This is a genomic window from Vibrio sp. 10N.222.54.E6 (assembly GCF_041473955.1).
GTDB lineage: Bacteria > Pseudomonadota > Gammaproteobacteria > Enterobacterales > Vibrionaceae > Vibrio > Vibrio tasmaniensis_A.
In genome coordinates this window covers 57672-105071 of record NZ_JBFRTD010000012.1, presented here as the reverse complement: position 1 = coordinate 105071, position 47400 = coordinate 57672, and the positions used below count along the sequence as shown (strand labels likewise).

General features: G+C 44.5%; 44 protein-coding genes (1 of these 44 cut by a window edge). 24 read left to right on the top strand and 20 right to left on the bottom strand.

Annotated elements, in window-relative coordinates:
- On the bottom strand, nucleotides 1–872 hold an 872-nt coding region (locus tag AB4513_RS07795; RefSeq protein ID WP_102258624.1), incomplete at its 3' end, for an IS110-like element ISVisp6 family transposase.
- A gap of 107 nt (nucleotides 873–979) precedes the next feature.
- Between AB4513_RS07795 and AB4513_RS07790 the strand changes: the two genes are divergently transcribed.
- The 4 genes from AB4513_RS07790 (at nucleotide 980) to AB4513_RS07775 (ending at nucleotide 4524) form a co-directional block, all read left to right on the top strand.
- A complete protein-coding gene (locus AB4513_RS07790) occupies nucleotides 980–1453 on the top strand; it encodes a hypothetical protein (protein ID WP_009845954.1) in 474 nt (157 codons plus the stop codon).
- An 11-nt stretch (nucleotides 1454–1464) separates the two neighbouring features.
- Nucleotides 1465–2958, top strand: a complete 1494-nt coding sequence (locus tag AB4513_RS07785; protein ID WP_009845953.1) for a DUF5677 domain-containing protein — start codon at nucleotides 1465–1467, stop codon at nucleotides 2956–2958.
- Between the two features lie 133 nt (nucleotides 2959–3091).
- Complete coding sequence (locus tag AB4513_RS07780; RefSeq protein ID WP_009845952.1) at nucleotides 3092–3688, top strand: DJ-1/PfpI family protein; 597 nt, start codon at nucleotides 3092–3094, stop codon at nucleotides 3686–3688.
- A 134-nt stretch (nucleotides 3689–3822) separates the two neighbouring features.
- Entirely contained in the window at nucleotides 3823–4524 is a 702-nt protein-coding gene (locus AB4513_RS07775; protein ID WP_009845951.1) for a lipoyl protein ligase domain-containing protein, read from the top strand.
- Between the two features lie 57 nt (nucleotides 4525–4581).
- On the opposite strand, the gene tsaA is transcribed toward AB4513_RS07775, so the two are convergent.
- Entirely contained in the window at nucleotides 4582–4983 is a 402-nt protein-coding gene (gene tsaA, locus AB4513_RS07770; protein ID WP_009845950.1) for a tRNA (N6-threonylcarbamoyladenosine(37)-N6)-methyltransferase TrmO, read from the bottom strand.
- 45 nt (nucleotides 4984–5028) lie between these two features.
- Nucleotides 5029–5919 (bottom strand): DMT family transporter, encoded by an 891-nt coding sequence (locus tag AB4513_RS07765; RefSeq protein ID WP_032555097.1) that lies wholly within the window; start codon nucleotides 5917–5919, stop codon nucleotides 5029–5031.
- Nucleotides 5920–6038: 119 nt separating this feature from the next.
- Between AB4513_RS07765 and AB4513_RS07760 the strand changes: the two genes are divergently transcribed.
- Entirely contained in the window at nucleotides 6039–6629 is a 591-nt protein-coding gene (locus tag AB4513_RS07760; protein WP_009845948.1) for a TetR/AcrR family transcriptional regulator, read from the top strand.
- Nucleotides 6630–6691: 62 nt separating this feature from the next.
- On the opposite strand, the gene AB4513_RS07755 is transcribed toward AB4513_RS07760, so the two are convergent.
- Together AB4513_RS07755 and AB4513_RS07750 are read right to left on the bottom strand one after the other, a co-directional pair.
- Complete coding sequence (locus AB4513_RS07755; RefSeq protein WP_009845947.1) at nucleotides 6692–7501, bottom strand: SDR family NAD(P)-dependent oxidoreductase; 810 nt, start codon at nucleotides 7499–7501, stop codon at nucleotides 6692–6694.
- Between the two features lie 281 nt (nucleotides 7502–7782).
- A complete protein-coding gene (locus tag AB4513_RS07750) occupies nucleotides 7783–9855 on the bottom strand; it encodes an alkyl/aryl-sulfatase (protein WP_009845946.1) in 2073 nt (690 codons plus the stop codon).
- A gap of 186 nt (nucleotides 9856–10041) precedes the next feature.
- Here AB4513_RS07750 and AB4513_RS07745 point away from each other — a divergent pair, with 186 nt between their 5' ends.
- Entirely contained in the window at nucleotides 10042–10956 is a 915-nt protein-coding gene (locus AB4513_RS07745) for a LysR family transcriptional regulator (protein ID WP_032555096.1), read from the top strand.
- Between the two features lie 88 nt (nucleotides 10957–11044).
- Here the strand turns inward: AB4513_RS07745 and AB4513_RS07740 are convergent, their stop codons facing one another.
- On the bottom strand, nucleotides 11045–11875 hold the full coding sequence (locus AB4513_RS07740) for a DMT family transporter (protein ID WP_032555164.1): 831 nt from the start codon (nucleotides 11873–11875) through the stop codon (nucleotides 11045–11047).
- Between the two features lie 265 nt (nucleotides 11876–12140).
- Between AB4513_RS07740 and AB4513_RS07735 the strand changes: the two genes are divergently transcribed.
- The 5 genes from AB4513_RS07735 (at nucleotide 12141) to AB4513_RS07715 (ending at nucleotide 16618) form a co-directional block, all read left to right on the top strand.
- Complete coding sequence (locus AB4513_RS07735; protein ID WP_009845943.1) at nucleotides 12141–12530, top strand: VOC family protein; 390 nt, start codon at nucleotides 12141–12143, stop codon at nucleotides 12528–12530.
- A 51-nt stretch (nucleotides 12531–12581) separates the two neighbouring features.
- Nucleotides 12582–13106 (top strand): hypothetical protein, encoded by a 525-nt coding sequence (locus AB4513_RS07730; protein WP_032555163.1) that lies wholly within the window; start codon nucleotides 12582–12584, stop codon nucleotides 13104–13106.
- Nucleotides 13107–13276: 170 nt separating this feature from the next.
- Nucleotides 13277–14716 (top strand): 6-phospho-beta-glucosidase, encoded by a 1440-nt coding sequence (locus AB4513_RS07725; RefSeq protein ID WP_009845941.1) that lies wholly within the window; start codon nucleotides 13277–13279, stop codon nucleotides 14714–14716.
- Nucleotides 14717–14815: 99 nt separating this feature from the next.
- The gene (locus tag AB4513_RS07720) at nucleotides 14816–15814 is read left to right on the top strand and encodes a LacI family DNA-binding transcriptional regulator (protein WP_009845940.1); all 999 of its coding nucleotides are present in this window, start codon (nucleotides 14816–14818) and stop codon (nucleotides 15812–15814) included.
- 240 nt (nucleotides 15815–16054) lie between these two features.
- Nucleotides 16055–16618, top strand: coding sequence for a sugar O-acetyltransferase (locus AB4513_RS07715; RefSeq protein ID WP_032555162.1), 564 nt, complete (start codon nucleotides 16055–16057; stop codon nucleotides 16616–16618).
- Nucleotides 16619–16688: 70 nt separating this feature from the next.
- Here AB4513_RS07715 and AB4513_RS07710 read toward each other — a convergent pair whose 3' ends face one another.
- Nucleotides 16689–17876, bottom strand: a complete 1188-nt coding sequence (locus tag AB4513_RS07710; RefSeq protein ID WP_009845938.1) for an MFS transporter — start codon at nucleotides 17874–17876, stop codon at nucleotides 16689–16691.
- A gap of 281 nt (nucleotides 17877–18157) precedes the next feature.
- Here AB4513_RS07710 and AB4513_RS07705 point away from each other — a divergent pair, with 281 nt between their 5' ends.
- Nucleotides 18158–19039 (top strand): LysR family transcriptional regulator, encoded by an 882-nt coding sequence (locus AB4513_RS07705; protein ID WP_009845937.1) that lies wholly within the window; start codon nucleotides 18158–18160, stop codon nucleotides 19037–19039.
- 154 nt (nucleotides 19040–19193) lie between these two features.
- Here AB4513_RS07705 and AB4513_RS07700 read toward each other — a convergent pair whose 3' ends face one another.
- Both AB4513_RS07700 and AB4513_RS07695 read right to left on the bottom strand, forming a co-directional pair.
- Nucleotides 19194–19691 (bottom strand): hypothetical protein, encoded by a 498-nt coding sequence (locus AB4513_RS07700; protein WP_009845936.1) that lies wholly within the window; start codon nucleotides 19689–19691, stop codon nucleotides 19194–19196.
- 139 nt (nucleotides 19692–19830) lie between these two features.
- Nucleotides 19831–20364: a dihydrofolate reductase family protein gene (locus tag AB4513_RS07695; RefSeq protein ID WP_170962745.1), complete on the bottom strand. Its 534-nt coding sequence runs from the start codon at nucleotides 20362–20364 to the stop codon at nucleotides 19831–19833.
- A 93-nt stretch (nucleotides 20365–20457) separates the two neighbouring features.
- Between AB4513_RS07695 and AB4513_RS07690 the strand changes: the two genes are divergently transcribed.
- Together AB4513_RS07690 and AB4513_RS07685 are read left to right on the top strand one after the other, a co-directional pair.
- Entirely contained in the window at nucleotides 20458–21021 is a 564-nt protein-coding gene (locus AB4513_RS07690) for a TetR/AcrR family transcriptional regulator (protein ID WP_009845934.1), read from the top strand.
- Nucleotides 21022–21183: 162 nt separating this feature from the next.
- Nucleotides 21184–22716, top strand: a complete 1533-nt coding sequence (locus tag AB4513_RS07685) for a phospholipase D family protein (protein WP_009845933.1) — start codon at nucleotides 21184–21186, stop codon at nucleotides 22714–22716.
- Between the two features lie 116 nt (nucleotides 22717–22832).
- Here AB4513_RS07685 and nfsA read toward each other — a convergent pair whose 3' ends face one another.
- The 3 genes from nfsA to AB4513_RS07670 all read right to left on the bottom strand — a co-directional run bounded on the left by nfsA (nucleotide 22833) and on the right by AB4513_RS07670 (nucleotide 26465).
- Entirely contained in the window at nucleotides 22833–23555 is a 723-nt protein-coding gene (gene nfsA, locus AB4513_RS07680; RefSeq protein ID WP_009845932.1) for an oxygen-insensitive NADPH nitroreductase, read from the bottom strand.
- 256 nt (nucleotides 23556–23811) lie between these two features.
- Complete coding sequence (locus tag AB4513_RS07675; RefSeq protein WP_009845931.1) at nucleotides 23812–24924, bottom strand: OmpP1/FadL family transporter; 1113 nt, start codon at nucleotides 24922–24924, stop codon at nucleotides 23812–23814.
- 140 nt (nucleotides 24925–25064) lie between these two features.
- Nucleotides 25065–26465: a DUF1254 domain-containing protein gene (locus tag AB4513_RS07670; RefSeq protein ID WP_032555095.1), complete on the bottom strand. Its 1401-nt coding sequence runs from the start codon at nucleotides 26463–26465 to the stop codon at nucleotides 25065–25067.
- Between the two features lie 242 nt (nucleotides 26466–26707).
- On the opposite strand from AB4513_RS07670, the gene AB4513_RS07665 reads away from it, so the two are divergent.
- From AB4513_RS07665 to AB4513_RS07635, 7 genes are all read left to right on the top strand, one after another.
- Nucleotides 26708–27859, top strand: a complete 1152-nt coding sequence (locus AB4513_RS07665) for an anaerobic sulfatase maturase (protein ID WP_102258287.1) — start codon at nucleotides 26708–26710, stop codon at nucleotides 27857–27859.
- A 17-nt stretch (nucleotides 27860–27876) separates the two neighbouring features.
- Nucleotides 27877–28773 (top strand): LysR family transcriptional regulator, encoded by an 897-nt coding sequence (locus AB4513_RS07660; protein WP_009845928.1) that lies wholly within the window; start codon nucleotides 27877–27879, stop codon nucleotides 28771–28773.
- Between the two features lie 185 nt (nucleotides 28774–28958).
- On the top strand, nucleotides 28959–30497 hold the full coding sequence (locus AB4513_RS07655; protein ID WP_009845927.1) for a sulfatase-like hydrolase/transferase: 1539 nt from the start codon (nucleotides 28959–28961) through the stop codon (nucleotides 30495–30497).
- 61 nt (nucleotides 30498–30558) lie between these two features.
- The gene (locus AB4513_RS07650; RefSeq protein WP_009845926.1) at nucleotides 30559–31236 is read left to right on the top strand and encodes a hypothetical protein; all 678 of its coding nucleotides are present in this window, start codon (nucleotides 30559–30561) and stop codon (nucleotides 31234–31236) included.
- 12 nt (nucleotides 31237–31248) lie between these two features.
- Entirely contained in the window at nucleotides 31249–32697 is a 1449-nt protein-coding gene (locus AB4513_RS07645; RefSeq protein WP_032555093.1) for a DUF1254 domain-containing protein, read from the top strand.
- Nucleotides 32698–32873: 176 nt separating this feature from the next.
- The gene (locus tag AB4513_RS07640; RefSeq protein WP_009845924.1) at nucleotides 32874–34118 is read left to right on the top strand and encodes an NADH:flavin oxidoreductase/NADH oxidase family protein; all 1245 of its coding nucleotides are present in this window, start codon (nucleotides 32874–32876) and stop codon (nucleotides 34116–34118) included.
- Nucleotides 34119–34335: 217 nt separating this feature from the next.
- A complete protein-coding gene (locus tag AB4513_RS07635; RefSeq protein WP_009845923.1) occupies nucleotides 34336–35250 on the top strand; it encodes a LysR family transcriptional regulator in 915 nt (304 codons plus the stop codon).
- A 106-nt stretch (nucleotides 35251–35356) separates the two neighbouring features.
- Here AB4513_RS07635 and AB4513_RS07630 read toward each other — a convergent pair whose 3' ends face one another.
- Nucleotides 35357–36397, bottom strand: a complete 1041-nt coding sequence (locus tag AB4513_RS07630; RefSeq protein WP_032555092.1) for a DUF1214 domain-containing protein — start codon at nucleotides 36395–36397, stop codon at nucleotides 35357–35359.
- A gap of 667 nt (nucleotides 36398–37064) precedes the next feature.
- Here AB4513_RS07630 and AB4513_RS07625 point away from each other — a divergent pair.
- Nucleotides 37065–37301 carry a YdcH family protein gene (locus tag AB4513_RS07625; protein ID WP_009845921.1) on the top strand — a complete coding sequence of 79 codons (237 nt, stop codon included), beginning with the start codon at nucleotides 37065–37067 and terminating at the stop codon, nucleotides 37299–37301.
- A 281-nt stretch (nucleotides 37302–37582) separates the two neighbouring features.
- Here the strand turns inward: AB4513_RS07625 and glpD are convergent, their stop codons facing one another.
- From glpD to AB4513_RS07600, 5 genes are all read right to left on the bottom strand, one after another.
- Nucleotides 37583–39142 (bottom strand): glycerol-3-phosphate dehydrogenase, encoded by a 1560-nt coding sequence (glpD, locus tag AB4513_RS07620; RefSeq protein ID WP_009845920.1) that lies wholly within the window; start codon nucleotides 39140–39142, stop codon nucleotides 37583–37585.
- Nucleotides 39143–39412: 270 nt separating this feature from the next.
- The gene (locus tag AB4513_RS07615) at nucleotides 39413–40198 is read right to left on the bottom strand and encodes a DeoR/GlpR family transcriptional regulator (RefSeq protein WP_009845919.1); all 786 of its coding nucleotides are present in this window, start codon (nucleotides 40196–40198) and stop codon (nucleotides 39413–39415) included.
- Between the two features lie 275 nt (nucleotides 40199–40473).
- Nucleotides 40474–41994, bottom strand: a complete 1521-nt coding sequence (gene glpK / locus AB4513_RS07610; protein ID WP_009845918.1) for a glycerol kinase GlpK — start codon at nucleotides 41992–41994, stop codon at nucleotides 40474–40476.
- Nucleotides 41995–42053: 59 nt separating this feature from the next.
- On the bottom strand, nucleotides 42054–42908 hold the full coding sequence (locus AB4513_RS07605) for an MIP/aquaporin family protein (RefSeq protein ID WP_004732234.1): 855 nt from the start codon (nucleotides 42906–42908) through the stop codon (nucleotides 42054–42056).
- Nucleotides 42909–43356: 448 nt separating this feature from the next.
- Complete coding sequence (locus AB4513_RS07600; protein WP_009845917.1) at nucleotides 43357–43788, bottom strand: PACE efflux transporter; 432 nt, start codon at nucleotides 43786–43788, stop codon at nucleotides 43357–43359.
- Nucleotides 43789–43917: 129 nt separating this feature from the next.
- On the opposite strand from AB4513_RS07600, the gene AB4513_RS07595 reads away from it, so the two are divergent.
- Nucleotides 43918–44808: a LysR family transcriptional regulator gene (locus tag AB4513_RS07595; protein WP_009845916.1), complete on the top strand. Its 891-nt coding sequence runs from the start codon at nucleotides 43918–43920 to the stop codon at nucleotides 44806–44808.
- Nucleotides 44809–44909: 101 nt separating this feature from the next.
- Here AB4513_RS07595 and arsB read toward each other — a convergent pair whose 3' ends face one another.
- Entirely contained in the window at nucleotides 44910–45965 is a 1056-nt protein-coding gene (arsB, locus tag AB4513_RS07590) for an ACR3 family arsenite efflux transporter (RefSeq protein WP_009845915.1), read from the bottom strand.
- A 105-nt stretch (nucleotides 45966–46070) separates the two neighbouring features.
- A complete protein-coding gene (locus AB4513_RS07585) occupies nucleotides 46071–46412 on the bottom strand; it encodes a helix-turn-helix transcriptional regulator (protein WP_009845914.1) in 342 nt (113 codons plus the stop codon).
- Between the two features lie 319 nt (nucleotides 46413–46731).
- Here AB4513_RS07585 and AB4513_RS07580 point away from each other — a divergent pair, with 319 nt between their 5' ends.
- Nucleotides 46732–47400 carry the 5' portion of a Cof-type HAD-IIB family hydrolase gene (locus tag AB4513_RS07580; RefSeq protein ID WP_102258288.1) on the top strand. It continues 129 nt past the right edge of the window, so 669 of the gene's 798 nt are visible here — the first part of the coding sequence; the start codon lies at nucleotides 46732–46734; its stop codon lies beyond the right edge, outside the window.

The window sequence follows — 47400 nt, the reverse complement described above, 5'->3', positions numbered from 1 at the left end:
AGGTTGGCAATGACTGTCCTTGCCCCGTGAACTAATAGTGTTCGTAAGTATTTGTCGCCGTGTTTGGTTATTCGACCTAAGCGAGGCTTTCCTCCCGTCGAATATTGCTTTGGTACGAGTCCTAGCCAAGCAGAAAAATCACGGCTTTTATCAAATTGAGTGCCATTGCCTATCGAAGCGAGTATCGCAGTCGCGGTTTGAGGTCCAATGCCCCGAACCTTCATCACTCGTTGAACATTAGTGCTGACCTTAGCAAAAGAATCGAAGACTTGTTCAGTATCGGCGATACGTTGATTCAATTCTCCAAGGTGGTGATAAGCATCGGCAATCACCGTTCTTGCGAGGTGTGGCAGTTCATTTTCTGCGTCTTCCAGCATTAAGGGAACCTGTTTCATTAACGAAGAGCGGCCAACAGGAATGACCAACCCGAATTCAGAGAGTAGGGCACGCATGCGATTCATAAGCGCGGTACGTTCACGAACCCAATGCTCTCTCATTCTATGTACCGATAAGATGGCTTGTTGCTCGGGGGATTTTACGGGTACAAAGCGAGTTGATGGTCGCTGAACAGCTTCGCATATGGCAACAGCATCATTAAGGTCGTTTTTTCCCTTAGTTCGATAAGGAATTACGTATTTAACGGCCATAATGCGGGCGTCGTGACCGAGTGTATTGAGTGTTCTTGCCCAATAATGTGCACCACCACACGCTTCAACGCCTATACGCATGAGTGGCATATTTGCTATTGTAGTCAGTAGTTTAGAGCGAGTTACTGACTTATGAAGTATGACCTTACCATTTTGGTCTACGGCATGAAGACTAAAGTGGTTTTTAGCTAGGTCGATACCGCAGAAATAAGAATAATCAGACATGGTGCCTCCGATGCATTTAAGTACCACATAAGTGTGGCAGATCTTCGGTAGGGGGAATCCATGTCATTCGTTAGCACGTTTTTTAAGTTAATTATAAAAAGGGTAGTATGGAAATTTCAGAAAAATTAATGACTGCGATTATTGCAGGAGGCGTATCACTTTTTGTTGCTTTGATTAGTTTTGTTACGAATGTGTATCAAAACAATATGGCTGAGAAAAAACTTAAAACGGAAATCAAAAATAAGTTTACTGAAAAGTTGTATGAAAAGCGAATTGAGTTATATCCAAAAGCTTTTTTAATCGTTTCAAAAATACAGAAAAGAAAAGCTCCTGAACTAATTATTTCAAAAGATCTGCAAGCTAATGTGTTAACTGAGTTAAATTTATGGGCAGAAAATGAAGCAGGATTGTTTTTATCTAAGGATGTAATTAAATCATATTATTCGCTACGAAAAGAATTGGGAAATAACCCTGGCGATGGTGAAAAATATACCAAAATACAAGCAGATAAAATTTGGAAAGCACGTACGAATTTTCGTTCAGCTTTGAGGTCTGATATTGCTCTTTTACATTATAAATAATTGGAGTTGTAATGGCTAATAAGAAAAAAAATAAAGGAAAATTAGACTCACATCAAAAAAAAGGAAGTAGTTTAATTGCTCCATTTAATCAAATTCCAAACCGAAACTCTATGTCTTGGGTTAATGACCGTCTTCCTTGTATGTTGTGGGCTGGTTTATTGATTAATGGGCTTAGTAGAGATAATGCCCTAGAGGTTTTCAGAGAAATTGGAACTAAGCTAGGGTTGGAGCATAAAGGTATTGACGAAGGTGAAAAGAAAATGCCAAGAATAGGTCTTTATGGCCTTTCTATTATTGATAAAACATTAAAAAATGAATTTTTTAATGTTTTAAGTTTACACCCTGAATCAAAATCAGCTTTGAGACCACTTTTATTGTTAGATTGTCTACCAATGCGCGAAAAGTGGCTTGAATTTTGTGGAGAGGTTGATGTTAAAAAAGAAGATTGGAAAGTTTTAGCACAAACTACTGCTCTATTATTAGATCATCAGTCACAAGAAGCGACTGATTGTCGATGGGCGTATTTATTACCGAGTGTAAATTCAGGTATGTTAGTGCTACAAAATGAAGAACAATATAAAGAGTTTCAAGAATATCCATATTATCAAGACCAAAGAAAAGTTAGGCCATTTATCCGAAGTACTGAAATGTCGATCAGTAATACGGTATTAGAAAATGATAGTTATAAAACAGATAAAGAAATATATTCAAGAGCGTTTTGGGCTGAATGTAAAAATAAAACAGATTGTTTTATTTCGTCACCAGCTAAATATGAAGCTTCATTTAATATTACAAAAACACTTGAAAGTATAGAAAGTTGTTGGGGTGAGCTTAGTCAGCACTTTGTGGAAACTGATACTTTTACACATGTACAGGCTAAAAGGGATGCTTCATTTGGATTTTGTTTTTATGCGTTAACTATCTCTAGGGAAGGATTATTGTCTTCGGGGATAATGGTAACATCTAAATTTTCATTAAGAGTATTAGCTGAACTATATATTACATTCTCATACTTGGTTGCTACTAATGATAAGAAAATGTGGGATGTATATCGTACATATGGGTCAAGCCAAGCAAAATTAACATTTATTAAGCTAGAGGAAGTTTTAGAGGATAAGCCTGAATATTTGAAAAAATCACAAATTGAAAGTTTAGCTAATGAAGATATCTATATGGATTTTCAAGATATTGAACTAGGCAATTGGGCTAAAATCGACCTGAGAAAAATGTCGATTATAGGCAAATGTAAAGATATATACGATGCATATTACTCATGGCCTTCAACGTATGCTCATGGGCAATGGTGTGCTGTTCGAGATACCGTTTTTACGACATGTTTGAATCCGTTGCACAGACTACATCGTGTACCATTGCCTCGACCTAAATATGAAGATCACGCAGAGAAAGATTTAGTCAAATTAACTAACATGACGCTCGATTTATTAAATAAAATATATCCGACGTTTGAACACAGATTATTATTAGTCCGCGATGAAACGTGCTAACAAATGCATCAATACGATTTGCTACATTCGGCATTCTGGGTTTCTTTGAGTTTACCGTGTTAAGTGGTAAATTTGAGCTTAATCTGCATGGTAGCAAACGTGTTATGCAGGCGTTAGGCAAATAGGAATAAATATGGATATTGCTGTACTAACTTTTAACGGATTTAATGAACTGGATTCATTTATAGCTGCGGGCATTTTGAACCGCATGAAAGACGCCGGTTGGAATGTGCAAATAACGAGTCCATCTCAATACGTCACTTCAATGAACGGAGTGACAATCAAATCTCAACAGCCTCTCGAGTTTGCTAACCAAGCCAACGTCGTATTATTTGGCAGTGGTGCACTAACGTGCGATATTGCGAAAGACAGAGATATACTTTCAAGGCTAAAGCTAAACCCTGAAACTCAGTTAATTGGTGGACAATGTTCAGGTACGTTGCTCATGTCAGTACTTGGTTTACTGCATCAAATACCAGCTTGTACCGATTTAACAACGAAACCTTGGGTTGTCGAATCAGGAGTTACCGTTTTAGACCAACCCTTTTATGCTAAAGGTAATCTTGCGACAGCAGGTGGTTGTTTGTCATCAAAGTACTTGGCTACCTGGGTAATTAGCAAGTTGTCGAGTAGGGCGGATGCTGAATCGGCAATTCATTATGTCGCGCCAGTCGGTGAAAAAGAAAGCACGGTTCAGCACTGTATGTCAGTAGTCGGTGCGTATCTGTAAATTTTGCCTAACAAACAACTATAGTGCCAATAGCTAAATTTTGGCGCTGTTTCCATCCCATATAGCCCTATCTATCATCAACCATTTCAGAGCGTTAAATGGTCGGTCACCACAATCTGTAGAGGGAAAGTGCATTGAAGTTAACGAATAAACTCGTACGTTACCCGCACATTGATGTTGATCGTGCGTTTGAAAAAGAAGCTGAGTTATTGCAGCAAATACAGGCCGGTGAAATTGCGCAAGCCTTAATGCTTTGGCAAGCAAAAACGCCGACACTTGTTTTGCCTGCGGGTAAAAAGTGGCCAGTGACGTTAGAGTCTAGAAAGCAACTTGCGGCACAAGGCTGGCAACTTACCTCGCGTAAAACAGGTGGCGCTCCCGTTCCTCAATTGCCGGGGATCATTAACCTGTCGCACATCTACCATTGGCCTCGTGATGAAGCTTACAACATCCAAAAAGCGTATCTACATCTGTGCAATGTCTTAACCCTGTTTTTTAAAGAACTAGGTGTCGATGTGGATGTACACGCGACTCCTGGCTCTTATTGTGATGGTGACTACAACCTCAATATCAATAAACAAAAAATAGTGGGTACTGCACAACGTGTATTGCTTAAACAAGGGGGCGGCCAAATCGTACTTTCGCAAGCTTGTATCTTGTTGGATGTCGACCTAGAGAACATCGTTGCGGCCGTGAATTTTTATAATCAAGTTTGTGGAAATCCAACCGTGGTGGATGCGCAAGTTCATACTCCCTTGTCCGCGCATTTGACGAGCCTTCCCAACGTAGATTCACTCTTTCAGCAGTTAAGCCAAGCTTTCATCAAGTATGCGTAATGCCTTCCTTTGGCTAACGCACAGCTCGCTTTGGGTTTAGGAAGGCCAACTTCTCGCTTATCCCTTCTCTTTATAGATCGCTGGCTTGATATCCAACAGTGGTGTGTTGTTCAAGCAGTCCAAGCCTCTCACGGTTACGGTGCCATTCTCGATTTTTTCAATCGGTAGCACGGCGGCACCGATTGGGTTTGGCCTGTGCGGTGAACGTAGTGCGAAGGTGCCTTTGGTCGGTGTTTCTTCATACCAGCTTTGTATCAGTTCATCTCGATTCGCGCCTTCTAACCAATACAAGATCAAGATGTGGTCGCCGGTGTTTAAGCCTTGTAAACCCGGCTGAAACGCGTTGTCTAACTTGATTTCACCGAGAGGGCCGTTGTCCGGTTGGATATTATTCGGGCAATCCGAAGCCGAGTGATAAGGCGTGGCAATTCGGCCAATAAATTGCAGTTCTGCAGACATCTTCAGCTCCTATTTAGTTCTTTATTTATCTCTTTATTAATCGATTTATTTGTCATCGTTTTTCATGGTCACTAAGGTGTAGATGAAGATCGTAATCAAGATCACCACACCGCCGATAATACTGGTCGTTGGCGGAATTTCGGTGAAGAAGATAAACGCCCAAACTGGTGCTAATACAGTTTCCAACATCAGAGTCATTGATACCTCTGGCGCGGTAATGTGGCGCGTTGCGACCATAGATAACACTCTGCCGACAGGTGCCGTAAACAAGCCCATCATGCCCATGATTAACCACGTTTCAACGCTGTAGCTTGATGGCGTTGCGAAGAAAAACATCACAACCGCTAGCAACAAACCACCTAGGCCCACACTCGCCAATCGGCTGACGTCTTGATATTTACGCAGCAAGGTAAACATCATAGATAAACAGATCACTGCGAATACCGCCAACGCATCGCCCATCCAATTGCCTGAAGAAAATGAACCTGAAACCACAATCGTAATACCAATCATCACCGCAACAATGGCAACCAAAGTCGATCGACTAGTGGCTTCTTTCAAGATCAACCAGCTGAAAACAGCGGCAACAGCAGGGGCGGCACTAAGGATCACAAAGGTATTGGCAATCGAGGTCATCTTAATGCTGAACACCAAGCCTGAGGCACTGCCGAGCATAAGAATACCCGCAGCCAACAATGGCCAACCGCTCTGAATCACAGCTTTACGTATTCCGCGTTTGTCGTTGAACTTAAGCAAAATCGGCATCGAGATCGCGCTGAATAAGCCGAACAAAAAGGCAGTATCGAATCCACTGACACCGGCATAACGAATGAAGATTGGATCAATACTCATTAACACGGCACCTGCGATCGCGAGGGTAAAGCCGAGGGTTCGTGTGCTTCTTGCTTCAGTTTTAGGGAGGTTCATTGTCGTCATTTCTCTATCCAATTATCTATTACCAATAAATCATACCAGCGAGTATGATTTTAAGAATTGGTTGAGTCAACACAAATCATACTTTAAAGTATGATCTCTGTTTTGGGGTGGATGAAGTAATGAGTAAGATTGAGCAGAACAAAGAGAAGAAACGACTCGCGATTTTAAAAGCTGCTAAAGCTGTTTTTTTAGCTGAAGGTTTTACGCTCGCGAGCATGGATGTGATCGCAAGCGAAGCCCAGATGACTAAACAAACGCTCTATCGATATTTCTCATCAAAAGATGTGTTGTTCAAAGCGACATTGCAGCAAATGGGGGCTCAGTTTGATGAGCTTTCTGTCGAGCAGTTAAAAATCTCTGATAATTATCAGGCATTGTATGGGTTCGCTACGGCCTTTTTGGCGTTTCATTTGTCGGACGAACATATCGCTACGTTGAAGCTATTGATTGCAGAAAGCGGTAAGTCTCCCGCTATCTTGGAAAGCTTTATGTCGGTAGGTGAAAACGAAACCGATATTGCACTCGCTCAGTTTTTCAAGGATAGGTTTGATACCGAAGATGTCGCCACTAAGGTTACTCTTTGGACGGGAATGCTATTAAGCTTGAGAAGCGGCGTGTTGATGGGGATGCCAAAACCAAACCTACAAGATATTGAGCAACATGCTCGCGTAAGTACGGAGTTTTTGTTGGCTGCGCTGAATACAGATTGATGTTGTGGAGTGCTCCTAAATACGGAGCTCTCATTGTATCTGACTAGTGAGCGTGGCATTGGCTAGAGCAGTTCTGTAAGTAACTGGTCGAGAGTCGTCATCAGTTTCTGATTTTTCCCCGTATTTAATGCATCAGCATGAGGGGCTTTAAATAGCCCCGAATCATTATCAAAATACTTCCCTGAAGCGTTAGAAAACTCTTCCGATAGTGCGGCTCGGCATAAGATATCAGCGCCAATCCCTAAGTCATTACCTTCCAAACCATACGCATCTTTAACCAATTTACTGCCAAGAAATGAGGCCGGATTAACGGGAATGATTAGAGGCCCTTGATCTCTTAATTGGTGCGCTAGATGGATTGACCACATCGTTAACGCCAACTTACTTTGTGCGTAGATGGGGCCATCTAAAGCGTCAGGATTTGGGCTGACAAGTGCCTCGAGATCGACCGATGACTGAGCGGCTGAAGATAGATTGACGATGCGACCGTTGGCATCAAAAAGTGGTAGCAGCTTTTGAGTCAGTAAATAAGGGGCAATGGTGTTCACAACAAAACGTACATCAAGGTTGTCTGAGGTGGTGACTTCCGAAACCTTGTATACGCCAGCATTGTTAATGAGTACATCGAGCTGTTCATGCTTCGACTTTATTTGGTTGGCGAGGGCTTTAACTTCAGAAAGAGAAGAGAGATCAGCAACATAATTTTCGATAATCGCATCCTTGGATAATCGAGAAAGGCCGGCTTCTACTTTGCTGAGTTTTGTTGGGTTACGTCCATGGATAAGGATGTGATGCCCTTGTTGGGCTAACATTTTCGCGGTCTCTAAACCGATACCATCTGTCGCACCTGTAATCATGATCTTTTTTCGCATCTTCCTTCCTTGAATAAAGAGTCCGGACAACTTTTATAACAAAGTTTGATTGCACAAAGTTTCTACTACTTCACATGCTGAGATATAGAAAGTACGGATGTGTATTACGATTGAGAAACCGTGAAACAAGGGTGTGGCTTTTCATTTTATTTTCTTGATATCGAGTAAAGCTCAAATCAAAAAAGCCTCAACCAGTTTAATGGTTGAGGCTTGGTCGTATTAGCCTTGTTTCAGCCTATTTAGGCCAGTTTGACGTTGTAATTATTTTACCTAAGAGCTGCTTAGTGAGCGTGCTCGTGTGAATCTTGGTACAACTCAGCGTCGACTTCTTCGCCTTTGTTTGGACGAGGAACAATCTCAAAAGAGGTGTCAGCTTCTGTCAATGAAGACAGCAGTTTGTTCAACGATGTTTTGTCTCCTTTCACGCCCGCTTGGCCATCTTCCAATAATTGGTTGAGTGTCGTTTTCTTCAGTACGATGTCTGATACATCTGATTTGTTGATGACCAGTGTGGTATCGGCATCTTGCAGTTCGCTCACTTGAATGTTGTTCAGGTTGCCATTCGACATCTCTACGTAGTAGAACTCTTTCACATCAGGTAATTGGATATTCATGGTAAACGGCGTGTCTTGCGCCTTCAATGAGTCCACTTTTACCGCTAAGTAATCCAGCAAGTTTTCGATGGTCATGTTCGCCAATACATCCGGAGAAGCCGTTTTTGGTGCACCCGGTTGTGTGCCGATACGCAGTTCTTGAGCACCTGTTAGATAGATGTTTCTCCACCCTGCGCCTTCTGATTGGTAGCCTAGCTGTTCATAAGTATCGGCCAGTAAACCACGCGCTTTTTTGTTCTCAGGTTCCGCTTGGACAACCTTGTTCAGTGCCGTTGCAACGAAGCGATATTCACCTTCTTGGAAATCTTGCTGCGCTTTCTCAATCACCGCGTCACTGCCACCCATGTATTCAACAAACTTAACTGACTCTGGGTGAATTTGTAGTGGGTTCAGATTGGCTGGGTTCATGTCGAAGTAACCAAGGTACATGTTGTACACCGCACGAGCATTGTGAGAGTAAGTACCGTGGTAACCATTGGTGTGCCAAGACTGTTGAATGCTGTCTGGCAGGACTTTGTAGATCTCGTCGCCAATGTCTTGCAGAACAACACCATTGTTCGCAAGGCGAAGTGTTTGGTTATGAGTGAAACCGTAAGCGTCACGCTGCATTTTTAGGTAGTCAGAGATTTCTTGTTCGCCCCAAATTGGCGATGAGTGAGAGGCAAATAGCACCTCGGTATCTTCACCCCAAGTGACCAACATCTCGTTGATTTTCTTAGACCACTTCAAGCCATCACGTACTTTTGCACCACGCAATGTGTAGAGGTTGTGCATGCCTTGATACGTTAGCTCACCAGTCCAAAGTGCCTTCATGCTCGGAATGTAGGTCACCATTTCTGATGCCGCTTCAGTGCCTGATGCATCCATGAATTGCATCTCTAGACCATCGATAACCAGCGTTTCAATTTCTTCGTTATGGTTAAGTTCGTAATCCGGCAATACGTAAGTAATGGTGCCAGTCGACAAGCCTTTCGCGAGTGCCGCATCCACAATACCGTGCTCATGACGATTCAGTGTTGCGCCATATTGATAAGCGGTACGTCGAGACATCGCATTACCTGCCAGTACGTTTTCGTCGACGATTTCTTTAGTGATGTTTTTAGAACCGTACACTTTTACGTCTGGGTAAGCTTCTTTGATTGCTCGTGCACCGCCAAAGTGATCGGCATGTGAGTGTGAGTAAATCATCGCTACGACAGGTAAGTCGCCACCATCAGGCACGTTGTTCTTGAAGAACTTTAATGACTTAGCCGCGGATTCTTTTGTGAGAAGAACGTCGTAAGCAATCCAACCATTGTCACTGCGGATGAAAGAAATAGACGCTAAATCGGCACCACGTACTTGGTAAACCTTACCCGGGACAACTTCGTACAAACCTTCAGCAGCTTGGTTCAGCACGGCTTGACGCCAAAGCGAAGGGTTTACTGAATCGGGTGCTTGATCGGCATTGTTCACGCTAGGGTCTATGAAGTTGAAGCTGTTGCGAATAATATCGCCAGTTTCTTGATCGAAGCTCGCGATCAACCCTTTGTTGTTATTGTCGAACGCGCGAGTGTCTTCGAAGTTCAGCGTTTTCGCGAATTCTTGGTTTGCTTTCGTCGTCATCTCAGTCGCGTCTTTGCCACCTTGATCGCCTATATCGCTAAAGTGTGCGTGGTCATGGTTAGCTGCAATAGCAGGAAACGCAAGAGAGATTGCTAGGAACAGTGATGCATTTTTGAAAGTGCGTGATGGAGTCATAGGTGCCTCTTCAATTCGGGATTTCGTTTCGTTGAGGAAATTATATGCCTAAGACATATAGCAAAAAATAAAGTAAGCTTTAGTTAACACATCACGATTAGCTATGTATTGAGTCGTACTATGGTTAGGGAACGAAGATAAAACCTGACCTATGATTGATAAGACGACATTGATAGAGAGAATACGGTGAGCGACATGGAAAAGTTGGATTTAAATCTACTGAGCGTGTTCTTAGAAGTGTACCGATTAAAGTCGATCACGCTTGCATCAGAATCGCTTGGTATGACTCAACCTGGAGTCAGCGGCGCTTTGAAACGGCTTCAAGCACAATTGGGTACAGACCTTTTTATTCGAGAGGGTAGAGGTATAACGCCGACCAATGCAGCGATGCAGTTGGCGTTACGTGTAGAGCCCGCATTGGACGGGATAACCAGCGCGGTCAGCACGCTAAAGCAGTTCGATAATCAGCAGCATCATGTGTTTCGAATTTTGGTCAACGAGATCGGTTTAACCAAGCTTCAGCCCCTTGTGGAAAAGGACGAGACGCTTGGTAACATCTCAATTGAATTCAATATGGTGCCAAGCAATGAAGAAGATCTGCTGCAGAGTTTGAGCATGCAGCAAGCCGACTTAGCGATCGATATTCACTACCCACAAGTGAATGGCTATATGAACCAGCAAGTGATTGAAGATGAGCTCGTGCTGATCGCCAAGAAAGGGCATCCAAGGATTGATGGATCGGTAACGGAAGCGCAGTATTATCATGAGAAACACATCACCTTCAGAATGCGTCGCTCTCACCTTTACACCGCGGATTACTTTACAAAAAATCCGATACAGCAGCGAAAAGTCAGTTCCGAATGTGATTCATTGATGACGATGTGTGTGTTGGTCTCTGGCTCCGACTGTGTTGGTAGTACATCTAGAGGTTTTGCTAATCAGTTTGCGGAGCGATTCCAACTGCAAGTACTCGAGCAGCCTTTTGAGGTATTGCCCATGAAACAGTATATGATTTGGCATAAACGAACAGACTTAAACCCGGCACATCAATGGTTAAGAACCAAGATTCAACAATACATGACGAGCTCTCAAAGCTGTTAACGATTCAATGAAAAACGGCTTCCATTTGGAGGCCGTTTTTGTCTCTGTTACTTGAGGGTTTTAATTAGGTTTTTTGGATTCAATCAACTTATTGTGCGCGTTTCTGACGAGCGGCTTTGAGCATTTTCATTGGCGACATTCCTGTCACCAACATGGTGCCGGTGATAACCAGAATTGAACCAACAATCGTATTGATGCCAATTGCTTCATCTAAGAATAAGTTACCCCAGAGAATACCAAATACCGGAATGATGAAGGTCACGGACAGGGCTGAAGGTGCGCCGAGTTCAGAGACGAGATTGAAGTAAAGTAGATACGCTAACCCAGTACATACCGCGCCTAATAAGATAACCGATGTAGTGATCGTAACGTCGGGTGTTTCTCTCATCGGAATAAAGAATACAAATGGCAAAACCAGCAACACCGCTGCCCACATGCTGCCATGGGCATTGTTGAATGCCTCAACTTTAGGGGCTTGTTTCGTATAGTTTGACGCTATTCCGTAGCTAAAGGCCGCCATCACTGCTGCAAAGATAGGAAGCATAGCCTCGCGGCCAATGTTCATCGCATCCCAACCGACTAACACGCCAACTCCCGTTACCCCAATCCCAAGTCCCAATAAAACTTTCGCCTCGAGTGCTGTTTTGGTCCATATCGCACCAATGATTGCCGCCCATATTGGCGCGGTAGAGTTCAAGATGGCGAGTGTCGAGGCGTTAAGTGTCTGCGCGGAATAAGCGAAAAGCAAAAAAGGAAGTGTGGTGTTAAACAGCCCGAGAATGAAGAAGTGTTTAGCGTGATCATGAAAAGAGAGCTTCTTTTTTAAATAGAAAGAAACTAAAAGCAGAGTAAGTGCTGCAAACAGAACTCGCGCTTCAATCAAGACTGCGGGCCCTAATGGATTGGCCGCCATTCTCATGAAAAGAAACGAGCCTCCCCATATAGCCGCAAGTAGTATCAGTTTTAAAAAGCTCACAGTTTGAATCTCTGATTGTGTAAAACCTGACTATGGAGGAAAGATAACTATTACACAAACATAGATACCAATACTGTGCAGCTAATTGTTGGCATTTTGATAACGGAACTGACTATTAAATAGGAACACTTTTGATGAATTATGTTCTGTTTATCCTTCCTTGTCTGACGAGTAATCTAGTGTCATATGTAAACATTAGGTGATAAAAATGAAGATCGAACACATCGCAATTTGGACCAAACAACTCGAAGTGCTTAAACGTTTTTATGAGGATTACTTTGGTGCAACGTCCAACCAGAAATATCACAATCCAAGCAAAGGCTTCTATTCATATTTCTTGTCTTTTGAAAGCGGTAGTCGCTTAGAGATCATGGAAATGTTCTCTGTCCCTGAATCGAAAGACGATATCTATGACCAGTTCACAGGCTTCATTCATATGGCGATATCACTAGGTTCGGAACAAGCGGTCGACCAACTGACTCAACGCTTGGTCGAAGACGGCTATGAGCGCTTAGATGGCCCAAGAAGAACAGGTGATGGCTATTATGAGAGCTGTGTGCTCGATCCTGATGGTAATCGCTTGGAACTTACCGTTTAATGTAGAGACTTAATTGAGTTACTCATCTACTAACGGAACTGAGGTATGACAATGATGAAGCTTGCTGTGACTTTCCTTTTTAGTCTTGGGCTTATGGGATGTGCTACCTCAGAACCGGTGTATGAGCAGGAGACGGACTCGAAACCTGAACCATCACAACCCATAGGTTACCTCGGTTTTAAAGCTCACCAAGAGTGGGCCATTCAATTTAACGACTGTACGGTCTATGATTTAACAGGCGCACAACCCTACCAGTGGTTTGATCGTACTTCAGCCTCTGTAAGCTGTTATGAGTTTAAGCCAAACGATGCTATCGAGCCTCTGTTGGTTTACTCCGAGGCTGACTTCAGAAGCAATAAACTCACTCCGATTAATCGCTTTCAAGAGTTGCAGGTATCAGAATCAGGCTGGGGCATTTTTCCTGCCGTCTACGAGACCAACGGCACCAATTGGCTGAAAGTCAAAGAGGGTTGGATTCACCTCACACTAGCCGATCAGACTTTGGTTCAGTTCTATCCCGGAACTCAAGACCAATCTAGCAAACACACACATGATCAATATTTTGAAGAGCACTGATCGTAACGCTGACTTTTGATTAGTCTGTAGTTCGATCAGAAAAAGATCGTTTAGTCATTGCTGAAACCGGTTTCAATCTGTATCTTTGCTTTTATTGAAATCGGTTTCAGGGCTGTAATGAGCTCTCTAATCCTGATCTTTTTCACGAATAACTTGTAGCGAGTAATGGTATGAACAACGAATTTCCGAACGATTTTTTATGGGGTGGTGCGGTTGCAGCACATCAACTAGAAGGCGGCTGGGATGCGAATGGTAAAGGTGTCAGTGTTGTTGATGTTTTAACAGCGGGCGCTCATGGTGTACAACGTCGAATCACTGACGGCGTGATCGACGGCGAAAACTACCCAAACCAAGTCGCTGTTGATTTCTACCATCGATACAAAGAAGACATTAAGTTATTTTCTGAGATGGGCTTTAAGTGCTTCCGAACCAGTATTGCTTGGACGCGTATTTTCCCAAATGGCGATGAAGCCGAGCCGTGTGAAGCGGGTTTAGCGTTTTACGATGATTTGTTTGATGAGCTGTTGAAATACGATATTCAGCCAGTGGTAACACTGAGTCACTTTGAAATGCCTTACCACCTAGCTAACGAATATGGCGGCTGGATGAACCGAAAAGTGATCGACTTCTTCGTTAAGTACTCGACTACGGTAATGGAACGCTACCAGCACAAGGTGAAGTACTGGATGACGTTTAACGAGATAAATAACCAGATGAACACTTCGGCAGACATCTTCGGTTGGTTGTGCTCTGGTGTTAAGTTCCCGCAATGTGAAAAGCCGCAAGAAGCCATGTATCAAGCGGTTCACCATCAGTTTGTTGCAAGTGCTTTGGTGGTTAAGAAAGGTCACGAGATCAACCCAGAACTTCAGATTGGTGCAATGTGTGCGATGGTGCCTTTCTATCCTCGTTCTTCAAAGCCAGAAGATATCATGGTGGCACAGCAAGCGATGCGTGATCGTTACTTCTTCTCAGATGTGATGGTTCGTGGTCATTACCCAAATTACGCTAAGCGTGACTGGGCAATCAAAGGCTTCAATATTGAAATGCAGCCAGAAGATGAGCAAATCTTGAAAGAAGGTAAAGCGGATTACTTAGGCTTTAGCTACTACATGTCGAATACCTTGGATTCTTCTTCGCATCAGTCAACCGAAGAAGCGATGGACGGCGGTCATGAGAACTCGGTCGATAACCCATTTATCCAGTCTAGCGATTGGGGCTGGCCAATTGATCCAACAGGTTTACGTTTCTGTTTAGCGTCTCTGTATGAACGTTATGAAGTGCCATTGTTTATTGTTGAGAACGGTTTTGGCGCTGTTGATACCATTGAAGAAGATGGCAGCATTAATGATGACTACCGCATTGCTTACCTTGGTGACCACATCAAAGAGATGAAAAAAGCCGTAGCGATTGATGGCGTTGACTTGATGGGCTACACCCCTTGGGGCTGTATCGACTTAGTTTCATTCACCACGGGCGAGATGAAAAAACGCTACGGATTCATTTACGTAGATAAGCACAACGATCAATCTGGCTCACTAGAACGCAAACGCAAGAAGTCGTTCGAGTGGTATAAAGGCGTGATTGCATCTAACGGTACCACTATTTAGAATGCATTTCCCAGCGCAGTTATGTGAACTGTGAGCTGTCATTTTGCAATGAATTAGTCGGCCTATGTCGGCTAATTTTTTATAAAGGAAAAGAAGCGAATGGTAACCATGCTTGATGTCGCGAACCGCGCAGGCGTATCTAAATCGACCGTTTCTCGTGTCTTAAATGGCAAGAACATCGTGCGCCCAGATGTGGTGAAAAAGGTATTCGATGCGATTCAAGAAACAGGTTATCGACCGAACTTGTTGGCTCAGCAATTGGCGACCAAGAAGACCAATTTCATCGGCTTTGTAATCACCAATGAGTTGTTCAATGGCCCTTACTTTTCTTCCTTGATGTATCACGCGGCTTCTTATAGCGAAAAGTCGAACCACCAATTGGTGATCACCGATGGCAAACACAGCGCTGAAGACGAAAGAAAGGCGATCAACTTCCTGCTGGATATGAAGTGCGCGGGCATCATCATCTATCCGCAATGCTTAACCGAAAGCGAGATTGCAAAGATCATCGAAAGTACTGACACACCGATTCTGGTACTCAACCGAGAAATGCCGTCGAAGCCTAATCATGCCATTACCACCGACCATTATCAGAGCGCTTGTTTGATGGTTGAGCACATCATCGAGCAAGGCCATACCGATATTGCAGTGATTCGTGGTAAAGCCGGTTCTTCGACCGATGAGTTGCGTTACCAAGCCTATCAAGATGTGCTAACTAAACAGGGTATTGCATTGGATGAGTCCAAGGTTGTTCAAGGTGATTGGACGATGGAGAGCGGTTATCACGCGGCTCAGGCTCTGGCAAAAAGCAAAACAACATTCACTGCTATCTTGTCGGAAAACGATGACATGGCGATTGGTGCGATTAAGGCGTTAACGGATCTGGAATATTCATTGCCTCAAGATGTTTCTATCGTCGGTTTTGATAACAGCAAAGTGGGGGCGTTTTTAACGCCAAGCTTAACGTCTGTCAGTGTGCCATTAGAGCAAATGACGCAAAAGGCGATCCTGCAAATTGTCGGTGAAACAGAGCAAGCGACCACCATCAATACCACCGGCAGTTTGGTGTTACGTGATTCGATAGCGAAGCTAAATTAGCACTGTTAGAATTTCATATTTCACCTACAAAAAGTGACGAGCTGCGCATCTCTTAAACCAAGCTAAAACACTCCTTATTCACTGTTATTTAGATGTGCGATATTGCGTTTTTGGTCGATGAATTGACCACCATTAGTTAAGTAATGTGAAAACAGTTAAGTCATGTGAAACTAGCTAAGTCATGTGAAACTAGCTAAGTCATATGAAAATAGCTAAGTAATGCGAGAACAGGTAAGTAACGTGAAAACAGAAAAACAAAAAATGCTAGCAGGCGAACCTTATCAGGCTTGGGATAAAGAACTTTATGCCGCTCGTATCGAGTGTCGTAAGGTACTTCAAAAACTCAATAACAGTATTCCTGACACACCCGAATGGGAAGCAGCAACGCAAGAGCTGATTCCAGGCTGTGAAAATGCGCATTTAGAACCTCCATTTCGTTGTGATTACGGCTCGAATATCAAGCTGGGCAAGAACTTCTACGCTAACTTTAACTGCGTGATTTTGGATGTGGCTGAAGTGACTATTGGCGATAATGTACTGCTTGGTCCGAACGTTCAAATCCTGACCGCAGGCCACCCACTCGATGTGAAAGGCCGAGTTGAAGAGGGTGTTGAGTTTGGCACACCGATTAATGTTGGCGACAATGTTTGGCTTGGCGGTGGTGTAATTGTCTGCCCCGGTGTCACCATTGGCGAAAACAGCGTGATTGGCGCGGGCAGTGTGGTAACCAAAGATATCCCAGCCAATATGGTTGCAGTCGGTAACCCGTGTAAAGTGCTGAAAGCGATCGATAACGGACAATAATCAGATGTAAATGACAAAGCCCGAACCTAGGTTCGGGCTTTGTTTTTCTATCCTTGCTAGATGCTAGATGCTAGATGCTAGATGGAACAGCTTGTTGTGCTTGCTTCTTATCTAACGCACCACTGAATCGAGTCAGAACAAGAGCGATCAAAACAATCACAGCACCTACCCAAGGGGTGTTCATTAATCCAGATTTCGCAACAATCAAACCACCGCCCCATGAGCCCAATGCAATACCGACGTTGAAGGCTGCAATGTTCAACCCAGAAGCGACATCGACTGCGTCTGGTGTGTATTTCTCAGCCAGTTTCACAACATACACTTGTAGCCCCGGAACGTTACCGAATGCGAATGCACCCCAAACCAAAATGGTAGCAACAGCTGCGTAAGGGTTTACTGCGGTAAAGTTGAATACCACCAGTACTGCGGCTAAACCAGAGAAGATAACGGTCAACGCTTTAATCGGGCCCATCTTGTCGGCCATTTTTCCGCCCCAGATGTTACCCACCGCCACTGACACACCGTAAACCAACATGATGAGGCTGATTGAGCTCGAATCAAACCCTGATACGTTTTCCAGTATTGGAGCAAGGAAGGTAAAGGCTGTGAATGTGCCGCCATAACCTAGTGCTGTGATAGCGTAAACCAACAGTAATCGTGGTTGAGTTAGAACCTTTAGTTGTGCCGAAACCTTCGCCGCAGGTGGTTGCTTAAGGTTGCTTGGAACCAAGATAGCGCTACCGATAAGAGCAATAAGACCAAGCAGAGCAACGATCAAGAAGGTCGCTTGCCAGCCAAAGGTTTGGCCGATGTAAGTGCCCAGTGGTACGCCGGTTACCAATGCAACTGTTAAACCCGTAAACATGATCGCAATGGCACTGGCTGCTTTATCTTTTGAAACCAAACCTGTCGCGATGGTCGATCCAATCGAGAAGAACACACCATGGGCGAGGCCGGTCAAAATTCGTGCGGCGATCAGCGTGTTATAGCCCGGAGCTTGCCACGCCAATAAGTTACCAATGACAAACAATGCCATCACGGTCAGCAACACCGCCTTACGATTCCATTTGCCGGTTAATGCCGTTAATACTGGTGCGCCAATAGCAACGCCAAGCGCGTATAAACTGACTAATAGGCCTGCCGATGGCAGAGATACATTCAAGTCGCTCGCCATGGTAGGAATCAAGCCTACGATGACAAATTCTGTGGTTCCGATGGCAAAGGCGCTGAGCGTCAATGCAAGTAATGCTAGTGGCATAATCATCTCTCTTACTGTTCTTTGTTAAATACCGAGCGCGATAAAATGGGGCAGCTTTTGGCTGCAATAGGAGCGCTTCGTTTGATGGCGAGGATTATCTAGCAAAATATATTTGTGAAAAATGCCATCATTAACAAATAACCTTTGTGCTATTTGCAATAATTGGAGAGTTAGCCGATCATTGGATTAAGCTGATGAGATCGAAAAGACTCAGATGATTTGAGCTGTGATGAGCACAAGCGTGATGACATTAAACAAAATTAAGATAGCGAAGGAGCCTCATGTTAACCCGTTCAGATGATTTAGAAATGGTACTCACCGTCGTCGATGCTGGTGGTTTTTCTGCGGCAGCAGAGACGTTGGATGTGCAAGTCGCCAAGGTATCTCGTTCGGTGAGTAAGGTTGAGTCGCAACTCGGCGTCTCAATATTCAACCGAACAACGAGACGCGTGGAATTGACGGAGGAAGGGCGGCAGTTTGTCGATTCAGTCAGGGTGGGATTACAAATGATCCAGAGCGCGGAAGAAGAAATCGTGTCGCGCGGTGAGTTGCCTAAAGGTCGTTTAAGAGTCGATGCCGCCAGCCCATTCGTATTCCATCAGCTAGTGCCGTTGGTGCAGTCATTCAAAGAGGCTTACCCAGACATTGAGTTGGAACTCACTTCCAACGAAGGCTTCGTTGATCTTCTCGAAAAGAGAACCGATGTTGCGATTCGAATCGGTAAGTTGTCCGACTCAACACTGCACGCGCGCCCGTTAGGAAAAAGTTTACTCCATATTGTGGCGTCACCTGATTATCTCGCTAAGCGTGGGCTGCCCACCAAACCTGAAGATTTGAGTTCACATCAAATTGTGGGTTTTGCAGGGAACAAAGTGCTTAACCATTGGCCTTTACCAAACCAAAGTGACGTCGCGCCTACTGTGACAGCCAGTAATGGTGAAACCGTGCGTCAACTAGTCTTAGCTGGAAATGGGATCGCTTGTCTGTCGGGGTTTATGGTGCAGGAAGATATGGCTGCGGGTCGCTTAATCCCTATTCTGGAACAAGACAAACTTGCCAACACAGACCGAGAGCGAGTGAATGCGGTTTATTACAAGTCGTCCTCTGTCTCTAAACGTATCTCGGCGTTTATTGACTTTATTCAGCCCCGTTTGAGCTTGTAGGAAAGAATGAAACACTCTTTAGCAGCACACAGCCAAACCGTTATTTGCATCGTTTGAGAACGGGTATTCGTATCAATGTTTAGAGAGCACATATTGTTGTATTGAGATTCGATAGGTGGATGTGATCTCAATAGCGTTTACTGACTTTCAGTGTTTAAAAACCGCCCGCCCACGCATCAAAATCGTCAATGTTGTCGAGCTCTTCTTTAGTTCTTGGGGCTGGGTAATAAGGCAGAGCCAATCTTTGAGCGGAAGGTTGCAGTTCCCAATCGGGCGTAATCTTGAGTCGGGTTAATTCATCGTTGAGGCGCACAAACATATAGTAGCCATCGGTATGGGTATTGGCGTAACTCGCGATTGTGGCGATATCGCCAGAGGGTAATTTTACATCTCGGCCGAGCGGGTAGAGTTGGTGCAATGCGAAACTCACTTTGGGATCTTCAAGTTTGCCTTGCTTAAAGCGTTCTAATCCGATGGCGGTTGAAGTAGTGCGCAGCTTCCACCCTGTGAGGAACAATCCACTCAAGTTATCTTGGAACGGCTTACCCTTTCGATTACCTTCATTGATAATGAATTGAGCCGTCAGCGTGTCTCCCGATTCTTGCAGAATTTTTAAAAACTGTTCACCAGTGCGATCGACCAAAAGCTTCATAATATCCAGCTACCATCAAGAATGAGAGACGATAAAGGGGACTACTTTAGGGGAGGCTTGTGTAGAGACGGTAAAGCTTACGTCGCGTGAACAATGTTTTCGGTGTTGATCCTTTCATGGCCTTAGAGCAACAACAGCTTTAACGCTTACGTAAGTAATGAGTTTGCACGATTTCATCAAGGTACGTCGTGACGCCTTTCAACGTAAAGTCGACCGGAGACACTAAGTCACCAAATAACGGGGATCCACCACCAAGCACGATAGGAATGGTCGAGATGATCAGCTCGTCAATCAGGTCTTCTTTCAGGAAGTTTTGAATGGTGATGCCGCCATCAATGTACAAGTTATTTAGGCCTTTGTTATTCAAATCCGCGACAATCTGTTTAAGCTCACCCTTCATCAAAAATACTTTACCTTCAAGTTCTTGAGGTACTTCATTTAAAGTGTTGCTCAGTACATAGACTAGCTTGCTGTAAGGCCAATCAATGCCAAAGCTCAACACCATGTCCATTGTATTTCGTCCCATGACCAGTGCATCGATACGATCGGTATGAGCGTTGTAACCCATGTCGTCACCGTCTGGATTTGGAATCGCTTGCAGCCAATCTAAGTCGCCTTGTTTGTCTGCAATGTAACCGTCAAGGCTGGTTGCGATGAATACAATATTTGACATTTTTAACCCCGATATCGATGAGAAACTTGGCATCTACACGGTAATAAATTAAAATATTCTACAGTGTAGAAATAAAGTTTAAGAGGTGACGGTATGACTGTCAAGGATCAGAAACGAGGTCGACCAAAGAGTGGATCAAGCCAACTCAGCGCCGAGAGAATTCTCACTATTGCTAAAAGCATGATGCGAGAGAGTGGCAAAGTACCAAGTATTCGAGGGTTGGCGACAGAACTCGGGGTCGATGCGATGGCCATATACCATTACTTCAAAAACAAAAACGATCTGCTTGAGGCAATCACGGTTTCCATGATTGAAGAAGTGGCACAGCCAGAGCTGAATCAAGACTGGCGAGATAACCTATATCGGCTCAGCGTGAGTTACTTGTCGATGCTCAACGAATATAGAGGCTTGTTAGAGACCTTATTGACCATGAAATCCCTCGGGCCGATGGAAGTTTTTAGTGAACGTTTTGAAGCGGTGTTGAGCCCGCTAGCGTTAACCGAAGAGCAAACCCAAAACGCGTTGGATTTGCTGGTGGATTATTTACACGGCTATGCTTTGGCGTTGAACTGCAACCCAGACCGAACTGAACTCACCATTGAAATGGTCGAAAAGCCGCTGAGTTTATACTGTTTGGCACTCACCCAACTTAAGTGATTTGTGGGTGATCTTGACCGGGCTTCTAATTTATAGTCGACAATTACCTATAAATTTCAGGATTTAGCAGTAATAATCAATGAATAGATCGGAATAGCTTGTTCATTGAAAAGCTGTACGGAAAGTTTCTAAAGACGTCATCGTGAAAAGGAAGTCAGATACATGCCTGTGCTCCAACGCATCAGTTTAACGTTAATCTTAATCGCCGTTTTAGGTGGGTGTTCTTCACTTCCTGAAGGCATCGATCACCCGACAGAACCGCCAACCTCTCCTGCACCTAGTTCTTTATCGGTTCTAACCAATGAATTTCAGCCTGAAGCTTTAGAGCAAGGGACCACTGCGGTTCGTCTGCAAGAGTCTGGTTGGGATGCCTTGGCACAGCGATTAGCGCTGGTCGAAAGTGCCGAGCACACCATCGACATTCAATACTACATCTGGAACTCTGACGAATCGGGCAGTTACTTAGCCAGCCGTTTGTTAGCCGCGGCCGAGCGTGGTGTGAAGGTTCGCGTAATGCTGGATGATATCAACCTCAACGAACGTGAAGGTTTGTTGTCGGCACTGGATGCGCACCCTAATGTCGAGATTCGTATCTTCAATCCAACGCCAACACGCCGTGGTTTCAGTAAATGGTTGAGCTTTGTCGGTGACTTTTCTCGTTTAAATCGCCGTATGCACAATAAGTCGTTTACCGTAGATGACACTTTGTCTGTGGTGGGTGGACGTAATATTGGTGATGAATATTTCGACCTTTCTGATGAAATCAATTTCCGAGACCGCGATGTATTAGTCATGGGCTCGGTAGTTAACACCATCCAAACCAGTTTTGTTGAATACTGGAACAGCCGTTGGTCTTACCCTGTCGATATGCTGGGTGATGACGAACAACCTGATCTCTCGAAGATAGATAATATTGTCGTGCCGCATTATCAAAATTATCCTGAATTACCATTAGACCGTGAGGCTGCTGATGGCTTACTGAAAGAGGTGATTGGTGAGATGACATGGGTGAATGCGCGTTTTGTTTACGATCAACCCGTTCCTGATGACTCCGATAATACTGATGAACCGAAAGCGACTGCGATTCTTCTAGGGAAGTTAGCGAGCGAGTCGAAACAAGAGATCTTATTGGAATCCGCTTACCTTGTATTCGATGATGGTCAGCTTGAAGAATGGCAGGTATTGAACAACAAGGGCGTTGAGATAAAAGCGCTAACTAACTCTATGGCGTCTAATGATCTGGTGACTAATCATTCTGCTTATGCAGGCAGACGTTACGACATGTTGGAGCATGGCATCGATCTGTTTGAGCTAAAACCAGAATCTAAGCTGTGTGAAGCATCGACTCAAGACGTGTCTAAATGTGCGCCTGAGACGGCCTATGGCTTGCACGCTAAATCAGTCGTATTCGACCGCAGCATCGCGAGCATCGGCTCATTTAACTTCAACTTGCGCTCTACCTACTTGAACACGGAATCGGTTTTGATCATCGAGAATAAAGAGATTGCTGAAACGTTAGCAGACACCATTGAGCAAGCGATGAGTGAAGATAATAGCTGGCGCTTGGAACTGGAAGACGGTGATGTGTATTGGTATTCAGGCGATCAAAGCTGGGACAGCGAACCAGAAACGGGTAAGTGGGAACGAATGCAGTCAGGCTTTTTGCAATTGCTACCGATTGAGAAATATCTGTAAGCTAGCCGCCTCCGGATAAATAAAAATGTCAGCGTATATTACGCTGACATTTTTTGTTTGTGCTGCTGTTTGCTGTGGTTTGTTGCAAGCTCTTAACGGCTTAACGGCTTAACGGCTTAACGCTTGGTCAGCTGTTTACTGTTCAAGTAAGGCAGAATGTGCGGGCGAGATTCACCAGACAGCTTCTGTGTGATCTGTTGTGACCAACTGCTTTGCTTCTGATTGCTTGAGCGGTTCGCGTAGTAGCTTTGCATTGAATCGTCGTAGCTGGCAATTTCATCTAGGCTCAGTGGTTGATATTGGTTTTCGTGCATCACCACATGAGCAGGAAGGCGAGGCTTCACCTCTGGTTGTTGTGCCGGGTGACCTAAGCACATTCCGAACAATACGGCGGTGTGTTGTGGTAGTTCTAACAGTTCATCGACTTGTTGTGCGCTGTTACGCAGCCCACCAATGTATACGCCACCCAAACCTAGAGACTCGGCAGCCAGCATGCAGTTTTGCGCCATGATGCCAGAATCTACCGCGCCAATCAGGGTCAGTTCAGTAAAGTCGGTTTTCACTTCAGGGTTGATTTGAGCGTGGCGTTGATAGTCGATACAGAACACTAAAAACTCAGCCGCATTCTCAACGTAAGCTTGGTTACCTGCGTATTCAGCTAACAGTTTGCGCTTCTCTGTGTCTGTCACTCTCACGATAGAAACAGCCTGCAGTAAGCTCGATGATGAAGCCGCGAGGCCAGCCTGAATAATCACATCAAGTTGTGCTTTTTCAATCGGTTGATTTGTATATTGACGAATGGAGCGGTGCCCCAGAATAGTTTCAATCGTGCTGTTCATAACTCTCAGACAGTCCTTGTAATGATGGCGTAGAGAATCACAATAACGACAATTACCATGAGCGTAAAGGGCGTTAGAGCCTTTCTGGTTAGCGGTATGATATTCATGAAATCAAAAGGATTGCTGTCACAGCCAATCCTTTTTTCGTACTGTTTCCTGCTAGAAGCTAGAAGCTAGAAGCTAGAAGCTAGAAGCTAGAAGCTAGAAGCTAGAAGCTAGAAGCTAGAAGCTAGAATGGAACGCTTAAGATCTCGCTTTAATGGCGAAGAGACAAAGTGACGAAGTGAACTCTGTTGGTCGAATAGCTGCCAGAAGGCTGAAATAGTCCTGAGTCAGCATTAATTTCACCATGGCCTAAATCTTGGTATTGGTAGCTCAATCCTAGGTTTAAGTCATTGGATATCTTCTTCTCAGCGCCGAATCCGATACGCCACTGTTTGTCGAGCGGGAGTAACACATCTCTGTTTTGACTGCTTACAGGGCTCGTGTCACCGCTCACTCCGCTGTACAGCAACCAATCCTCATATGCGTATTCCACACCAACCCCAAGAGAGTAGGTGGTTGAGTATTTGTCATCATAATCTTGCCATGTCTCCATGTTGGAGCTGAGTAGAAGGTTTAAGTCTTCATTTAATGAATGCTTCAACCCTAAGTTTAAGCTTCGAACCCAGGTCAGTTCAGAGCTAATTCCAAAAGCGTTGGCGTTATCAAGGGAAAGGTCGTGATCAAATTGGCCCTGATAGCTGACTCCCAATTGTGTGTTGTCACTGATGTGGTGATTGAGACTCAGACCGAACCCTAGATCAAGGCTATCCCCTTGGAGTTCGAGACCGTTCAAGGCTTGAGTTTCAAGCGCAGCGTGCTGCAATATCAAAGAACCACCAAGAGACAGCTGTTCATTGACCTGATATGACAATGACGACGTTAAGTTGAGTGCCGAAATGCTGTTTTCTTTGATCAATAAAGCAGGGTGCGCGCCAACGCCGTGTGAGTATTCAACGCCAGTGCCGCCAGCTGCATGCAATGCTGCGCCGACGACCCATTGGTCATTGAGCCTTGATGCGTAAGACAAATGAGGGAGAACATCCGCGCTGCTTCCTGTGGTCGAAGCCGAGTTATCGTCACGGACAAAAGTGGTTTCAACATCGAGGTATTGAACGCCGAGAATCCAAGCACTTTCTTCAATAGCCGATAACCCTGCAGCGTTGGTGAGCACGGCGGATGCATCGTTCGCGGTTACGTTCCCTGTGCCTGCCGTGCCGACGCTTTTAGTGGTCGCAATCTGAGATAGATTTAACCCTCCCGCGTGAGCAAGAGAGCTGACTATCCCTGTTACTAACAGAGACAGTGTGATGAAAGGTGTTTTCAAGAATAGAGCCTCATTTTCATTGTATGAGTTATGTTGCTAGCAGTTTGAGTCATGTATTTAGGGATAGAACGAATTGCCACGAGCGAACACTAAGAACGCCGTGGCAATCGACTTGATCTACTTAATTGACCTAAATGGGGCTAGAGTATTTCAACTTGTGGCAATGGGTATTCATTGTCGAGAACGGCTTGAGTTGGCTCATACAGGCGCATGTGAAGATAGAAGTCATCTTGAGGGGCTGGCAGCCAGTTACACGTTGGATCGGACGGTTTTACGTATTGAATGCATATTGGCAAGGTGCCGTCTTCTGCGTATTTCAGCTCATCTTTACGATTGGTCGAGATGGAGTAGCGTTGAATGAAGTTCTCAACCATGAACAGGTTTTTAGCGTCGTACATGGTCAACGACCAAAAGGCGTCAGCGGGTGCATCGGCAGGCATGGTCATTCGATATTGATTGTCTCCCGACAGCTGCTCGCCATTCGAGTCCGTGTATCGATTTGGGTAGAGTGCTCGCTCTGGCACATTCAAACCAGCCGCACGCATATTGATGCTCGCTCGGCTCAGGTAATCATTTCCGTAGCGGCCACCCTCGTACATCATCGACCAGCCATTATTGACATCACCGATGCTTCGACCAGCGTATTGAATGATCTGTTGTGAAGACTCAATCGCGCGCATTAACCCTTTTTTCTGTGCAGAAGTTAGTGCTTCCGGGTTAAAGGGGGTCGTTCCTCCAATACCAATTTGTTGGAATTGATCAACGATGGCAGCATCTTCTGGAATCGGGTTTTTACGTAGTTCACGGTCAATTAGCGAATACCACTCTAACCCTTCAGGCCTCGCCATGGGTGGGATGCGACCTGTCGAAGCTTTGAGCTCTACGATGTCGTGTTCTGCGCCGAGTTGATCAAGTGGGTAGCTGAGGAATTTATCGTGAGTAACCAATGCGTCATTGAGATCTTGCTCGCCAAATACGCCCGTTCGTTGAATTAACCAAACCATAGGAGTGCGAGACTCTACGATACGATCAATCCCCTCTGGCACTTCGCCAGCCCATCCTTTGTTAACCAACAGCACTTTTGAACCTTGGTCGCCGACATTCTTCACATGCAGATCTTCAATCGAATCTGAGTAAGCATCCAATAGCTGAACAATGTAATAACGGTTATCGGTGCGAGGAATATCAATCACCATTGGACCTGATAAATCCAGATCGTAGTGAGCTTGTGAGTAGAGCGTATCGTTGTTGACGGTAGGTACAATTCTATCCTGAGGTCCGGATAGAACGCGCGTTTTACCCATCTCATTCAATGGTGCCATGGCGTTGTCCATTGGCGCATCAACAGATGTGGTCGTTTGCCTAACCGCTGCCACGGTTAATGGGCCTGTACCATAGATAAATGCTTGAACACCTAGGTTGTAAGCGAGCTCTTCTTCAGGATTAATAGATTGTTGGGCAAGGGATGGCATCGCGATAATACTGGATAAAGAACACACTAAACTGGTCAGTACACTTTTCTTATAGAGGAGCTTTCTCATGGAACACCTTAGATCGTAGGAACAGGATTAGGCATTTATCATATGAGCAAGTGAGATTAAGGAGTGTAATAGCCGATATTAAGGATGTTAATAGTCTCTTTTTGCCATTCAAGTGTTTGTTTTAATTAACATTAATTTGGAGTGGTGAAGCGACTCGACGACATGTGCAGGTAGGGGGCCTGAGGCGCTATTGTTTGATTGATTTTCGGTTGATATGTTGGCAAAAAAGTACGGGAATCGATATGAACACATCTACTTATCCTTTTAGCTTATTCATTAAAGCAGAAGGGGCTCAGTGCAATCTGGATTGTAGCTACTGCTATTATCTCAATAGACAAGATGGCGATAAAAGATCGTCAATGTCTCTGGACATGATGGAGCAAATTGTCGGTGCTCATATCGACGCGCAGCCAATGAAAGATCAACAAGTGGATTTTATCTGGCACGGTGGCGAGCCTATGTTAAGAGGGCTCGATTTCTATGAAACGGCGATGAAAGCACAGGCAAGCAAAGCAACGAAAAAGCGCGTCGTGAATACGATGCAGACCAATGGAACCATGATTAATGATCGCTGGGCGAGCTTCTTTGCTAAACACAATTTTATGATGGGCATCAGTATCGATGGGCCCAATATTCTGAATGACATCGCTCGGATCGATAAAAATGGCGAGTCGTCTTTTGAACGCACAATGCGTGGGGTGTCTTACCTTAAAAAGCACAATGTTGATTTTAATACGTTAACGGTCGTGAACAATAAAACCTACAAATACGGTAAAACGATCTATCAGTTTTTGGTTGAAAATGGCAGTGGTTACATGCAGTTTCAACCTTGTATCGATCATGAGTTAGACAGACGAACAGGGCATGATTGGTCGTTAACGGGCGAGCAGTGGGGGCAATTTCTTTGCGACTTGTTTGATGCATGGAGCGCCAATGATGTCGGCAAAGTGTATATCCAGTTTTTTGAAAACTGTTTAATGGTGTTGATGGGCTACCAAAGCCAAATGTGTCATCACAGCGCGACTTGTGGGCAGCAATTAATGGTTGAGCATGACGGCAATGTTTATAGTTGTGACCATTATGGGTATCAAGATCATCAATTGGGCACCATGAACAGTGATAAGCTTGCAACTATGGCGAGCTCACCAGAACAAATCGCGTTTGGCACCAACAAATATGATGAGTTAAACAGCACTTGTCGACGTTGTGATTTTGTTGAACTCTGCCAAGGTGGTTGTCCTAAAAACAGGATCGCAACAACCGAAGACGGCAGTCCGATGAATCATTTGTGCCAAGGGTATGAGATGTTTTTTCGTCACGCATTACCCAAATTATTGCCAATGGTAGAAGCGATGAAAAAAGGGTATTCGCCAGCGTACTTTCCACTTTTCTAAATCACTTGGAGTAGGGCATGACCAAAGACCTAAACTTACTGCGACTCATTTTGGTGCTTAATGAAACTCGTCAAACGGTGAGTGCAGCAAAAGCCTTGAACGTAAGTCAGCCGACGATCAGTGTCATGCTTCGTAAACTCAGAGAACAATTTGATGATGAGTTGTTTGTTCGAGATAAAGCAAGGCTTGAACCCACCCCAAAATGCTTAAAGCTTATCGAAACCTTGCCTCTGCTATTAGAGCAGTTAGATAACCTTTACATACCCAATGATGAGTGGGGGTTGGAAGATTTAAGAGGGGAGGTTCAAATCATGTTGCCTTCCCCGCTGTTGATCCCTGTGGGTGTGCCATTAATCAAGAAGCTGACCAAAGAAGCGCCGCAAGTGACGTTTCAATGTTCACCTTGGTTAGAAAACGGCGTCCAGTCCCTAGAGACCAACCGAATGTGTTGGGGAGTGAGCTATCTTCCCATGGAGGTCAATAAAACCCTTACTGAGCGCCCAGTTGGCTTTGATAAGTTCATGTTGGTGTTAAGAGCTGACCACCCAATTCAAGGTAATTCCCTTGAGGACATTCTGAAATACCCACTCTGTATCAATATGATCCCTGGTTACATTCAGCCGTCCAAGGCGGAAATGTTGATCAAAAAATATGACTTAGATAAACACATCGGGCTCAGAAGTAACAATATGAATTTGATGCTAGAAGTCGTTAAGGACAGCGACTTCATCTATATAACATCGTCGAAATGCCGCTATTTGCTTGATCACTGTTATCGTTGTATCGACTTACCGCCGGAACTGTTGAAAGACACCTATCGTCGAGAATTGGCACTGTTTACCCATCAAGCAAACCGCAATAACCCGTTCACGGATTGGCTTCAAAAAGAAATTACGTCGATTATTCAATCCTAGTGTCACGCTACTATTCCTTTTAAATAACTCCCCTTTCTAACGGCCACTATTAATAATCGTAATAGTGGCTATCAAGCCATTTTTGGCGTCTTTCTTATACCATTTACCTCAACAACGGTTCGCTGAGACATGCACAATTTTCGTTGTGACTTCAGCGATTTACTCATAGTGAATGAGGGTTATAAATGTATAAGTCTTTTGTTAAATCCGCTCTGGCGCTCTCGGTACTGGCGAGCGTCAACGTACATGCAGCGAGCCAACCCAATGTGGTTGCCATCATGCTCGATGATGTGAGCCCAACAGATCTGTCAGCCTACCACCGCGGTTTAGGCGCGGTGGATACGCCGAACATTGATCGAATTGCCGAACGCGGCATGATGGTCAGCGATTACTACGCACAAGGCAGCTCTACTGCGGGGCGATCTGCCTTTATCACGGGTCAATATCCTTTCCGAACAGGCTTAACGTCTGTCGGTCAGCCGGGCTCTTCACTTGGCCTTCAAAAAGAAGATCCAACCCTAGCCGAAATGTTGAAAGACAAAGGCTATGCGACCGTGCATGTTGGTAAAAGTCACTTAGGCGATAACAATAGTCACCTGCCAACGGTGCACGGCTTTGATGAATTCTTCGGTTTCCTTTACCACCTTAATGTTATGGAGATGCCTGAACAGCCGGAATTCCCAACAGATCCTAACTTCAGAGGTCGCCCTCGTAATGTTCTTCACACTGTCGCTACCGAGAGTGTGGACATGCAAGAAGACCCAAGGTTTGGTGTGGTTGGAAAGCAAACGATTGAAGATAAAGGTCCTTTAGGCTCTAAACGCATGCAAACCGTTGATGGCGAATTTTTGGAGTTTGCTACTAATTGGCTCGATAGACATGAAGCAGAGAAAGACGAACAACCTTACTTCATGTGGTACAACCCGACTCGTATGCACCAAAAAACGCACGTGCGCCCGGAATACCAAGGCGCGAGCCAAATCAACACGTATTACGATGGCTTGATTGAACTTGATGACCAGATCGGTGTATTACTCGATAAGTTAGAAGATCTTGGTGAAATTGATAACACGATAATCTTGTTTACCTCAGACAACGGCGTAAACCTAGATCATTGGCCTGATGGTGGTTCTGCCTCTTTCCGTGGTCAAAAAGGCACGACGTGGGATGGCGGTTTCCGTGTACCAATGCTGGTCAGCTGGCCAGATAAAATCCCTCAAGGTGAATACACCGATGGCTTCATGACTTCTGAAGACTGGGTGCCAACCATTATGGCTGCAGTGGGTGAAGGCGACATTAAGCAAGAGCTGCTAGATGGAAAAGAGTTAAATGGCGAGCGTTACCAAGTTCACTTGGATGGTTATAACCAGTTGGATATGTTGACCAAAGGCGAACCGAGTCAACGTCATGAGTTCTTCTTCTACAACGAGCAAGATTTGAATGCGTTCCGAGTGGATGATTGGAAAGTGCACCTAAAAACCAAAACGGAGTGGATTGCGCCTCCTGAAGAGTGGCCACTAGGGATGCTCATCAACATCAAGGCTGATCCTTACGAGCGTAGCCCTGATACTCGTGGTTGGTTCTTATGGATGAAAGAGAAGTCTTGGGTATTACCAAAGCTACAAAAATCAGCGGCGGAATATCAGAAGTCACTCAAAGCGTTTCCACCAAGACAGAAAGCCGGTGGTATTGGTATGGCAGACAAATCAGTGGTTGCTGACTAACGCCAAATACGACTAATACAAGGTGTGCTGTAACAAGCGCACCTTACTATCGGACAATAATATGAAGAAACCGTTACGTCTGCTCACGGGCACCTTTTCCACTTTTACACTCTCTATCTTTGCGCTTATCCCCTTTGTATTTTCCGTTTCCGCTCAAGAAGAACCTGCCAGTGACATGGCTGATCCAATGGCTGTTTATACGGGAGGTGAAATTATTGCGGGCAATAAAGGGCTTGGCGCTACCTTCCAGTTTGGCGTGAATCGTGGCGATTGGGGTGTGTTGGGTAAGCTGGAAGGCAAAAACAACTTTGAAAACTATCGAGCACGATTCTTCACACCCAATAAGAAAACGGGCACCGGCTTATTTGTTGATGCTGGACACGACTTCTCCAACGACGATCTAACATCGAACTACGCCTCTATTGGTGTGATGCAAGCATTCAAGTTAAGCGACAAATTTAAACTCTATAGCGCCATAACGTACGGACAAATGTGGGAGGAGGAGAATAAGTTTGAGGACACGCAAATCATCAGCAGTATCAACTATCTAAAGTACGATTTTGCTGACCAATTTTATCTTCTACTCGCCCCCCAATACACCTACGGGTTAGATGGTGAGAACACTCGAGATTTCTCTGCTGAAATGCAGCTGGGCTACAAGGTCGATAGTGACAACATCATCATTTTTAGTGGTGATACTGACAACAACACTTGGATCACCTTCCGTACTCGTTTTTAGTTAGGACATTAAATGATGAAAAAAAACATACTTGCGGCAGCACTGACTTGTGCTTTCATGGTTGCACTTCCGTCTCCGGTACTCGCGAGCCAATCCGTGGACGCGACGAGCGCATCTGTGGCAACAAAAACAGCAATGGAGATCAAGACGGAAACTCTACCCATTGAGATGGCGAGTTTAGCGTCGCTCAAAAAGGATAATCAGCTATTGGCACAACTTGCCTATGAGTACGCGTACTCGATAGATGAAGCCTACAAATACTTTTACAAAACCGTCGTTGAGCAAGATTACCCTTTGAATCGATTCCAAAATATTCGAATACTTGCTGACGACACTTACACTGCGCACCCGACGATTAACAATGACACGTTACATTTGATGGGTTGGATGGATCTAGCAGCAGAGCCTGTCATCGTTACGATTCCAGACCATGATGACAATCGATACTGGTTGTTCCATACCATGAATATGCAGCACTTTACTGACTCGGCTTTTGGCTCTCCACAGCGAGGCACAAAAGGCGGCAGTTTCATGTATGCAGTTGAAGGGTGGAAAGGTGAAGTGCCTGCGAGTGTCGATCAAGTCATCTATGTCGAGCACCCGCTGGTCAAAATGATGGGTCGAATCATGGACCTTGGCGGTGACGATTCTGCAACTGCTCAAAAGTTAATGGATCAATGGAATGTTAGGACGTTGTCGGAATACTTAGGTCAGAAAGGGCCAGTTCCTATTGAGCGCGAGTATCCAGACCCTGAAGATTCTAATTGGGTCGAACGAACCAATTTCATCCTGTCTGAAGGAACAATGAAGACGCATGACCAAAAGCTGCTTGAACTGTTCGAGTACATTGGCTTAGGAGATGTTGAATTAGGCAAAGCCAATCATCCATTTACGGCAGAGCAGCTTAGTATGATCGAGTCTGGTCAAAAAGACGGACTGGAACGAATCATTAATGCGGGCTTTGATGATTCACGTGACGTATTAGGCACTCGCGATGAAATGACCAAGGTTCCAAGTTTTCAGCACGCCTACGGCACCTTAATGGGCCAATGGGGGCTGCCTGCAAAACACACTATGTACAGCGGTGACTTCTTCGATAGTGAAGGTGGTGCGCTCGATGGTAGTAAGTATGATTACACGGTGACCTTCGATGCGCCGCCGCTAGAAGAGGGTGGTTTTTGGTCATACACGGCCTACAGTGGTGAAACCCGATTGATGGAGAAAAATGACTTAAACCGTCATTCCCGTGGAGACAGAACGCTAACGCCTAATGCTGATGGCAGCTACACCATTTACATGAGTAGCGATGTAAAAGGGCATGAAGATGATCCTAACTTCTTACCTATCCCCGATCATCAATGGTATTCAGTGTTACGTATGTACACGCCCGGTGAAGAGGTAAGAACAGATAAATGGAAATCGACACCATTTACTAAGGTCAAAAAATCCACGATAAAGTGATGACTTAAATCGCCTGTTTAAGGTTTTGTTTATAATCGATTAATGCCAGCTGCTATGCCGCTGGCATTTTTTATTGAGCGAAACTTGCTTCGAAATAGGCGTTAAATGCTCAGAACTGTAGAATAAAATAGGGCATACTGGACTGAATATATAAACCAAAGAAAGTAACCACGCGCATGAATCCGATCTGCCTCAACGACCCTTTTTCTCTTCCTAATGGCCAAGTGATCAAAAATCGCCTGTTCAAATCGGCAATGAGTGAACAGCTAGGTGATAAACATCATAACCCTAAGCAAGGTTTAGTCACGCTTTACCAGCGTTGGGCTCAAGGAGGAATTGGCCTATCCATGACGGGCAACGTGATGGTCGATAGAGGTGCGCTTGGTGAACCTAAAAACGTTGTGTTAGATGAGCACAGTGACTTAACCGTATTTCGTGAGTGGGCGAGTGCCGGAACACAGAATGGTTCGCAGATATGGATGCAACTGAATCACCCAGGTAAGCAAATCCCTAAATTCTTATGTGATAGCCCAGTTGCCCCTTCAGCTATCTCTTTAGAGCGCGGATTAGAAAAAGGCTTTAATACGCCACGAGCTCTGACTGAGAAGGAAATAATTGCAATCATTGATAAATTCGCGCTGAGTGCAAAGCTTTCAAAACAAGCGGGTTTTACCGGTGTGCAGATCCACGGTGCTCATGGTTATCTCGTGAGTCAGTTTTTGTCTTCGAGACACAATCAACGCCAAGACAAATGGGGTGGTTCACTCGAAAACAGACTTCGTTTTGTGCTTGAGGCTTATCGTGCGATTCGAAAAGAGGTCGGTGACGATTTCCCCGTCGGGATTAAGCTCAACAGCGCCGACTTCATGAAAGGTGGCTTCACTGAAGAAGAGTCGATGCAGGTTGTACAAACATTGAGTGATAACGGTATCGACTTGATTGAGATCTCCGGCGGCACCTATGAAAGCCCATCAATGATGGGTTCAAAGAATAAGGCTGAATCAATCAAGGCCAGCACAGTAAAGCGTGAAGCGTATTTTATGGATTACATGGTGAAGGCGAGAAAACTCGTCAGCACACCGCTGGTGGTCACGGGTGGTTTTCGAACCGCGCAAGCAATGAATGAAGCATTAAACACCTCGGCGACCGATTTTATTGGTATTGCGCGCACAATGGCGGTTGATCCAGATTTCCCTAACAAGTTAATTGAAAACCCTAGCCACGGTATGCCGCTAACGGTGCCAACCACAGGAAAGCCCGCTTTAGACAGGATGGCGATGGTCGGGCTGGTTTGGTATGAACATCAAATGTGGCGCATCGCCTCTGGCAAGAATGCCGACCCTAAACTAAGCGCATTAGGTGTGGTGTTAAAAACAATTTTCAGCGCTGGCTGGCACGCCTTCAAAAAGCGCAGAGCGTAAGCAGTCATGGATTGTTAAAGCAGAACTTTAAGGAATTGAAGTTCCGCTTTTTCTATGATGATTTATTGTTTAGTTTGTCTAGATAGTAAGAAAGAGTTAAAGATCGTTAAGCGAATCAATCGTCAAATGAGCCATAATGAGAGAGATATTCGCTAAGTTAGCTTTTATCGCCAGACGGCTAAATATCTCCCTGACCAAACTTTAATGACAGGTAACTATGAAACAATTGGATCTCAATTTAATCCGCGTTTTTCTGGTTTTGCTAGAAACCCAAAATACTCGCATTGCTGGCAATAAATTAGCGCTGAGTCAGCCCGCAGTGAGTAAAGCACTAGGGCGATTGAGAGAATACTTTGATGACGAATTGTTTACTCGTGTCCATTCCGGTTTGAAGCCAACTCCACGTGCGTTAGAGCTTGGTGAACGACTGCCAATGATCATGGAAAGCTTAGACGACGTGATTCTTGAAACCCCAAGCTTTGACCCTGCCGAGTATCAAGGCAACATCACGATTGCGATTAACGGTTTTATCTCGAACTGGCTTGGTGCGCGTTTATGCCTTGGTCTCATTCAAGAAGCGCCCAATGCTCAAGTCAATATTGTTAATTGGGGCTCTCAAACGCTGAAAAAGTTGTTGGATGGCGAGATACAAGCTGCTATCAACTTTTCTCCAATCGAAACGAATAAGCAGTTTACCCATCAGATTATCGGTGAGGATGACTTTGTCGGGTTGGTTAAAACCGGCCATCCATTAGCTGGCAAAGTGATTTCACAGCAAGAGATAGATGAAGCGGAATACGCGAGTTTGGTGATACCGGGGTGGAATGATATTCAGCCTTATATCGCCAAGCATTTGTCGTCAGAGCAGCTTAAAGTGAAAGCAAGAAGCTCGTATTTGCACACGCTATTAGAGGTCATTAAACAAAGTGACATGATTCTACCGTGTTCCAAGCAGCTTGCTCTTTATCTTAATGAAGAGTTCGATTATCTCTCTTTTCCTGATTATGCACCGGAAGAGCTCAAAAAAATCGTGCTGGTGGAATCTCATAACAAGAGAATGCACCCGATGAATCAATGGCTTAAGCGAAAAATTATCACTACCTCCCAAACCATCATAAAAGAAAAGCAATAAGCCTCTCAAATGAGAGGCTAGGTTATTGTTAGTAGCTGTTATTGTTAGCAGCTGTTATTGCCAGTTAATTAACACTAATCACTCGCAATTCAGTCGTTATTCCCCGCTATTGAGCAGTGACCTGTGGGAAGTTGTGCATCTCACCTGATGCTACCGCTTCATCACTAGGACGGTATGCACGAACCGCAAAGTTCCAGCCATCATCGTTTACTTCAATTACGTTATTTGCAGCGTCACAGGTTTGCCCTTTTGGCGCAAAGTGGATCGTGTAAGAACCGTCTTTATTGGGTGTTGATGTCGTTGAATCAGCGCTGTTGTTGTCCGTCATTAACCAACCTTGGCTTGAATAGGCTGTAATTGACCAATAACCGCCTTCGTCATAACGTAATGAGGGTGCTTCAAACGTGATGTTTGCACATTCCGTTTTACCTGTACCCGCTCGTGACGTATACACAGCATGCTCTGCCGGCATACCAGCCCAACCTACTGCAGTACCAATCATAAACTGCTTGTTATCTGATGTGGCTGTGATGTTTGGTGTGAAGGCTTCTTCTGTCTTGATGTCATTAACTAGCTTCTCCCATTTTGCTCGGACGTTATCTCGAGAAGCATCATCCCAATCTGAAGCAGGTTCAAAAGGCTTAGCTGATTTCGCATTAATGACCGCCGCATCTTGCAGTCGATGCGCTTCATCTGCGCCAGCACTTGTTGCAGTTCGCATCAGTATGTAGATGTAGTCTGAACCTGCGATTTCTGAGTCGATGTAAATTTCTTCGCCACCATAAATGGCCATGTGGTTATCATGATTGTTATTGAAGATATGCATGATCTGGTACGCATCGCCTTCCGCCAGTTTGAATGTTGCGCCTTCTGAGACATCGACAACCGCGGTTGAATAGAGCAGGTCGGTGTTAGAGCGGATAATCATTTGGTTCTCTACCGTTACGTTTTCGCGATTATGCTCAAAAACATTAACCGGTTGATGCTCTAACTGTTGAGTGAAGTAAAGGTCGCTTTCTGCACGAGCGAAGTTTTCGTCGGTTACTTCAACTGCTGCCATTGTTTGCATTGATGTGATGGTAATCAGTGTTGCTAAAATGGTCTTTTTCATATCGTTTACCTTGAGGTCGTCATTAGGAGATGACACTAATGTATCGGTTTGGTGGTGATTCTAGAAATGAATTGATGTTATTTATGTAATAACCAAAAGGAATCGGAAGGCTGGTTTTTGTGAAGCTTAGAGAGAGTTGTGACTGTTTTTTGTTCGTTTGGTGAAAGTTTTTTGCACGAAGACAGGTCGTTAATTAATGAAGCGATGCTTTGTTCATTAACTAAGGCTTTATCGGCAGGTAAGGCTTTAGTTAATGACTGAGGTATCCGCGCTTTCAAGCACTATGCTTTAGTCATGACTAAAAGAGGATTAATTATGAAATGGCTTATCTTATCTGTAACGCTATTGTTTGTGGCAGGATGTCAATCGACAGGCTCTGACACACCTTCACATGATCAAATGAATCGAGTTCATTCTGGTGGTTGTAGCAGCTAATCCTTTTTTGAAAATACTTTTTAGCTGCTGTTATTATCATTTCTGTCACTGTTCTTATAAAGAACTCACTTCTACAAAGCCTTGCGATTACGTGAGGCTTTCTTCTATGTAAAACAACGCATCCCTGCCGATTTATGTTGTAAATTTGTGAATCTAAACTGTCTATATTCTAGGCTGTGTACTGGATCTCATTTGTGATTTGAGTCCCTTGCTAAGGTAAATAATGAATGTGTACTACCAATCACTTTACTCAACTTAAGAGGTTTCTATGCTAGGTGAAAATCACTCTCTTGTTCACGAATTTCCTGAAATGAAAGACAAAATTGCTGAGCTTGCTAAAACTGACGATGGCTTTGCAGAAGATATGAAGACATACGACAACCTTGATAAAGAGATTCGTAAACTAGAGCTGAAAGATTCACCCATTGATGACGGCTCGATGCACCAACTAAAACATGATCGTTCTGAGCTTAAAGATTCACTGCATGCTCGTTTAATTGCCTAGCTAGCGGGTTGTTTTGCTGAATAGCTAAGTTAAATCGTTAGATCGCTAAACGGTTACTGCAGGTTTAGACAATAAAAACTCCTTCGGGAGTTTTTTTTTGTTTCTGCATTCCAGTCTCTATCTGAACGCATAAGAATATTTGGATATAAGAAACCGTAGATATAGACAAACTCAGTTAGCACTAAGGTTTTGCAAATAGGGTGGATATAAAAAAGCTTAGCGCGGGGGACGCTAAGCTTCGTTGTTAAATATGTTCTTGAACCATGTTTAGGCTGGTGGAATTAGCCGACTTGAGAAAAGCTCACTACTTTGCTTTGTAGCTTCTCTTTCAGGTAATCCGTTACTGCTTGCTGCTCGGATTCACTCATGTACAGGCCAAGCTTGGTTCTACGCCACAAGATGTCTTCGTCAGTCATCGCCATCTCTTCATTGATCAAGTAATCGATTTCAACTTGATAAACGCCATGAGCTTCGCCTGAGAATTGGTTGCCAAGGTCAGCTTCGCAATTTGCTCCTTCCAGTAGCTTCCACGTGTAAGTACCGAATTGAGTCACGTAACGAAGTAATAGCGCTTCAGATGCCCAAGGGTATTTAGTGTGGATCATCTTCGCAAGCTGCTCTCTGCTACAACTGAAGTTACCACCTGGAAGTGTGTTGTTGGCTGTCCAAGGCGCACCCATGTTGGTTAGGTGTGGTTCTAACTTCTTAAGTGCTGCTTCGCCTAGCTTACGATAAGTGGTCAACTTGCCACCGAAGATCGAAAGCAGTGGTGCTTGATCAAGCTCTGCGTCTAATTCGAGCGTGTAGTCACGAGTGATCGCTTGCGGTGAATCAGATTCGTCATCACAAAGCGGTCTTACGCCACTGTATGTCCAAACCACATCTTCACGGCCAAGTTGTTTAACAAAGTGTTGGTTAACAATATCAATCAAGTAATCCACTTCGACATCATCAATTGCGACGTTACGTGGGTCGCCTTTGTATTCAAGGTCGGTGGTGCCGATGATCGAGAACTTATCTAGGTAAGGGATCATGAACACAATGCGATTGTCTTTGTTTTGCAGAATGTATGCTTGTGGTTCGTCGTGAATGCGTGGCACAACAATGTGTGAGCCTTTGATCAGACGAATATTACGAGGCGAAGCCTGCTCTAATCCATCATCAAAGAACTGTTTAACCCAAGGACCAGCTGCGTTGACCAGTGCTTTCGCTTTACGTTCAAAGCGTTGGTTGGTCATGACATCAAGGATCGTCACATGCCAGATGCCGCCTTCACGGTGCGCTTTTTCAACTCGGCAGTAGTTACGAACTTCTGCGTTGTTTTCTTTTGCTGCTAATACGTTGAGCAACACCATACGCGCATCATCAACCCAGCAATCTGAGTATTCGAAGCCTGTCTTCATTTCTGGTTTCAGTAGGCCTGATTTCGCTAAGTTGACGGTCTTACTTCCAGGAAGAGTGGTGCGCTTACCCAAGTTATCGTAAAGGAATAGGCCACAGCGAATCATCCAAGCCGGGCGTAAAAATGGTCGATGTGGTAAACGGAAACGCATTGGTTGAGCAACATGAGGTGCTTTTCTTAACAAGACTTCACGTTCCGCGAGTGCTTCCGAAACCAAACGAAACTCGTAATGTTCAAGGTAGCGTAGGCCACCGTGGATAAGCTTTGAGCTGGCAGAAGACGTTGCAGATGCGAAATCATTTGCTTCGTATAAGCCAACGTTTAGACCACGACCTGATGCGTCTGCCGCGATGCCTGCACCGTTGATGCCGCCGCCAATCACGATCAAGTCTAAAGTGGAAGGTGTACTGTTGTTTGAATTATTTTGTTGAGCACTCATGGTTTTGACCTCTTTCTGAGCGAACGAGCATTTTAGAACATAATTGAATCCTATATGAACTTTCGTTTGCGGTCATTTATTATTTTCGTTTATGCGCGTTTTATGTGATTTGGGCATAAAAAAACCTCTGCTTATGAAGGCAGAGGTTCAAATAAGTCTAATTCGAGCATAGAAGCGACAGTGACAGCGAGCAAGTTTTACTTTATTAACTTTTCTATAAAGAATCGTGAATCATTTAAGAAAGTGGCGTCACTGAGCTCTTATGTTTAGTTATTCGCTCATAGGACGAGCGGTATCGATCACTTCTAATGGTATTGCGGAATCTTTAAGGATGTTGAGAATCTCTTCTGGTGGCTGCTTATTAGTAAACACCATGTGGGCTTGAGAGATATTACCGAGCTTAACCATCGCGTTACGGCCAAACTTAGTGTGGTCGACGGCTAAGAAGATGCTGCGACTGTTTTCGATGATGGCTTGTTTCACTCGAACTTCGTGGTAGTCAAAATCGAGTAACGAGCCGTCAAAGTCGATGCCACTGATGCCCAAGATACCGAAATCGAGGCGGAACTGCTTTACGAAATCGAGTGTCGCTTCACCGACGATGCCACCATCGCGGTTACGTACTTCACCGCCCGCCAAGATAACCTTGATCTCTGGGTTCGGTAGAAGGATGCTTGCAACGTTAATGTTGTTGGTCACAACTCGTAGCTGCTTATGATTCTTGTTGAGTGCGCGAGCAACCGATTCAGGTGTGGTGCCGATATCAACGAACAAGGTTGCGCCATCTGGGATATGTTTAACCAGCTCGTCGGCGATCACGTCTTTTTCGTTGAAGTTAAGCGCTTTACGCGTGTTATAAGAGGTGTTTTCTGAGCTTAAAGGAATGGTTGCACCACCGTGATAGCGACGAATTTTATTGCCATCGGCTAGTTCATTGAGGTCTCGTCTGATGGTTTGTGGGCTGACATCGAACTTTTCAACGAGCTCTTCGGTACTCACATATCCTTGTGTTTTTACCAGATCTACAATCTGCTGGTGTCTTGGTATCTGCTTCACTTAACTTACCACTCCCTGCGCGCAAAGGGCTCTAGCGCGTCAAAATCGAAAATATAAACTCACGCTATTGTGCTCGAATTGATGAAAAGAGAGAAGTAATGATGGTAAGGAATCATGTCTAAACCGCAAAAACGCTGGTCAAAACATGGAATTTGAGCCTGAAACGCAAAAAAGAGCACAAAATAGTGCTCTTTTTAGTTTCGTTTGCTGAGGTTCGAACAATCTAATCGATTAATAAGGGATTATTCGTACTCCTCTGTTAACTCACGCTTAGATTACTCTTCGTCGTCATCGTGCAGTTCAGACCAAACCTGTGCACACTTGATAGCACGCTTCCAACCTTTGTAACGGCGGTTACGCTTCTCTTCGTCGTGGTGTGGCATGAAGGTGCGGTCAAGAACGGCTTTGTCTTGAAGCTCATCAATGCTGTCCCAGAAACCAACCGCTAGGCCAGCAAGGTAAGCGGCACCCAGAGCGGTTACTTCCGTTACTTCAGGGCGGTGAACTTCAGTATCCAGCACGTCTGATTGGAACTGCATTAGGAAGTTATTCGCTACTGCACCGCCATCAACACGTAGTTTCGCTAGCTTGATGCCTGAGTCAGCTTGCATCGCATCTAGCACGTCACGAGTTTGGTAAGCAATACCTTCCAGCGTTGCACGGATGATGTGGTTAGAGTTAACACCACGAGTTAGGCCAACAATCGTACCGCGAGCATAAGCATCCCAGTAGGGTGCGCCTAGGCCAGTAAATGCAGGAACCACGTAAACGCCGTTTGAAGAGTCTACTTTGGTTGCGAAGTACTCAGAGTCTTCTGCACCAGCCAGTAGCTTCATTTCATCACGTAGCCATTGGATTGATGCGCCGCCCATGAATACTGCACCTTCAAGTGCGTATGCAGGCTCACCTTTAGGACCACATGCTAGCGTTGTTAGTAGGCCGTTCTTTGATGTTACTTTCTCTTGGCCTGTGTTCATTAGAAGGAAACAACCTGTGCCGTAAGTGTTCTTAGCTTGGCCTGCTTCTACACACATTTGACCGTAAAGTGCAGCTTGTTGGTCACCTGCAATACCCGCGATTGGGATACGAGTACCGCCTTTACCACCAAGGTTCGTTTGACCGTAAACCTCAGAAGAGCGTTTTACTTCAGGCATCATGATTGACGGAATACCCATCTCATCAAGTAGCTTCTGGTCCCAACATAGGTCATTGATGTTGAACAACATAGTACGTGACGCGTTAGTGTAATCCGTAACGTGTACACGTCCTTGAGTCATTTTCCAAACTAACCAAGTATCAACCGTACCGAACAACAGTTTGCCTGCTTCAGCGTCTTCACGAGCGCCTTCAACGTTGTCTAGAATCCATTTTACTTTGGTACCTGAGAAATACGGGTCAAGGACTAAGCCGGTATTGTCACGTACGTAGTCTTCTAGGCCACGTGCTTTAAGGTCTTCACAGATGTCTGCAGTACGACGACACTGCCATACGATTGCGTTGTAAACCGGTTTGCCAGTTTCTTTGTTCCAAACAATGGTGGTTTCACGTTGGTTCGTGATACCAATGCCCGCTAGCTCATCGCTGCGGATGCCTGCTTTAGCAAGAGCTTCAACCAATGTAGAGCTTTGAGTCGCCCAGATTTCCATTGGATCATGCTCAACCCAACCCGCTTTCGGGTAAATCTGAGTGAATTCTCGTTGAGAAGAACTAACGATGTTTGCATCGTGATCGAGGATTACAGCGCGAGAACTTGTGGTGCCTTGGTCTAGGGCAACAATGTATTTTTGCTCGGTCATGGTAAGAATCCTTTTTCTTTCGTTATTTATATTTTAGTAAATGTAAGGTCGCTTAGGGATTAAGCTTGAGCTTGTTCAGCTTCTTCTTCTGTTTCACATTGGTTTGGAATTGTGCAGCCTTGGCCTTCTACTGGTAGGTAAGCACCGATAACACGTGGGTACAACCAACCACCAAAACACGCACCAGCAATTGGAGCAAGAATTGGAACGATGAAGTAAGGAATATCACGAGCACCGCTTAGTGCGAAATCCCAACCTGCAAAGTAAGCGAACAGTTTTGGTCCGAAGTCACGAGCAGGGTTCATTGCAAAGCCCGTCAGTGGACCTAAAGAACCACCGATAACCGCGATAAGAATACCGATCAGTAGAGGGTTCATTGCACCGCGAGATGCGCCGTTGTTCTCATCACCTAACGCTAAAATGGCAAACATCAACACTGCAGTAATCACGAATTCCACAGCAAAAGCGCCGAAGAAAGAAAGTGAAGCATGTGGGTAAGTCGAGAAGATACCAGCAGTTGATAGTGCGTCTTGGCTGCTACGAACGAAGTTATGTGCGATTTCGTAGTCAGTAAATAGGTTGCTGTACAGGCTGTAAACCAATGCTGCAGAGCAGAAAGCGCCAAGCAGTTGCGAAATGATGTAAGGCACCACTTTCGCTTTATCAAAGCCATGGAACATGGCCAGTGCAATCGTTACGGCTGGGTTGATGTGTGCGCCTGAAACGCCGGCAGTACAGTAAATTGCAATCGCAACACCGAAGCCCCAGATGATGCTGATTTCCCATTGTCCGAATGTCGCACCAGTTAATACCAGAGCGGCCACACAGCCAACGCCAAAGAATATGAGTAATCCTGTACCGATAAATTCAGCCAAGCATTGCCCAAATAAAGAAGGGTGTTTGTTTGTTGTCATGTTCGAGTCCTTTTTAGTTTTGCTTATCTAGCACGTGTATTGTGCATATATTTGCGAACTCGAAAATAAACGAACATCAAAAGTGAGCGTTTGAGCATAAAATTGTTAATTAAAGTCACTTGAAATGTTAATCCGAACACTTTTGCTCGAAAAAGATGCTCGCATGAACGTCATTGCTCGAATTGATAGGTTGCGAAGCCGCTCAAACTACCTATATGTAAATGAATGCGCAACTGGTACGAGGAGTTTATGTTTGGATTTGTGACGCTACTTCGTGAGTGGCGGATTATTAGACTTAATTAGGGAGGGCTGTGTGATGTTTTTGCTATGTAACAAGGGCGTTAACAAATGAGCTTATATGCATAAATGAATAAACTGCCAACTATGTTGTAGTTTGGCAGTTTTCATTTGGGTGTATGTTCTTGTTATACGAGACGAACTTACCGCTCTAAACCAGAGCTGCAACTTTTCCTTTCGAAACCAATTGAGCTCGGATTGAGTCATACGCCCAATTGAACGCAATCGCGTAAAGTACGAAGAAAATAACTAGGCCGATGTCCATGATCAGTACGGTTAGGAAGTCGAGTTGTAGAACCCACATCAAGACAGGTAGAGTCACTGTCATTAAGCCAAGCTCAAAACCTAATCCGTGCAGGATACGTGTTTTCGTGGTTCTTTTGCTTCGGTCTGCTCCGTAAATTTTGTCGTAGCCATAGTTATAAACGTAGTTCCAAGCCATCGCTATCAATGATATTGCGAGCGCTAAGCCTGCCATTTCGCCTGCGCCGTTTCCTGTAATATAGGTTGCAAGCCCTGCCATCAAAATCAAAGCTGCTAATTCAAATAGCACCATGTGCAACATGCGTTCTTTATGTGACATTTTTCTAACTCTCTTTACGATTAAATAGCCGCCGATGGGCTAATGACTTGCTAGATAATATCTAGTTAAGTGATAATATAAAGATAGTTAGCATCATATATAGTGATAGTAAGTTTTGGGAGAAACCAAATGTACAACATTGAACAGCTGAAAATGTTTGTGTATGCCGTTGAATTAGGGTCATTTTCTGCCAGTGCTCGTCATTTGGGTAAGGTGCAGTCGGCGGTGAGCCAAGGCATCAGTAATCTTGAAATAGATTTTAATGTTGAGCTTTTTGATCGTTCGACTCGAAAGCCTTCACTAACCAAAGCGGGCGAGCAGTTATTTAAACAGGTGAAAGCGATCGTGCTTCAGGTTGAAGATCTGAATGTGACGGTTAACGCGATGGGTAGCGGCGAAGAGGGGCTCATCAAAATTGCATTAGATGATTCATTACTGGTTCCGAACTTATCTAAGATCCTTAGTCAGTTCAGTCAACAATTCCCTGCTACTGAAGTTGAACTGGTTGCGTGTACCACAACAGAGGTCAATCCGTTAATTATCGAAGAGAGAGCCGACATTGGATTGATGTTTACCAACTTGGCTTTTGATGTCGGTTCTGAGCCATGCTTTATCGGTCACTTACCGTTTATTGCTGTGTGTCATCCAAGTCATGCGCTCGCAAAAAAAGGTGTGGCGAAACTCTCTGATTTACTCCCGTATCGTCAGTTAATGTTGAGGGGAGACAAGGGGAAGGTGATGGATCAGTTTCCGCTGATTGCCGGAAAGGTATGGTGGTCAAACAGCTTTATTGTGATCAAAGAGATGGTACTTGGCAGTGATATTGGCTGGGCATACTTACCTAGGCACCTCGTCGAAGAGGAGCTGAATAAGCAGCGTTTAGTGGAGATTAATGTCTCATTCGATCACAAAACATGGTCACCGCCCGTTGATCTTGTTCTGTCTAAAACACGCTCAAAAGGTCCTGCATTACTTTGGCTTGAACAAGCATTGAAAGGCCTATTAGACGAAACTGAATAAAGAAAAGGCTCACCGTTTAACGTGTGAGCCTTTCTGTTCAAAGTGATACTGCTTTTTGTTAGTTCTAGTTCTAGTTCTAGTTCTAGGTGTAGACGTAGATGCTATACGCTAGGTTTCACCGTCTGACCGTTGTAGTACTTGTCTTTCATCTTAAGCGCCACGTTCACTAGGTAAATCAACACAGGTACTTCAATCAGTGGACCGATAACACCGGCAAACGCTTGGTCTGAGTTGATACCGAATACTGAGATAGCAACGGCAATCGCTAGCTCGAAGTTGTTGCCTGTTGCTGTGAATGCAATTGATGCGTTCTTGTCGTATTCAATGCCCATCTTCTTACCAATGAAGAAGCTGATGAAGAACATTGCTGTGAAGTAGATAGTCAGTGGAACCGCAATCAACAATACGTCCATTGGCAGTTCTACAATCATCTCGCCTTTTAGGCTGAACATCAGAACGATAGTAGCCAGTAGTGCAATCAGTGTGATTGGAGAGATACGTGGAATAAACACTTCGTTGTACCACTGCTCGCCTTTCATCGACACAAGGATCTTGCGGCTTAGGAAGCCCGCTAAGAATGGGATACCTAGGTAAATAAGTACACTGTGTGCAATGTCGATCATCGAGATATCAACCATCATGCCTTCGTAACCAAATACTGGTGGAAGAACGCTGATGAACAACCACGCCATAAAGCTGTAGCTCACCACTTGGAATGCACTGTTTAGAGCAACCAATGCCGCGCCGTATTCTTTGTTACCGCCGCCGATGTCGTTCCAAACTAGCACCATCGCCACACAACGAGCTAGACCAATCAGAATCACGCCGACCATGTAACCTGGGTGGTCACCCAAGAAAGTCAGTGCCAACACAAACATCAGAATTGGGCCAACAAGCCAGTTCATGATCAAAGATAGTTTGATCGCTTTCTTATCTTTGACCACAGTGCCTAATAGGTTGTAGTTAACCTTAGCCAGAGGCGGGTACATCATTAAGATAAGGCCAATCGCAAGTGGAATGTTGGTGGTACCAACCGACATAGATTCGTTCCACTGCTCGATCTGTGGGAATAGGATGCCAAGCAGTACACCAAGACCCATGGCAATAAAGATCCACAGCGTTAAGTAGCGATCTAGAAAACCTAATTTTGGCTTCATGATATTTTCTCTTTGGTTGATATCGTCAATCGTCGAAAAGCGATATTGGGAAGCAAAAAAATACGCTTAATTTATTCCGTATTCGACAAACTAAGCGCGATAAATCTATTTCAAAATAGTGTCGATTAGCGTCTCAAATTGCTGAATATTATCTCGATTAATGCGGTAGCACATCTTCGGTGGTATCGATTCAGCAGTGATGAAACCAGAGGTTTTCAAGATTCTTAGGTGCTCTGATACTGTCGATTGCGCCAAACCTAATTCACTAACCAAGTCACTGTTCAAACAGCCGCCCGATTTTTCTAGCGTTGAAAGGATACTCAATATACGAACTCTTGCCGGGTGAGCGAGCGCTTTGGCCAGAGCTGCCATTTGCGTTTCAGCTTCGGTATCACCATGTCCGATTGGTAGAGCACAGCCACCAGTTGTAGGGCAAATTTCGTTCATATTGATGTTTCGCTTTCCATAATCGTTAAAAGACGATTAATGGTAGGCCTATTTCTTTTATTGGTCAATGCGAAATTTATAAGTCGGCTTAAATTGGCATCTCAGAACAATGGTTTTAGTTAAGCTTGATATTCGATTTTTATCTGTTTTTACCTTCTTATTGCGCATAAACAAGATCTTAGATTTAAACAGAGAAATCGACCGAAAAGCATTGCATTCACTGGCTACTCTAGCGATATAATTGAACGCAGAACCGTTACACAAGATAACGAAAAATCATAATTTGCACTTTAATCTTTACTCATAGGTAAGCCCTGAAATGCCACAACAGAACATCAAATTTATCGCTGCTGATATGGACGGCACTCTTCTTAATGAACACGGAAAGTTAGACCCAGAATTCTTCAATCTTTATGAGCGACTAGAAGCTCAAGACATCATTTTTGCTGCGGCATCGGGTCGTCAGTATTACAGCTTGATGGAAACCTTTGCTCCGCTAAAAGATCGCATGATGTTCGTTGCTGAAAACGGCACATTAGTGATGCACAAAGGGCAAGAGCTCTACAGCTGCTTACTTGATACTGATGCCATCAAAGACATCATCAAAGAAGCGCGTGCGATTGAAGGTGCACACGTTGTACTTTGTGGTAAAAAGTCTGCATACATTGAAACCAAAGATGAGCGTGCTTTAGCGGAGATCTCTAAGTACTACCATCGCCGAGAGCAAGTAGAAGACTTACTGGCGGTAGAAGACGATTTCATCAAGGTGGCTATCTGTCACTTCGACGGTTCACAAGAGAAAGTGAACCCAACTATTGATGCCAAATTCGGTGAGAACTACCAAGTGGTTGTCAGTGCAAAAATTTGGTTGGATGTGATGAACGCTGAAGCGTCAAAAGGTGCGGCGATTAAACATCTACAGAACACATTAGGTTTCACTTACGAGCAGACCATGAGCTTTGGTGACTACCTCAATGATTTGGAAATG

Bases quoted from the DNA above. Each gene is read 5' to 3' on its own strand.
- AB4513_RS07790 (WP_009845954.1), top strand. From the start codon at position 980: ATGGAAATTTCAGAAAAATTAATGACTGCGATTATTGCAGGAGGCGTA.
- AB4513_RS07740 (WP_032555164.1), bottom strand. From the start codon at position 11,875: ATGAGAATGGCGGCCAATCCATTAGGGCCCGCAGTCTTGATTGAAGCG.
- AB4513_RS07665 (WP_102258287.1), top strand. From the start codon at position 26,708: ATGAACACATCTACTTATCCTTTTAGCTTATTCATTAAAGCAGAAGGG.
- AB4513_RS07765 (WP_032555097.1), bottom strand. From the start codon at position 5,919: ATGACGACAATGAACCTCCCTAAAACTGAAGCAAGAAGCACACGAACC.
- AB4513_RS07730 (WP_032555163.1), top strand. From the start codon at position 12,582: ATGATGAAGCTTGCTGTGACTTTCCTTTTTAGTCTTGGGCTTATGGGA.
- AB4513_RS07660 (WP_009845928.1), top strand. From the start codon at position 27,877: ATGACCAAAGACCTAAACTTACTGCGACTCATTTTGGTGCTTAATGAA.
- AB4513_RS07645 (WP_032555093.1), top strand. From the start codon at position 31,249: ATGATGAAAAAAAACATACTTGCGGCAGCACTGACTTGTGCTTTCATG.
- AB4513_RS07700 (WP_009845936.1), bottom strand. From the start codon at position 19,691: ATGAAGCTTTTGGTCGATCGCACTGGTGAACAGTTTTTAAAAATTCTG.
- AB4513_RS07635 (WP_009845923.1), top strand. From the start codon at position 34,336: ATGAAACAATTGGATCTCAATTTAATCCGCGTTTTTCTGGTTTTGCTA.
- arsB (WP_009845915.1), bottom strand. From the start codon at position 45,965: ATGAAGCCAAAATTAGGTTTTCTAGATCGCTACTTAACGCTGTGGATC.
- AB4513_RS07695 (WP_170962745.1), bottom strand. From the start codon at position 20,364: ATGTCAAATATTGTATTCATCGCAACCAGCCTTGACGGTTACATTGCA.
- AB4513_RS07760 (WP_009845948.1), top strand. From the start codon at position 6,039: ATGAGTAAGATTGAGCAGAACAAAGAGAAGAAACGACTCGCGATTTTA.
- AB4513_RS07750 (WP_009845946.1), bottom strand. From the start codon at position 9,855: ATGACTCCATCACGCACTTTCAAAAATGCATCACTGTTCCTAGCAATC.
- AB4513_RS07670 (WP_032555095.1), bottom strand. From the start codon at position 26,465: ATGAGAAAGCTCCTCTATAAGAAAAGTGTACTGACCAGTTTAGTGTGT.
- AB4513_RS07725 (WP_009845941.1), top strand. From the start codon at position 13,277: ATGAACAACGAATTTCCGAACGATTTTTTATGGGGTGGTGCGGTTGCA.
- AB4513_RS07785 (WP_009845953.1), top strand. From the start codon at position 1,465: ATGGCTAATAAGAAAAAAAATAAAGGAAAATTAGACTCACATCAAAAA.
- AB4513_RS07585 (WP_009845914.1), bottom strand. From the start codon at position 46,412: ATGAACGAAATTTGCCCTACAACTGGTGGCTGTGCTCTACCAATCGGA.
- AB4513_RS07690 (WP_009845934.1), top strand. From the start codon at position 20,458: ATGACTGTCAAGGATCAGAAACGAGGTCGACCAAAGAGTGGATCAAGC.
- AB4513_RS07705 (WP_009845937.1), top strand. From the start codon at position 18,158: ATGTTAACCCGTTCAGATGATTTAGAAATGGTACTCACCGTCGTCGAT.
- AB4513_RS07735 (WP_009845943.1), top strand. From the start codon at position 12,141: ATGAAGATCGAACACATCGCAATTTGGACCAAACAACTCGAAGTGCTT.
- AB4513_RS07710 (WP_009845938.1), bottom strand. From the start codon at position 17,876: ATGCCACTAGCATTACTTGCATTGACGCTCAGCGCCTTTGCCATCGGA.
- AB4513_RS07605 (WP_004732234.1), bottom strand. From the start codon at position 42,908: ATGACAACAAACAAACACCCTTCTTTATTTGGGCAATGCTTGGCTGAA.
- glpD (WP_009845920.1), bottom strand. From the start codon at position 39,142: ATGAGTGCTCAACAAAATAATTCAAACAACAGTACACCTTCCACTTTA.
- glpK (WP_009845918.1), bottom strand. From the start codon at position 41,994: ATGACCGAGCAAAAATACATTGTTGCCCTAGACCAAGGCACCACAAGT.
- AB4513_RS07640 (WP_009845924.1), top strand. From the start codon at position 32,874: ATGAATCCGATCTGCCTCAACGACCCTTTTTCTCTTCCTAATGGCCAA.
- tsaA (WP_009845950.1), bottom strand. From the start codon at position 4,983: ATGTCTGCAGAACTGCAATTTATTGGCCGAATTGCCACGCCTTATCAC.
- AB4513_RS07650 (WP_009845926.1), top strand. From the start codon at position 30,559: ATGAAGAAACCGTTACGTCTGCTCACGGGCACCTTTTCCACTTTTACA.
- AB4513_RS07685 (WP_009845933.1), top strand. From the start codon at position 21,184: ATGCCTGTGCTCCAACGCATCAGTTTAACGTTAATCTTAATCGCCGTT.
- AB4513_RS07755 (WP_009845947.1), bottom strand. From the start codon at position 7,501: ATGCGAAAAAAGATCATGATTACAGGTGCGACAGATGGTATCGGTTTA.
- nfsA (WP_009845932.1), bottom strand. From the start codon at position 23,555: ATGAACAGCACGATTGAAACTATTCTGGGGCACCGCTCCATTCGTCAA.
- AB4513_RS07780 (WP_009845952.1), top strand. From the start codon at position 3,092: ATGGATATTGCTGTACTAACTTTTAACGGATTTAATGAACTGGATTCA.
- AB4513_RS07600 (WP_009845917.1), bottom strand. From the start codon at position 43,788: ATGTCACATAAAGAACGCATGTTGCACATGGTGCTATTTGAATTAGCA.
- AB4513_RS07655 (WP_009845927.1), top strand. From the start codon at position 28,959: ATGTATAAGTCTTTTGTTAAATCCGCTCTGGCGCTCTCGGTACTGGCG.
- AB4513_RS07720 (WP_009845940.1), top strand. From the start codon at position 14,816: ATGGTAACCATGCTTGATGTCGCGAACCGCGCAGGCGTATCTAAATCG.
- AB4513_RS07625 (WP_009845921.1), top strand. From the start codon at position 37,065: ATGCTAGGTGAAAATCACTCTCTTGTTCACGAATTTCCTGAAATGAAA.
- AB4513_RS07595 (WP_009845916.1), top strand. From the start codon at position 43,918: ATGTACAACATTGAACAGCTGAAAATGTTTGTGTATGCCGTTGAATTA.